This is a genomic window from Ornithinimicrobium kibberense, assembly GCF_006519705.1.
Lineage (GTDB): Bacteria > Actinomycetota > Actinomycetes > Actinomycetales > Dermatophilaceae > Ornithinicoccus > Ornithinicoccus kibberensis.
In genome coordinates this window covers 1-54,787 of record NZ_VFXM01000014.1, presented here as the reverse complement: position 1 = coordinate 54,787, position 54,787 = coordinate 1, and the positions used below count along the sequence as shown (strand labels likewise).

General features: G+C 74.1%; 54 protein-coding genes and 3 tRNA genes (1 of these 57 cut by a window edge). 21 read left to right on the top strand and 36 right to left on the bottom strand.

Translation table 11 applies throughout. The features are described 5' to 3' along the window. A protein-coding gene (locus tag FJR00_RS12605) for a pyridoxal phosphate-dependent aminotransferase (protein ID WP_075956915.1) crosses the window boundary here: on the top strand, positions 1-926 show its 3' portion. Its footprint begins 298 nt before the window's first position; 926 of the gene's 1,224 nt are visible here — the last part of the coding sequence; its start codon lies off the left edge, out of view; its stop codon occupies positions 924-926. Between the two features lie 103 nt (positions 927-1,029). On the opposite strand, the gene argG is transcribed toward FJR00_RS12605, so the two are convergent. Beyond that, on the bottom strand, positions 1,030-2,481 hold the full coding sequence (gene argG, locus FJR00_RS12600; RefSeq protein ID WP_141339045.1) for an argininosuccinate synthase: 1,452 nt from the start codon (positions 2,479-2,481) through the stop codon (positions 1,030-1,032). 85 nt (positions 2,482-2,566) lie between these two features. On the opposite strand from argG, the gene FJR00_RS12595 reads away from it, so the two are divergent. Then, on the top strand, positions 2,567-3,607 hold the full coding sequence (locus FJR00_RS12595; protein ID WP_141339044.1) for an adenosine deaminase: 1,041 nt from the start codon (positions 2,567-2,569) through the stop codon (positions 3,605-3,607). Between the two features lie 45 nt (positions 3,608-3,652). On the opposite strand, the gene FJR00_RS12590 is transcribed toward FJR00_RS12595, so the two are convergent. The 9 genes from FJR00_RS12590 to FJR00_RS12550 form a co-directional block, all read right to left on the bottom strand. Then, positions 3,653-4,729 carry a UDP-N-acetylmuramate dehydrogenase gene (locus tag FJR00_RS12590; RefSeq protein ID WP_238330482.1) on the bottom strand — a complete coding sequence of 359 codons (1,077 nt, stop codon included), beginning with the start codon at positions 4,727-4,729 and terminating at the stop codon, positions 3,653-3,655. Positions 4,730-4,818: 89 nt separating this feature from the next. Beyond that, complete coding sequence (locus FJR00_RS12585) at positions 4,819-5,229, bottom strand: MaoC/PaaZ C-terminal domain-containing protein (RefSeq protein WP_075956918.1); 411 nt, start codon at positions 5,227-5,229, stop codon at positions 4,819-4,821. After that, positions 5,229-5,675 carry an FAS1-like dehydratase domain-containing protein gene (locus FJR00_RS12580; RefSeq protein WP_141339042.1) on the bottom strand — a complete coding sequence of 149 codons (447 nt, stop codon included), beginning with the start codon at positions 5,673-5,675 and terminating at the stop codon, positions 5,229-5,231. The genes FJR00_RS12585 and FJR00_RS12580 overlap by 1 nt, the downstream gene beginning before the upstream one ends. A gap of 128 nt (positions 5,676-5,803) precedes the next feature. Next, positions 5,804-5,971, bottom strand: coding sequence for a 50S ribosomal protein L33 (gene rpmG, locus FJR00_RS12575; RefSeq protein ID WP_075956919.1), 168 nt, complete (start codon positions 5,969-5,971; stop codon positions 5,804-5,806). Between the two features lie 42 nt (positions 5,972-6,013). After that, a tRNA-Met gene (locus FJR00_RS12570) sits at positions 6,014-6,090 on the bottom strand. Positions 6,091-6,123: 33 nt separating this feature from the next. Beyond that, positions 6,124-6,196: transfer RNA gene (locus FJR00_RS12565), tRNA-Thr, on the bottom strand. Positions 6,197-6,305: 109 nt separating this feature from the next. Continuing rightward, a complete protein-coding gene (locus tag FJR00_RS12560) occupies positions 6,306-7,256 on the bottom strand; it encodes a MaoC/PaaZ C-terminal domain-containing protein (protein ID WP_202876667.1) in 951 nt (316 codons plus the stop codon). After that, positions 7,253-8,674, bottom strand: coding sequence for a 3-oxoacyl-ACP reductase (locus FJR00_RS12555; RefSeq protein ID WP_141339041.1), 1,422 nt, complete (start codon positions 8,672-8,674; stop codon positions 7,253-7,255). The genes FJR00_RS12560 and FJR00_RS12555 overlap by 4 nt, the downstream gene beginning before the upstream one ends. A gap of 2 nt (positions 8,675-8,676) precedes the next feature. Then, positions 8,677-9,969 carry an acetyl-CoA C-acetyltransferase gene (locus FJR00_RS12550; protein WP_141339040.1) on the bottom strand — a complete coding sequence of 431 codons (1,293 nt, stop codon included), beginning with the start codon at positions 9,967-9,969 and terminating at the stop codon, positions 8,677-8,679. Between the two features lie 106 nt (positions 9,970-10,075). On the opposite strand from FJR00_RS12550, the gene FJR00_RS16015 reads away from it, so the two are divergent. After that, positions 10,076-10,744, top strand: coding sequence for a TetR/AcrR family transcriptional regulator (locus tag FJR00_RS16015; RefSeq protein ID WP_202876666.1), 669 nt, complete (start codon positions 10,076-10,078; stop codon positions 10,742-10,744). 29 nt (positions 10,745-10,773) lie between these two features. After that, entirely contained in the window at positions 10,774-12,840 is a 2,067-nt protein-coding gene (locus tag FJR00_RS12540) for an acyl-CoA dehydrogenase family protein (RefSeq protein WP_238330479.1), read from the top strand. Between the two features lie 73 nt (positions 12,841-12,913). Here FJR00_RS12540 and rocD read toward each other — a convergent pair whose 3' ends face one another. The 4 genes from rocD to FJR00_RS12520 all read right to left on the bottom strand — a co-directional run bounded on the left by rocD (position 12,914) and on the right by FJR00_RS12520 (position 17,705). After that, positions 12,914-14,137 carry an ornithine--oxo-acid transaminase gene (gene rocD, locus FJR00_RS12535; protein WP_141339039.1) on the bottom strand — a complete coding sequence of 408 codons (1,224 nt, stop codon included), beginning with the start codon at positions 14,135-14,137 and terminating at the stop codon, positions 12,914-12,916. 127 nt (positions 14,138-14,264) lie between these two features. Next, positions 14,265-15,620: an MFS transporter gene (locus tag FJR00_RS12530; RefSeq protein ID WP_141339038.1), complete on the bottom strand. Its 1,356-nt coding sequence runs from the start codon at positions 15,618-15,620 to the stop codon at positions 14,265-14,267. A gap of 16 nt (positions 15,621-15,636) precedes the next feature. Next, positions 15,637-17,085 carry a DUF4389 domain-containing protein gene (locus FJR00_RS16605; protein WP_141339037.1) on the bottom strand — a complete coding sequence of 483 codons (1,449 nt, stop codon included), beginning with the start codon at positions 17,083-17,085 and terminating at the stop codon, positions 15,637-15,639. A 122-nt stretch (positions 17,086-17,207) separates the two neighbouring features. Continuing rightward, positions 17,208-17,705: a YajQ family cyclic di-GMP-binding protein gene (locus FJR00_RS12520; RefSeq protein WP_141339036.1), complete on the bottom strand. Its 498-nt coding sequence runs from the start codon at positions 17,703-17,705 to the stop codon at positions 17,208-17,210. Between the two features lie 77 nt (positions 17,706-17,782). Between FJR00_RS12520 and FJR00_RS12515 the strand changes: the two genes are divergently transcribed. From FJR00_RS12515 to FJR00_RS12505, 3 genes are all read left to right on the top strand, one after another. Further along, positions 17,783-17,865: transfer RNA gene (locus FJR00_RS12515), tRNA-Tyr, on the top strand. 184 nt (positions 17,866-18,049) lie between these two features. Further along, positions 18,050-18,592, top strand: a complete 543-nt coding sequence (locus tag FJR00_RS12510) for an RNA polymerase sigma factor (RefSeq protein ID WP_141339035.1) — start codon at positions 18,050-18,052, stop codon at positions 18,590-18,592. 22 nt (positions 18,593-18,614) lie between these two features. Continuing rightward, a complete protein-coding gene (locus tag FJR00_RS12505) occupies positions 18,615-20,045 on the top strand; it encodes a hypothetical protein (RefSeq protein WP_141339034.1) in 1,431 nt (476 codons plus the stop codon). A gap of 25 nt (positions 20,046-20,070) precedes the next feature. Here the strand turns inward: FJR00_RS12505 and htpX are convergent, their stop codons facing one another. From htpX to FJR00_RS12460, 9 genes are all read right to left on the bottom strand, one after another. Beyond that, a complete protein-coding gene (gene htpX / locus FJR00_RS12500; RefSeq protein ID WP_141339033.1) occupies positions 20,071-20,946 on the bottom strand; it encodes a zinc metalloprotease HtpX in 876 nt (291 codons plus the stop codon). A 64-nt stretch (positions 20,947-21,010) separates the two neighbouring features. Next, complete coding sequence (locus FJR00_RS12495) at positions 21,011-22,534, bottom strand: proton-conducting transporter transmembrane domain-containing protein (RefSeq protein WP_141339032.1); 1,524 nt, start codon at positions 22,532-22,534, stop codon at positions 21,011-21,013. Beyond that, a complete protein-coding gene (locus tag FJR00_RS12490) occupies positions 22,531-24,138 on the bottom strand; it encodes a complex I subunit 4 family protein (protein ID WP_238330478.1) in 1,608 nt (535 codons plus the stop codon). The genes FJR00_RS12495 and FJR00_RS12490 overlap by 4 nt, the downstream gene beginning before the upstream one ends. Beyond that, entirely contained in the window at positions 24,135-26,210 is a 2,076-nt protein-coding gene (locus tag FJR00_RS12485; protein ID WP_238330477.1) for a proton-conducting transporter transmembrane domain-containing protein, read from the bottom strand. Before FJR00_RS12485 ends, FJR00_RS12490 begins: the two co-directional genes overlap by 4 nt. Then, positions 26,207-26,536, bottom strand: coding sequence for an NADH-quinone oxidoreductase subunit NuoK (nuoK, locus tag FJR00_RS12480; RefSeq protein ID WP_141339031.1), 330 nt, complete (start codon positions 26,534-26,536; stop codon positions 26,207-26,209). Before nuoK ends, FJR00_RS12485 begins: the two co-directional genes overlap by 4 nt. After that, a complete protein-coding gene (locus FJR00_RS12475) occupies positions 26,533-27,030 on the bottom strand; it encodes an NADH-quinone oxidoreductase subunit J family protein (protein ID WP_075956928.1) in 498 nt (165 codons plus the stop codon). Before FJR00_RS12475 ends, nuoK begins: the two co-directional genes overlap by 4 nt. After that, complete coding sequence (locus FJR00_RS12470) at positions 27,027-27,521, bottom strand: 4Fe-4S binding protein (protein WP_075956929.1); 495 nt, start codon at positions 27,519-27,521, stop codon at positions 27,027-27,029. Before FJR00_RS12470 ends, FJR00_RS12475 begins: the two co-directional genes overlap by 4 nt. Continuing rightward, entirely contained in the window at positions 27,518-28,492 is a 975-nt protein-coding gene (gene nuoH, locus FJR00_RS12465) for an NADH-quinone oxidoreductase subunit NuoH (protein ID WP_141339030.1), read from the bottom strand. The genes FJR00_RS12470 and nuoH overlap by 4 nt, the downstream gene beginning before the upstream one ends. A gap of 63 nt (positions 28,493-28,555) precedes the next feature. Then, positions 28,556-28,942: a hypothetical protein gene (locus FJR00_RS12460; RefSeq protein WP_075956930.1), complete on the bottom strand. Its 387-nt coding sequence runs from the start codon at positions 28,940-28,942 to the stop codon at positions 28,556-28,558. A gap of 63 nt (positions 28,943-29,005) precedes the next feature. Between FJR00_RS12460 and FJR00_RS12455 the strand changes: the two genes are divergently transcribed. Further along, the gene (locus FJR00_RS12455; protein WP_141339029.1) at positions 29,006-29,188 is read left to right on the top strand and encodes a PspC domain-containing protein; all 183 of its coding nucleotides are present in this window, start codon (positions 29,006-29,008) and stop codon (positions 29,186-29,188) included. Here the strand turns inward: FJR00_RS12455 and FJR00_RS12450 are convergent. The 6 genes from FJR00_RS12450 to FJR00_RS12425 form a co-directional block, all read right to left on the bottom strand. After that, the gene (locus tag FJR00_RS12450; protein ID WP_181409621.1) at positions 29,169-30,020 is read right to left on the bottom strand and encodes a CoA transferase; all 852 of its coding nucleotides are present in this window, start codon (positions 30,018-30,020) and stop codon (positions 29,169-29,171) included. The genes FJR00_RS12455 and FJR00_RS12450 overlap by 20 nt on opposite strands. Then, the gene (locus FJR00_RS12445) at positions 30,017-30,547 is read right to left on the bottom strand and encodes an NADH-quinone oxidoreductase subunit C (protein ID WP_141339028.1); all 531 of its coding nucleotides are present in this window, start codon (positions 30,545-30,547) and stop codon (positions 30,017-30,019) included. The genes FJR00_RS12450 and FJR00_RS12445 overlap by 4 nt, the downstream gene beginning before the upstream one ends. Further along, positions 30,544-31,161, bottom strand: a complete 618-nt coding sequence (locus FJR00_RS12440; protein WP_141339027.1) for an NADH-quinone oxidoreductase subunit B — start codon at positions 31,159-31,161, stop codon at positions 30,544-30,546. Before FJR00_RS12440 ends, FJR00_RS12445 begins: the two co-directional genes overlap by 4 nt. Before the next feature lie 2 nt (positions 31,162-31,163). Continuing rightward, positions 31,164-31,520, bottom strand: a complete 357-nt coding sequence (locus FJR00_RS12435; RefSeq protein ID WP_141339026.1) for an NADH-quinone oxidoreductase subunit A — start codon at positions 31,518-31,520, stop codon at positions 31,164-31,166. 75 nt (positions 31,521-31,595) lie between these two features. Then, the gene (locus tag FJR00_RS12430; protein WP_141339025.1) at positions 31,596-32,903 is read right to left on the bottom strand and encodes a class I SAM-dependent methyltransferase; all 1,308 of its coding nucleotides are present in this window, start codon (positions 32,901-32,903) and stop codon (positions 31,596-31,598) included. Then, positions 32,900-34,312 carry an FAD-binding oxidoreductase gene (locus tag FJR00_RS12425; protein ID WP_141339024.1) on the bottom strand — a complete coding sequence of 471 codons (1,413 nt, stop codon included), beginning with the start codon at positions 34,310-34,312 and terminating at the stop codon, positions 32,900-32,902. The genes FJR00_RS12430 and FJR00_RS12425 overlap by 4 nt, the downstream gene beginning before the upstream one ends. A gap of 430 nt (positions 34,313-34,742) precedes the next feature. Between FJR00_RS12425 and FJR00_RS12420 the strand changes: the two genes are divergently transcribed. The 5 genes from FJR00_RS12420 (at position 34,743) to FJR00_RS12400 (ending at position 39,506) form a co-directional block, all read left to right on the top strand. Next, positions 34,743-35,777, top strand: coding sequence for a methionine ABC transporter ATP-binding protein (locus FJR00_RS12420; RefSeq protein WP_141339023.1), 1,035 nt, complete (start codon positions 34,743-34,745; stop codon positions 35,775-35,777). Then, positions 35,774-36,433 (top strand): methionine ABC transporter permease, encoded by a 660-nt coding sequence (locus FJR00_RS12415; RefSeq protein ID WP_141339022.1) that lies wholly within the window; start codon positions 35,774-35,776, stop codon positions 36,431-36,433. The genes FJR00_RS12420 and FJR00_RS12415 overlap by 4 nt, the downstream gene beginning before the upstream one ends. Positions 36,434-36,489: 56 nt before the next feature. Further along, on the top strand, positions 36,490-37,338 hold the full coding sequence (locus FJR00_RS12410) for a MetQ/NlpA family ABC transporter substrate-binding protein (RefSeq protein WP_141339021.1): 849 nt from the start codon (positions 36,490-36,492) through the stop codon (positions 37,336-37,338). Positions 37,339-37,388: 50 nt separating this feature from the next. Continuing rightward, positions 37,389-38,225 carry a MetQ/NlpA family ABC transporter substrate-binding protein gene (locus FJR00_RS12405; RefSeq protein ID WP_141339020.1) on the top strand — a complete coding sequence of 279 codons (837 nt, stop codon included), beginning with the start codon at positions 37,389-37,391 and terminating at the stop codon, positions 38,223-38,225. A gap of 78 nt (positions 38,226-38,303) precedes the next feature. Beyond that, complete coding sequence (locus FJR00_RS12400; RefSeq protein WP_141339019.1) at positions 38,304-39,506, top strand: cytochrome P450; 1,203 nt, start codon at positions 38,304-38,306, stop codon at positions 39,504-39,506. On the opposite strand, the gene FJR00_RS12395 is transcribed toward FJR00_RS12400, so the two are convergent. The 4 genes from FJR00_RS12395 to FJR00_RS12380 are packed head-to-tail and all read right to left on the bottom strand — an operon-like array spanning position 39,464 to position 42,079. Next, entirely contained in the window at positions 39,464-40,405 is a 942-nt protein-coding gene (locus FJR00_RS12395) for an amidohydrolase family protein (RefSeq protein WP_141339018.1), read from the bottom strand. The two genes, FJR00_RS12400 and FJR00_RS12395, sit on opposite strands and share 43 nt — an antisense overlap. Further along, positions 40,402-41,196, bottom strand: coding sequence for a fructosamine kinase family protein (locus tag FJR00_RS12390; RefSeq protein ID WP_141339017.1), 795 nt, complete (start codon positions 41,194-41,196; stop codon positions 40,402-40,404). The genes FJR00_RS12395 and FJR00_RS12390 overlap by 4 nt, the downstream gene beginning before the upstream one ends. Further along, positions 41,193-41,576, bottom strand: a complete 384-nt coding sequence (locus tag FJR00_RS12385) for a hypothetical protein (protein WP_141339016.1) — start codon at positions 41,574-41,576, stop codon at positions 41,193-41,195. The genes FJR00_RS12390 and FJR00_RS12385 overlap by 4 nt, the downstream gene beginning before the upstream one ends. Then, positions 41,573-42,079 carry a low molecular weight protein-tyrosine-phosphatase gene (locus FJR00_RS12380; RefSeq protein ID WP_141339015.1) on the bottom strand — a complete coding sequence of 169 codons (507 nt, stop codon included), beginning with the start codon at positions 42,077-42,079 and terminating at the stop codon, positions 41,573-41,575. The genes FJR00_RS12385 and FJR00_RS12380 overlap by 4 nt, the downstream gene beginning before the upstream one ends. 73 nt (positions 42,080-42,152) lie before the next feature. On the opposite strand from FJR00_RS12380, the gene FJR00_RS12375 reads away from it, so the two are divergent. After that, positions 42,153-42,476, top strand: coding sequence for a TraR/DksA family transcriptional regulator (locus FJR00_RS12375; protein ID WP_141339014.1), 324 nt, complete (start codon positions 42,153-42,155; stop codon positions 42,474-42,476). A gap of 13 nt (positions 42,477-42,489) precedes the next feature. Here the strand turns inward: FJR00_RS12375 and FJR00_RS12370 are convergent, their stop codons facing one another. Next, positions 42,490-43,392 (bottom strand): LysR family transcriptional regulator, encoded by a 903-nt coding sequence (locus tag FJR00_RS12370; protein WP_238330476.1) that lies wholly within the window; start codon positions 43,390-43,392, stop codon positions 42,490-42,492. Between the two features lie 78 nt (positions 43,393-43,470). On the opposite strand from FJR00_RS12370, the gene FJR00_RS12365 reads away from it, so the two are divergent. The 6 genes from FJR00_RS12365 to FJR00_RS12340 all read left to right on the top strand — a co-directional run bounded on the left by FJR00_RS12365 (position 43,471) and on the right by FJR00_RS12340 (position 51,474). Further along, positions 43,471-43,680 carry a hypothetical protein gene (locus FJR00_RS12365; RefSeq protein ID WP_141339013.1) on the top strand — a complete coding sequence of 70 codons (210 nt, stop codon included), beginning with the start codon at positions 43,471-43,473 and terminating at the stop codon, positions 43,678-43,680. A 73-nt stretch (positions 43,681-43,753) separates the two neighbouring features. Continuing rightward, positions 43,754-45,649: a 2-oxoacid:acceptor oxidoreductase subunit alpha gene (locus FJR00_RS12360; RefSeq protein ID WP_141339012.1), complete on the top strand. Its 1,896-nt coding sequence runs from the start codon at positions 43,754-43,756 to the stop codon at positions 45,647-45,649. 29 nt (positions 45,650-45,678) lie between these two features. Then, positions 45,679-46,905, top strand: coding sequence for a 2-oxoacid:ferredoxin oxidoreductase subunit beta (locus FJR00_RS12355; protein WP_141339061.1), 1,227 nt, complete (start codon positions 45,679-45,681; stop codon positions 46,903-46,905). Continuing rightward, complete coding sequence (gene rarD, locus FJR00_RS12350) at positions 46,902-47,831, top strand: EamA family transporter RarD (RefSeq protein WP_141339011.1); 930 nt, start codon at positions 46,902-46,904, stop codon at positions 47,829-47,831. The genes FJR00_RS12355 and rarD overlap by 4 nt, the downstream gene beginning before the upstream one ends. 79 nt (positions 47,832-47,910) lie before the next feature. Further along, entirely contained in the window at positions 47,911-48,570 is a 660-nt protein-coding gene (locus FJR00_RS12345; RefSeq protein WP_141339010.1) for a TetR/AcrR family transcriptional regulator, read from the top strand. Between the two features lie 18 nt (positions 48,571-48,588). Continuing rightward, complete coding sequence (locus tag FJR00_RS12340; RefSeq protein ID WP_141339009.1) at positions 48,589-51,474, top strand: MMPL family transporter; 2,886 nt, start codon at positions 48,589-48,591, stop codon at positions 51,472-51,474. Here FJR00_RS12340 and FJR00_RS15805 read toward each other — a convergent pair. Next, on the bottom strand, positions 51,444-52,370 hold the full coding sequence (locus FJR00_RS15805; protein WP_181409619.1) for a hypothetical protein: 927 nt from the start codon (positions 52,368-52,370) through the stop codon (positions 51,444-51,446). The two genes, FJR00_RS12340 and FJR00_RS15805, sit on opposite strands and share 31 nt — an antisense overlap. 72 nt (positions 52,371-52,442) lie before the next feature. On the opposite strand from FJR00_RS15805, the gene FJR00_RS16550 reads away from it, so the two are divergent. Then, the gene (locus FJR00_RS16550) at positions 52,443-54,002 is read left to right on the top strand and encodes a sensor histidine kinase (RefSeq protein WP_141339008.1); all 1,560 of its coding nucleotides are present in this window, start codon (positions 52,443-52,445) and stop codon (positions 54,000-54,002) included. Positions 54,003-54,035: 33 nt separating this feature from the next. On the opposite strand, the gene FJR00_RS15800 is transcribed toward FJR00_RS16550, so the two are convergent. Beyond that, positions 54,036-54,787 (bottom strand): hypothetical protein (locus FJR00_RS15800; RefSeq protein WP_181409618.1); only part of this gene is annotated, 752 nt, incomplete at its 5' end.

Genomic DNA, 54,787 nt, shown 5'->3' with positions numbered 1-54,787 from the left:
CGGCGAACGTGCTCGTCACCAACGGCGGGAAGCAGGCGGTCTACAACACCTTCGCCACCCTGCTCGACCCGGGCGACGAGGTCGTCCTGCCCACCCCCTACTGGACCACCTACCCGGAGGCGATCCGTCTCGCGGGCGGGGTTCCGGTGGAGGTCTTCGCCGGGGCCGACGCGGCATACCTGGTCACCGTCGAGCAGCTCGAGGCCGCCCGCACCGACCGCACCAAGGTGCTGCTCTTCTGCTCCCCGTCCAACCCCACCGGTGCGGTCTACCCGCCCGAGCAGGTCGAGGCGATCGGCCGGTGGGCCCTGGAGCACGGCATCTGGGTGGTCACCGACGAGATCTACGAGCACCTCCTCTACGACGGGGCGCAGGCGCCCTCGATGCCGGTCGTCGTGCCTGAGCTGGCGGACACCTGCGTCGTGCTCAACGGGGTGGCCAAGACCTACGCGATGACCGGCTGGCGGGTGGGCTGGATGATCGGCCCGACGGATGTCGTCAAGGCGGCGACCAACCTGCAGAGCCACGCCACCTCCAACGTCGCCAACGTCTCCCAGCGGGCGGCGATCGCCGCGCTGGAGGGGTCGCTGGACGCCGTCGACGAGATGCGCACGGCCTTCGACCGCCGGCGACGTCTCATGGTCGACATGCTCAACCAGATCGAGGGGGTGCACTGCCCCGTGCCCCAGGGCGCCTTCTACGCCTACCCCTCGGTCGAGGGCGTGCTCGGCAAGGAGATCCGTGGCCGTACGCCGCGGACCTCCGCCGAGCTGGCCGCCCTCATCCTCGACGAGGTCGAGGTCGCGGTCGTGCCCGGCGAGGCGTTCGGACCCAGCGGCTACCTGCGGCTGAGCTACGCCCTGGGCGACGACGACCTCACCGAGGGCGTCGGCCGGATCCAGGCGCTGCTGGGCGAGGCCCGCTGACCCGGTCGGGCGACCGGAGGCCGGACGGCCCGAGGCAGCGAAAGTCGCCCGGAGCAGGGGAAATTTCCCCCGTTCCGGGCGACTTTCGTCGTTTCAAGCGATGTCAGTCGGTGCCGAACTCCATCGCGGCCCAGTCGAGGGCCTCCTCCTCGTCCTCGGTCGGCCCCACGCCGCCGGCGATGCGCTCGGCGCCGCCGGGGGTCAGCTCCCCGACGAGCGAGGTGGTGGCCAGCCCCATCGCGGACGCGGCCGCCCCGCCGCTGCCGAGCAGGCCCATCCCGACGTACTGCTCCAGGCGCGCCCGCGAGTCCGCGATGTCCAGGTTGCGCAGGGTCAGCTGACCGATCCGGTCGGTCGGCCCGAAGGCGGCGTTGGTGACCCGCTCCATCGAGAGCTTGTCCGGGTGGTAGGAGAACGCCGGCCCGTCGGTGCTCACGATCGAGTAGTCCTCCCCCCGCCGCAGCCGCAGGGTGACCTCGCCGGTGACCGCCGAGGCGACCCAGCGCTGCAGGGACTCGCGGATCATCAGCGCCTGCGGGTCCAGCCAGCGGCCCTCGTACATGAGCCGGCCCAGCCTCCGGCCCTGGCCGTGGTAGGCCGCGATCGTGTCCTCGTTGTGGACCGCGTTGACCAGCCGCTCGTAGACGATGTGCAGCAGGGCCATCCCCGGCGCCTCGTAGATCCCACGGGACTTGGCCTCGATGATGCGGTTCTCGATCTGGTCGGCCATCCCCAGCCCGTGCCGGCCGCCGATCTCGTTGGCCCTCATGACGAGCGCGACCGCGTCCCCGTCGAAGTCGTCGCCGTCGATGGCGACCGGACGCCCGTCCTTGAAGGCGATCGTGACGTCCTCGGTGGGGATCTGGACCTCCGGGTCCCAGAAGCGCACGCCCATGATCGGCTCGACCAGCTCGATCCCGACGTCGAGGTGCTCCAGCTTCTTGGCCTCGTGGGTGGCGCCCCAGATGTTGGCGTCGGTCGAGTAGGCCTTCTCCTTGCTGGCCCGGTAGGGCAGGTCGCGCTCGGAGAGCCACTGGCTCATCTCGTCGCGGCCGCCCAGCTCGTGCACGAAGGCCTCGTCCAGCCACGGCTTGTAGATGCGCAGCTGGGAGTTGGCCAGGAGGCCGTAGCGGTAGAACCGCTCGATGTCGTTGCCCTTGAAGGTGGAGCCGTCGCCCCAGATGTTGACGCCGTCCTCCTTCATCGCCCGGATGAGCATCGTGCCGGTCACGGCCCGGCCCAACGGCGTGGTGTTGAAGTAGGTCCGACCGCCGGAGCGGATGTGGAAGGCGCCGCAGGCGAGGGCGACCAGGCCCTCCTCGACCAGCTCGGGGCGGCAGTCGACCATGCGGGCGATCTCGGCGCCGTACTCCTGCGCTCGCGCCGGGACGGTGTCGATCTCCGGCTCGTCGTACTGGCCGATGTGGGCCGTGTAGGTGCAGGGCACGGCGCCCTTCTCCCGCATCCACGCGACCGCCACCGAGGTGTCCAGACCGCCGGAGAAGGCGATCCCGACACGTTCACCGACAGGGATGCTCGTCAAGACCTTGGACATGCACCACAGTGTATGCGTTGTCGCGCATAGATATGCAATCCGCAGGTCAGCGGCACCCGAGGGGGTGAGCAGGTATACATGGCTCATGGTCGAGAGGTCCGTCGCGGAGCTGCCCAAGGCGCACCTGCACCTGCACTTCACCGGGTCGATGAGGGTCTCCACCGTGCGCGAGATGGCGCAGCGGCACGGGATGCGGCTGCCGCACGCCTTCACCACGGACTGGCCCCCGCGGCTCTCGGGGCAGGACGAGCGCGGCTGGTTCCGCTTCCAGCGGCTGTACGACTCCGCCCGGGCCTGCGTCCGCACCGAGGACGACCTGCGACGGATCGTCCGCGAGGCGGCCGAGGACGACGCGGCCGAGGGCTCGCGGTGGCTGGAGCTCCAGGTCGACCCGACCTCCTACGCGCCGTACGTCGGCGGCCTGACGCCGGCCCTGGAGATCGTCCTCGACGAGGCCCGGGCCGCGAGCGCCACGACCGGCACCCAGGTCGCGGTCGTGGTCGCCGCCAGCCGGATGCGCCACCCGCTCGAGGCACGGACGCTGGCCCGGCTGGCGGCCCGCTACGCCGGGGAGGGTGCGGGGACGGTGGTCGGGTTCGGGCTGTCCAACGACGAGCGTCGGGGGACGACCAGCGAGTTCGCCGCGGCCTTCCGGATCGCGGCCCGGGCCGGGCTCTCCAGCGTGCCGCACGCCGGTGAGCTGCTCGGCGCCGACCACGTGGACGTCGCCCTCGAGCACCTGGTGCCGGACCGCCTGGGGCACGGGGTCCGTGCGGTCGAGGACCCGGCGGTCCTGCGCCGGGTGGTGCAGGAGCAGGTCACCCTCGAGGTGTGCCCGACGAGCAACGTCGCGCTGGGCGTCTACCCGACCCTGGCCGACGTGCCGCTGCGGGGATTGCTGGAGGCGGGGGCCCGGGTCGCCCTCGGCGCGGACGACCCGCTCCTGTTCGGCCACCGCCTGGTCGCGCAGTACGACAGCGCCCGCCAGGACCACGGCCTGACCGACGAGCAGCTGGCCGAGCTGGCCCGTGGGTCCATCCGCGGGTCGTCGGCGCCCGTGGCGGTGAAGGCCGAGCTGCTCGGCGCGGTCGACGCGTGGCTCGGCGACAGGCCGGTCACGGGCTGACGGCACCGAGGAGCACCGTGGGTGGCCCCGCGGACGGGGCGGACCTCAGAGCTGCAGACCGACCAGCACCGGCTCGTTGACCAGGCGCACGCCGAACGCCTCGTCGACGCCGTCGCGCACCTCCCGCGCCACCTGGAGCACGTCCTCGGCCCGCGCGGAGCCGCGGTTGGTCAGGGCCAGGGTGTGCTTGGTCGACAGCCCGGCCGCCCGCCCGTCGCGGGTGGCGTACCCCTTGCCGAAGCCGGCCCTCTCGATCAGCCAGGCCGCCGAGGTCTTGACGTGCTCCTCGTCGCCGCCGGGGAACTCCGGCGGGGCGGGCGCGTCGGGGCCGAGCCGTGCGGCCGCCCGTGCCCGCAGCCGGGCCATCTCGTCGAGCCCGAGGACCGGGTTGGTGAAGAACGACCCGCAGGACCAGGTGTCGTGGTCGCCCGCCTCGAGCACCATGCCGCGGCGCCGCCGCTGCTCGAGCACGGCGGTCCGGGCGTCGGCCAGGGGGACCCGCTCCCCCAGGGCGATCCCCAGGCCGTCCGCGAGCGCGGCGTACCGAACCGGCTGGGACAGCTCGGTCGGGCGCAACGAGAAGGTGACCGAGAGGACGACGTGGCGCGGCGTGACGGCACCGCCGGGCGCGCCCTCCCCCAGCATCGACTCCTTGAGGACCGAGTGCCGGTAGGAGAACTGCAGGTCCGCGGCGAAGAGGGTCCGGACCCGTTGCTCGACGCGGTCCCACACCCGGACCGAGGCGATGGTCTGCGCGACCTCCTGGCCGTAGGCACCGACGTTCTGCACGGGGGTCGCCCCGGTGGAACCGGGGATGCCGGAGAGGGCCTCGATGCCTGACCACCCGTGCTCGACCGCGTGCGCCACCACGTCGTCCCAGACCTCGCCGGCGGCGACCGTGGCGGTCACTCCCCCGCAGGCGCTGTCGTGGGGCACCTCGATCCCCGACGTGCGGACGTGGACGACCGTCCCGGGGAAGCCCTCGTCGGCCACCAGCAGGTTGGACCCGCCGCCGACGACCAGCAGCGGCTCGCCCGCCGCGTCGACCTCCCGCACCGCCTCGACCAGCTCGGTCTCGGTGGTGACGGGGACGAGCCGGCGCGGCGGCCCGCCGACGTGCATCGTGGTCAGGTCGGCGAGGGAAGGGTATGCCGTGCCGCCCCCTCCGGCGGCGGTGCCGGGGTCCACGGGGGCGGATCCCTGGGGAGCGGTCATGCGCGGACCACGGCCTGGCACCGGCCGAGGACCTTCCGTCCTCCGCTGGTGACGGTCAGCTCGAGGGTCTGGGTGCCCGCGGCCTCGTCGGTCCTCTTCACGGCTCCCTCGACGTGGATCTCGACCGTCGCGTCCTCGGGCACCACGACCATGCCGGTGAACTTCGTGGAGCAGGACAGCACCCTGCCGGGGTCGCCGCCGACGTAGGCGGTGACGACGTCGAGCGCGGCGCCCATCGTCCACATGCCGTGCGCGATGACGTCCTCGAGCCCGGCCGCGCGGGCGGCGGCGGTGTCCTGGTGGATCGGGTTCTGGTCCCCGGAGGCGGCGGCGTAGTCGAGGAGGCGGGCGCGGTCGACGGGGACCGTGCGGGTCAGCGCGGCAGCGTCGGTGGTCAGCTCGCTCATCAGGACTCCCCCCGGACGACGATCGTGGAGGTGACGGTCGTCACCGGCCGACCGCCGTCGTCGGTCAGCTCGACGCGGGTGGAGACCATGCCGTGCCCACCGGCCTCGCGCATGCGGTCCACGTGCAGCACGCCGGTGAGGACGTCGCCGGCGACGATCGGCCGGTGGTGGGTGAAGCCCTCCTCGCCGTGGACGACCCGGGTGAAGTCGATGCCGGCCTCGGGGTCCTGGACGAGCTGCGCCTCGCACCGCTGCGCGAGCCGGACGGCGAAGGTCGGCGGGGCGACGACGTCGCGGTGCCCCAGCGCCTGCGCGACCGCCGGGTCGCGGTGGGCCGCAGCGGTGGCGCCGACGGCGGCGGCGAAGTCGGCGATCTCCTCGCGGCTGACCGGGAACGGTCCGGCCGGCGGGTACTCCCGGCCGGCGAAGTCGGTGTTGAGGGCCATGCGCGTCAGCCTATCGGGGCGGGTGCGGCGGTCCCGGTGCGACGTCGACGCCGGCGGCGCACGTCATACCCGGGGACGACGAAGGCCGTCACCCTCCTGGGGTGACGGCCTCGTGTGGCGCAGCAGCGTCAGCGGGTCTCGCGGTGGGCGGTGTGCTTGCCGCAGCGGGGGCAGAACTTCGCCATCTCGAGCCGGTCGGGGTTGTTGCGCCGGTTCTTCTTGGTGATGTAGTTCCGCTCCTTGCACTCGGTGCACGCCAAGGTGATCTTGGGGCGGATGTCGGTGCTCTTGGCCACGGTGCAACCTGCTCTCGAGACGATGGGGTGGTGCTGTCGGGGTGGTAGCGGGAGCGGGGCTCGATCCCGCGACCTCACGATTATGAGTCGTGCGCTCTAACCAGCTGAGCTATCCCGCCTCGGGCGGCGATCCTGACGGATCGTCCTGCCAGAGCCCCCAAACGGAATCGAACCGTTGACCTTCTCCTTACCATGGAGACGCTCTGCCGACTGAGCTATGGGGGCGGGCTGTCGTTCCTGCCGGCCAACCGGCCCGCAGGCAGCGATCCGCAACTTTACACGACCGTGCCGGGCAGTCCAAAACCCGACCGCCCGGCACGGTCGCCGGCCCGGATCAGCCGTGCTCGGCGTCCCGGCCGGTGGCCGCGGGAGCCGCGGTGACCTGCATGGTCAGGTGCAGCCTGCCCCCGTCACGGTCGGTGACCGCGAACCGGCCACCGTCGCCCTCGAGCTCACCGCGCAGGACGACGGTCGAGGGCAGCAGGACGGGCTTGACGAACTGCACCTCGACGGTGGCCACCTCGGGGACCCTCGACCTGGCCGCGGCGAGGACCCGGGCGTGGGTCCACATGCCGTGGGCGATCGCGCGCGGGAAGCCGAGCGCCTTGGCGGTCAGCCCCGTGAGGTGGATCGGGTTGGCGTCGCCCGAGACGGCGGCGTAGCGGCGCCCCAGGCCGGCCGGCAACCGCCAGCGGGCCATCTCGGTGGTCGGCAGCCCACGGTCCTCGGCCTCCGCGCCCGCCACCTCCGGGGCGGCGCCTCCGTCGGATCCCCCCTGGCCCACGGACGTGGCCTCCTGGGGGGAGGACGTGCGGGCCAGGTAGGTGCTGCGGCCCTCCCAGACCACCTCGTCGCCCACGCGGACCTCGCCGCACAGGTCGACGGTGCTGCCGCGGCGGTGCGGCCGGACGTTCTCGGCCCAGCTGGACAGCACCAGGGTCTCGGCGGCCCGCACCGGCCGGTGCAGCGTCATGGTGTTGGCCACGTGCACCATCCCGACCATCGGGAACGGGAACGACCGGTCGGCCATCAGCTGCACCTGGAGGGGGAAGGTGAGCACGTGCAGCCAGGTGGCCGGCACGGTGTCGCCCAGGACGTCGCCGGTGACCTCGCAGTAGTCCCGCAGGCGGGCGAGGTCCTGCTCGACACCGGGCAGGACGAGCCGGTGGCCCGGCAGGGCCCCGTCGGCACCCTTGCGGCCGCGGCTGGTGACCACGGCCCGGGCCAGGAGCGTGGGGATGCGGGGCGGTCCGTCGAGCAGACGGACGTCGACGTCGGTCATCATGCCCCCAGCTGCGACTGGCCGCAGACCCGCAGCACCCGGCCGGTCACGGCCGCGCTGGCGGGCTGGGCGAACCAGGCGATCGTCTCGGCGACGTCGACCGGCCGGCCGCCCTGCTGCAGGGAGTTGATCCGTCGGCCGATCTCCCGGGTGGCCACCGGGATCTTCGCCGTCATCTCGGTCTCGATGAACCCGGGGGCGACGGCGTTGACCGTGATGCCACGGGCGGCCAGCCGCTCGTCCGCGCCCATCGCCCGGACCAGCCCGATCACGCCGGCCTTGGAGGCGGCGTAGTTGGCCTGGCCGCGGTTGCCGGCGATGCCGGAGGTGGAGGCGACGCCGACGATCCGTCCGCCGTCGTCCAGCCCGCCGGGCAGGTCGGGGTCGAGGAGGACCTCGTTGATCCGGACCTGGGCGGCGAGGTTGACCTCCAGCACGCTGCCCCACCGCTCCTCGTCGGTGTTGACCAGCAGGCGGTCGCGGGTGATGCCCGCGTTGTGCACGATCGTGTGGATGCGTGCGGCGTCGCCGAACCGCTGGGCCACGTGGCCGGCGATGCGCTGCCCGGCGTCGGCGGCGGTGATGTCCAGCTGGAGGGCGGTGCCGCCGATGCGGTTGGCCACCTGGGACAGGCCCTCGCCGCCGGCCGGCACGTCGACCGCCACGACCATGGCCCCGTCCCGGGCGAAGGTCTCGGCGATGCTCGCGCCGATGCCACGGCCGGCGCCGGTGACCACGACCACCTGGCCCTCGAAGGGCCGCTCGGAGGTGATCTCGCGGACGCGTGCCTCGTCGGCGTGGCCGACGTGCAGCACCTGCCCGGAGACGTAGGCCGACCGTCCCTCCAGGAGGAAGGACAGGGTCGAGGCCAGGTCGGTCGCGGTGGTGGGGGCGTCGGTGAGCAGGTCGACGCGCACCAGGTTGGCGGTCGCGCCCTTGCGCAGCTCCTTGCCCACGCTGCGGACCACGCCCTCGAGGGCCTGCTGGACGGCGACCGCCACGGGACCGCCGGCCGTCTCCGGCTCGACGCCCACGACGACCACCCGGCCGGAGGCCTCGAGGGCCCTGAGCGCGGGACGCAGGACCCCCCGCAGGGCCTCCAGGTCCTCGATGGCGGTCGCGGCGGTCGCGTCGACGAGCACCGCGCCGACCGTGCCGGGGTAGGGCGCCGGCACCTGCCGGGTCCTGCCCTCGTCGGTCGTCTCGGTCACCCGCGTCTGCGGCGTGTCGACCAGCGCGTCGTCGGCGGCCACCCCCAGGACGTCCAGGGTCCGGCGCACGAGGGTCGGCGCCCCGCCGGCGGCACCGAGGACGACCGGGCCGGTCGGCAGGTCCCGCCCGCGGCGCAGCCGGGTGGGCTGGGGGACGCCCAGCTGACGGGCGAGCGGGTTGGACGTGAGCAGCTGCACGAGGTCGGCCATGGTCAGCACCCTTCCAGGATCGCGACGACGCCCTGGCCGCCGGCGGCACAGATGGAGACGAGCCCGCGCGAGCCCGGGCCCTTCTCGTGGAGCAGCTTGGCCAGGGTGGCCACGATGCGGCCGCCGGTGGCGGCGAAGGGGTGCCCCGCGGCGAGCGAGGACCCGTGGACGTTGAGCCTGGAGCGGTCGATCGAGCCCAGCGGGGCGTCCAGACCGAGCCGGTCGCGGGCGAACTCCTCGCTCTCCCACGCGGCCAGGGTGGCCAGGACCGTGGAGGCGAACGCCTCGTGGATCTCGTAGTGGTCGAAGTCCTGCAGGCTCATCCCCTGCCGGGCCAGCAGCCGGGGGACGGCGTAGGCCGGGGCCATGAGCAGACCCTCGTCGCCGGAGACGTAGTCGACCGCGGCGACCTCGGCGTCGACGAAGCGGGCCAGGACGGGCAGGTGCCGCTCCTGGGCCCACTCGCGGCTGGACAGCAGGACCGTGGCGGCCCCGTCGGACAGGGGCGTGGAGTTGCCCGCCGTCATGGTCGCGCCCTCGCCCTTGCCGAAGACCGGGCTGAGCGTGGCCAGCTTCTCCACGGAGGTGTCCGGCCGCAGGCCCTCGTCGCGGGAGAGCCGCAGGAATCCGGTGGCCAGGTCGTCGAAGAAGCCCGCGTCCCACGCGGCGGCCAGGTTGTGGTGGCTCGCGGCGGCCAGCTCGTCCTGCGCCTCCCGGGTGATGCCCCACTCCTTGGCCGTGCGGGCCTGGTGCTCGCCCATGGACAGCCCCGTGCGCACCTCGGCGTTGCGGGGGGTCTCCGGGGCGAGGTCGCCGGGCCGGATGCCGGCCAGCGCCTTGACCCGGTCCAGGGGGGTCTTGGCCGCGCCGGCCTTGAGCAGCGCCTTGCGCAGGCCCTCGCCGACGGCGATCGGGGCGTCGCTGGCCGAGTCGACCCCGCCGGCGATGCCGGCCTCGATCTGGCCCAGGGTGATCTTGTTGGCCACCTGGATGACGGTCTCCAGGCCGGTGCCGCAGGCCTGCTGCAGGTCGTAGGCCGGGGTGGTGGGGTCCAGGGCCGAGCCGAGCACGGCCTCGCGGGTGAGGTTGAAGTCGCGCGCGTGCTTCAGCACGGCACCGGAGGCGACCTCCCCCATCCGCTCGCCGGCCAGCCCGAAGCGGGCGACGAGCCCGTCGAGGGCCGCGGTGAGCATGGCCTGGTTGGACGCGGTGGCGTAAGCCCCGTTGGCCCTGCCGAACGGGATGCGGTTGCCGCCGACGACGACGGCGTCTCGCGGGGTGGGCTGGTCGGGCATCGACTCTCCTCGGGACGGGCCGGCACCGGGCCGGCACGACATGGGCGGAACAGGTATCCGGTACCGACTGTAGCCGATACGGCCGGTACACGGTACTGTGAACCCCATGACCACCGTCGGCCGCCCTCGCCGCGCCCCCGTCCGCGGGGTGCGGGACGGACGCGACGTGCGCTGGGAGGCCCACCGCACCGAACGCCGCCGCCAGCTCGTCGAGGCCGCCCTGCGGGCCGTGCGGGCGCACGGGGCCGGCGTGGGGATGGACGAGATCGCCACCGAGGCGGGCACGAGCAAGACCGTGCTCTACCGGCACCTGGGCGACCGGGCCGGGCTCTACCGGGCCGTCGTGGAGGCGGTGGACGGCCGGATCCTGGCCGACCTGGCCCAGGCCCGGGCGACCGGTGACGACGTCGTCGAACGGATCGCGGCCATGGTCCGGTCCTACCTGCGTCTGGTCGAGCAGGACCCCGAGATCTACCGCTTCGTCATGACCCGTCCGCTGGAGACCACCGAGGTCGACCCGGCCGACCCGGTCCACCAGCTCACCGACCGCATCGCCGAGCAGCTGGGCGCCATCCTGCGGGAGCACCTCGAGACGGTCGGCCACCCCGACGCCGCCACGCTGGCCCCGCTCTGGGGGCACATGGTGGTCGGGATGGTGCGCTCGGCCTCCGAGCACCGGCTGACCCGTCCGGTGGAGGACGCCCAGGACGCCGAGACCCTCGCCCGGGCGGTCGTGGCCCTGCTCCGCCCCGCCCTGACCGACACCCACCCGTGACCAGCTCCACGTCATACCGGAGGACCACGATGACCGAGACCACCCAGGCGACCAGCTCCCCCCAGGCCCCCGCGCCGCCCTCCGACCCGGCCGCACCCGAGGTGCCGATGACGGCCGCGGCCGGCGAGGGCGCGACCACCGTGCGCACCACCGAGGAGCTGACCCCGCTCGGCGAGGGGCTGCGCCGGGCCACGGCCGGCCGCTACGGCCCCGTCCGGGAGCTGATGCGCAGCACCCTGCCGGCCGACCTCATGGTCCGCGACCCCGCCCTGTCGATGGAGGAGGCCCGCGACTGGACGGTGCAGACCGTGCGCTCGCTGCTGGAGCTGGGCCTGGGCGGCACCGGCTTCCCGACCTCGGTCGGCGGGCTGGACGACGTCGGCCGCTCCTGCGTCGACTTCGAGATGACCGCCCACGGCGACCTGTCGGTCACCGTCAAGTCCGGCGTGCACTTCGGGCTCTACGGCGGGGCGGTCACCTCCCTGGGCACCGACCGCCACCACGAGGAGTTCCTGCCGCCGGTCATCTCGATGGAGCAGATCGGCTCCTACGCGATGACCGAGTTCGGGCACGGGTCGGACGTGGCCTCCCTGGAGACGACGATCACCCACGACCCGCGGACCGACGAGCTGGTCGTGCACTCCCCCACCCCCTCGGCGACCAAGACCTACATCGGCGCCGCCGCCCGGGACGCCCGGATGGCGGCCGTCTACGGCCAGCTGGTCGTGGACGGCGTCTCGCACGGCGTCCACGTCGTGCTGGTGCCGGTCCGGGACGAGCAGGGTCGCCCGATGCCGGGGGTCACCCTCGGCGACAACGGCCACAAGGGCGGGCTGCTCGGCGTCGACAACGGGACGATGACCTTCGACCATGTGCGGGTGCCCCGCCGGATGCTGCTGGACCGCTACGGCGGCATCGACGACGAGGGGCGCTACGTCTCCGACATCGAGGGGGACAGCAAGCGGTTCTTCACGATGCTCGGCACCCTGGTCCGGGGACGCATCTGCGTCGGCGTCGGCGCCGGGGTCGCCTCGCGCAAGGCCCTGTCGATCGCCACCCGCTACGCCCTGCGACGACGGCAGTTCGACGCGCCCGGCCGCGACGACGAGGTCCTCCTCATGGACTACCGGGCCCACCAGCGCAAGCTGCTGCCGGCGATCGCCACCACCTACGCGCACACCTTCGCGCTGAACGAGTGCGTCGACCGGCTCCAGGAGCTGCACGAGGCCTCCGAGAAGGACCAGGTCGCCCAGCGCGAGCTGGAGACCCGGGCCGCCGGGCTGAAGGCCGTCGTCACCCGCTTCGCCAACGACACGATCCAGGTGTGCCGGGAGGCGTGCGGCGGGGCGGGGTACATGGCCGAGAACGGGCTGACCGTCCTGCGCGGCGACGCGGACGTCTTCGCCACCTTCGAGGGCGACAACACGGTCCTGCTGCAGCTGGTGGCCAAGGGGCTGCTCACGGGCTACCAGGAGATGTGGGGCGACCTGGACACCCGCGGCATGGTGGCGGCGGGCGCCCGGATGATCGGTGGGCAGGTCGTCGAGGCCACCGCGGTCCGGCCGCTGGTCAACCGGCTCGTCGCGGCCGCCGCCCGCCGGTCCGAGGACGAGACCCTGCTGGACCGGGGATGGCACCTGGCGATGTTCGTCGACCGGGAGAAGCACGTCCTGCAGACTTTGGCCAACCGGCTGCGGTCCCGGGCCAAGGACGAGGACTCCTTCGCGGCGTTCAACGACGCCCAGGACCACGTGCTCATGGCGGCCCGCACCCACATGGACCGGATCGTCCTCGAGGCCTTCGTCGAGGGCATCGAGGCGTGCGAGGACGGCGAGGTCCGGGACGTGCTGGAGCGGCTGTGCACCCTCTACGCGTTGACCTCCATCGAGGCCGACTCCGGGTGGTTCCAGGCGCACAACCGGATGTCGGCGGCCCGCGCCAAGGCGGTCACCGCCCAGATCAACACGCTGTGCGGCGAGCTGCGGCCGCACGCCCTGGGGCTCGTCGAAGGCATGGGCGTGCCCGAGGCCTGGCTGGGCTCGGCGATGCTGTCGCAGGACCCGGCCCGCTGGACCCCGGGCACCACCCCGGCCTGACCGCCGGGACGTCCGGCCGCACGGACCTGACGGGTTCAGGTGAACCCGACGGGTCGGTGCGGCCTGGCGCGTCTCAGCCCTGGCGGGCCTCGGCGACCACCTCGGCCAGCGCGTCGGTGACGATCTTCAGCTCCTCTGCGGTGATCGTCAGCGGCGGGGCCAGCCGGATCGTCGAGCCGTGCGTGTCCTTGGCCAGCACGCCCTTGACCGCGAGCGCCTTGCAGGCCTCCTTGCCGGACAGCAGCCCGGGGTCGATGTCGACCCCGGCCCACAGGCCGCGCACCCGCACCTCCTCGACGCCCTGCCCGACGAGCGCCTCCAGGGCCTGGCGGAACTGGCCCTCCAGGGCGCGGGCGTTCTCCTGGTGCTCACCCGAGGCGAGCAGGTCGCAGACGGCCTTGCCGACCGCCGCCGCGAGCGGGTTGCCGCCGAAGGTGGAGCCGTGGGTGCCCGGCGTGATGACCCCCATGACGTCGGCGTCCGCGGCGACCGCCGACACCGGCACGATGCCGCCGCCGAGCGCCTTGCCCAGGGTGTAGACGTCGGCCTCGACGCCCTCGTACTGGCAGGCCAGGGTGGTGCCCACCCGGCCCAGGCCGGCCTGGATCTCGTCGGCGACCATCAGCACGTTGCGGTCGGTGCACAGCTCGCGCAGACCGGGCAGGAACCCCTCCTTGGGGATCTTCACGCCCTGCTCGCCCTGGATCGGCTCCACGAGCACCGCGACGGTGTTGTCGTGGATCGCGGCCTCCACCGCGGCCAGGTCGCCGTAGGGCACCGAGACGAAGCCCTGGGTGTAGGGGCCGTAGTGGTCCCGCGCCTCCGGGTCGTCGGAGAAGGAGATGATCGTGGTCGTGCGGCCGTGGAAGTTGCCGTCCATGACGATGATCTCGGCCCTGTCCGCCTCCACCCCCTTGACGAGGTAGCCCCACTTCCGGGCGATCTTCAGCGCGGTCTCCACGGCCTCGGCCCCGGTGTTCATCGGCAGGATCATGTCCTTGCCCACGAGCTCGGACAGCGCGGCGCAGAACGGGCCCAGCTGGTCGTTGTGGAAGGCGCGGCTGGTCAGGGTGGAGCGGTCGAGCTGGTCCTTGGCGGCCTGCACCAGCGCGGGGTGACGGTGGCCGAAGTTCAGCGCCGAGTAGCCGGACAGCGCGTCGAGGTAGCGGCGGCCCTCCACGTCCGTGACCCAGATCCCCTCGGCGTGCTCGACGACGACGGGCAGCGGGCTGTAGTTGTGGGCGGCGACCTTGTTCTCGAGGTCGATGAAGTCCTGGTTGGTCGACAGCTGCGTCATGGTCGTCATCCTAGGGGTGGGGCCGGTGGTGGACCGGGGTACGGGTCGGCAGGGCGCGCGGTCCGGCGGCGCCGACGGACCTGTGGGGAAAGTATGCAGTGTCAAGAATAAGTATGCAAAGACCGGGTCAGGTCGCGTCGAGGCTCTCCCCCGCCCGCTCGGGCAGGAGCAGGTATGCCGCGACGGCCCCGACGAGGAAGGTGCCCCCGAACAGGGCGAAGAGTCCGGCGTTGCCCCACAGGACGAGCAGGGCGGGGACCGACAGCGGTGCCACGATGGAGGCGATCCGGCCGAAGCCGGCCGCGGCGCCCGCGCCCGACCCGCGGACCGAGGTGGGGTAGATCTCCGGGGTGACGGCATACAACGCCCCCCAGGCCCCCAGGTTGAAGAAGGACAGCGCCATGCCGGCGGCCAGGACCTGGGTGGTGCCGTCAGCAAGGCCGAACAGACCGGCGGAGACCGCGGACCCGACGAGGAAGGAGGCCAGCGTGACGCGGCGCCCCCACACCTCGACCAGGACGGCCGCCAGGGCGTAGCCGGGCAGCTGGGCCAGCGTGATGACGAGCGTGTAGCCGAAGGAGCGCACCAGGTCGTAGCCCTGGGCGTAGAGCAGGCTGGGCAGCCAGATGAAGGCTCCGTAGTAGGAGAAGTTGACGCAGAACCAGACCAGCCAGATGCCCAGCGTCCGCCGCCGGTAGGTCGGCGACCACAGCTGCCCGGGCGTCTTCGGGGGGACCGGGGGCAGCGGGCGGCTGCGGGCGGGCGGCTCGACCCCGGCGGAGTCCTCGAACCGGCGCACGACCGCCTCGGCCTCCTGGGCACGGCCGCGCCGCTCGAGGAACAGCGGGGACTCCGGCAGGCCCCACCGGATCACGACCGCCCACAGGGCGGGGACCAGCCCGATGGCGAACGCGTAGCGCCAGCCGTCCTCGAACCGTGGCACGACGAAGAAGCCGACGAGCGCGGCCAGCAGCCAGCCGACGGCCCAGAACGACTCCAGGGCCACGACCATCCGGCCGCGGATGCGCGTGGGCGAGAGCTCGCTCACCAGCGTGGAGGCCACGGGCAGCTCCGCCCCCAGGCCGAGCCCGACGAGGAAGCGCAGCAGGAGGAGCACCGCCAGGCCGGTCGCCAGGGCGGAGGCCCCGGTGGCCACGCCGTAGACGAGCAGGGTGAGGGCGAACACGGTGCGGCGCCCGTAGCGGTCCGCGAGCATCCCGCCGAAGGTGGCCCCGATCGCCATGCCGACGAACCCGATGGACAGCAGCCAGGACTGCTCGGTGCGCGTCAGGTCCCAGGACGTGGCGATCGCCAGGCCGACGAAGGAGATGAGCCCCACGTCCATGGCGTCCAGCGCCCAGCCGGTGCCCGCACCCAGCAGGGTGCGGGTGTGCTCGCGGGTGTAGGGCAGGCGCCCCATCCGCTCCGCGCGGGTGGGGGCCTGCTCAGGCGGATCCGCGCCCAGTGGCGTCGCCGTCGACATGGTCGCCGATCCTAGGTCACTCCCGGCCGCCCGCCTCGGCCGCCCGCACCGCGAGGGCGATCGCCGCGCCACCCCCGATGAGGAGGACCACCCCCAGGGCCAGCAGCGTCCCGCCGAGGGGCCGGGCCCAGGGCATGGTCGCGGCCACGTCGATCCGGGCCTCCAGACCCCGGGCGCCGTCGGCCGGCATGACGACGGCGACCCAGCGGCCGGAGGTCGCCGGCAGCTCGACCGACTGCAGGCCGGGGCCCTCGGCGCTGGCGACCCAGACGTCGTGCCCGTAGGGGTCGGTGCGGGGGGCGACGCCGGCGACCTCGCGTACGTCGGCCGTGAGCGGGCCGGTCTGCACGGTGTGCTCGACCCCGGCGAGGTAGGACGCCGCGTCGTCGGCCCGGGCGACACCCACGAACACCTCGCCGCCGTCGGCGTCCTGGGCACGGACCCGGACCTCGCCGAGCCCCTCGTCCAGGCCGAGGCCGCGCAGCTCGAGCGGCTCGGTGGCCACGGCATACCCGTCCGTCTGCACCCGCAGCGTGGGGCTGGTCACCCAGCCGTCGTGGCGCAGCGCGGCGACGCCGGCGCCGCCGACGACCAGCCCGAGGCCCAGCAGCAGGGCCAGGGCCCCGGCGACCACGGCGACGGTGCGGCCGGCGGTCCAGGCGTGCGACCTGCCGGTGCCCGGGCGCCGGGCCGGGAGGGGCTGGTCCTGCGGGGCGACGGCGCCTGTGGTCGGCCTCAGGGTGTCCTGGAGGTCGCCGCGGCCACCCTGGTCCAGCCGGAACGGCGGGTAGGTGTCGGTCATCAGGCCGGCGTAGGCGGCCACCCGCAGCACCCAGCGGTTCAGGCCGAGGAGCAGGTCGTAGAGGCCCTGGGGGTAGCGGCCGGTGAAGAGCAGGAAGAACCCGGCCACCACGGCCAGGAGGGCGATCAGGCCGCCACTCTCCCAGGCCCACCGGGTGCCCTCCGCGGTCTCCCAGGCCAGGCCGTCCACGCGGCCGTCGTCGACGAACCGGATGCCGTTGGTCGTCAGCAGCCCGACGATCAGGTAGTGCGGGATCGCCAGCAGCCACCACTTGACGAGGACGAGGCCCCGCGAGAGCTGCCCGGGCGGGTCGACCTCGAGGTGGGCCGGGTAGTCCGGGACGTCCTGCAGGGTGAACGGCGGGTAGCGGTCGGTCGCGAGGGCGCCGTAGGAGTAGTAGGCCACCCGCCAGCTCCACCGGAGGACGCCGACGTTGAAGTCGAAGATCGCGCGCGGATACCGCCCCGTGAACAGGATCGCGAAGAACGCGACGACCGTGAGGACCACGAAGGCCGCCCACAGCACGGCGAGCACGATCGCGTGCGGGACGACCAGCACCCACTTGACCAGCCACAGTCCACGGGAGGGCCGGTCCGGACTGGGGCCGGCGATGAGGTGGAGGGGGTATGCGGGAATGGTTCCCGGTGCGAGGACCGCAGTCATCGCGATCACCTTCTTTTTGTCATTACCACCCTATCTCTCCCCGGGAGGCGGCGAAAGAGGCTCGGCCCCGCCGTGACCAAGGTCACCCCTCCACCGCCACACGGCGGGGGCCGACCCCGTGGTCAGCGGTAGTTGGTGAACTGCAGCGCCACGTCCAGGTCCTTGCCCTTGAGCAGGCGCTGGACCTCCTGGAGGTCGTCGCGGGACTTGGACGTCACCCTCAGCTCGTCCCCCTGGATCGTCGGCTTGACCCCCTTGGGTCCCTCGTCGCGGATGATCTTGGCGATCTTCTTGGCGTTCTCGCTGGAGATGCCCGACGTCAGGGCCGCCTCCAGACGGTACTCCTTGCCCGAGGCCCGCGGCTCGCCGTCGTCGCTGTACTCGAGGTGCTTGAGCGAGACGCCGCGCTTGACCAGCTTGGTCTGCAGCACGTCGAGCACGGCCTTGCAGCGCTCCTCGCTGTTCGCCGCCATCGTGATGGTCTCGCCGGACAGCTCCACCCTGGCCCCGACGTTCTTGAAGTCGTACCGCTGGCTGATCTCCTTGGCCGCCTGGTTGACGGCGTTGGCGACCTCCTGGTGGTCGACCTTGCTGACGATGTCGAAGGACGAGTCGGCCATGACGGCATACCTCCTGCTGCGCTCGGTTCGGACGCGTGGTCCCGTCCTGTTATCCTTTCATCCGCGCGCAGCGCACTGGCAGGTTGTCCGAGCGGCCAATGGAAGCGGACTGTAAATCCGTCGGCGTATGCCTACGCAGGTTCGAATCCTGCACCTGCCACCCCTGCGAGAGGGCCCCACCACGGTGGGGCCCTTCGCCGTTCCGGGCCGGTCGGACCTCGCCTCCCCCCTCGCCCGGCGACGGTCCCGCGGCGCGCTTCGTGCAACACCGGGCCCGCCGGGGACATAGTGCGGGTGTCGGCCCCCGACCGGGGGCCGGCGCCACTCGTGCGCCAGGAGGAGCGATGGCCGGCAGCCTCGCCGACGACGACGGACCGGCCGTCCTCGCCGTGGACACCCGGGACGCCGCATGGTTCGACGCCTTCTTCGCCGACCACGCGACCGCCGTGCACCGCTACTTCGTGCGACGGGCCGCCCGCGACGACGCGGAGGACCTCGCCGCCGAGGTGTTCGCCACGGCCTGGCGGCGCCGGGACCGCATCCCGGCCGGCTTCGAGCTGCCGTGGCTCTACCGCACCGCCTCCTACGTCCTGGCCAACCACCGGCGACGACCGACGCTGACGCTGATCTCGGAGTACGGCAACGAGCAGGAACGGCACACCACGCGCACGGCCAACCCCGCCGAGCTCGTCATGGCCGACCAGGAGGTGCGCGCGGCGATGGCCCGGCTCAGCAGCCGCGACCGGTCCGTACTCATGCTGCACGCCTGGGAGGGCATGGACGGAGAGGGCCTCGCCAAGGCCCTCGGCCTGACCCGCGGCGGCGCCGCGGCCGCCCTCTCCCGCGCCCGGGCCCGGCTGCGCCAGGCCTGGTCCGAGGACCACTGAACGACCCAGGAGGAGCTGCACCATGGTCGACCACGACGACGAGGCCCTGGCCCGTCTGCGGGCCAGCGACCCGGCCACCGGGTCCCATCCCGACCTGCGGACGCTGCGGGCGCGCATCGCTGGCAAGGCGCCGGACAGCCTGGGCGCGGACCGGGCCACCGCCGTCCCCGACGAGGTGTGGCGGGGGAGCCGGGGAGCGACCCTCCCCTGGGTGGCGGCGACGGTCGCGCTGGCCCTGGGCATGGGCTCGGGGGGCTACGTCCTGGGCGCCCGCGGCGGCGAGGACCCCGGGGTCGTCGCGGCGCGCGAGGCGGACGCCGGCCCCGCCGTCGACGACGCCCTGCCGGGCCTGTCCCCGGGCGCGCAGCCGGTCCAGGACATGGAGGGCTCGCTGCCGGCGTCGGAGGACGGGGTGCCGACGAGCGGGGGGACCGTGGAGGGGGCGAACTACGACCCGGGACCGGTCCGGCTGGTTGCGGGCGAGGACCTGCCGGAGGAGCGCACGACCGCGGAGGTGCGCACGCTGGTGTCGGATCTCGACGCGGAGGAGTTCCTGGCCGACTGGGCCCGGTCCCTGGGGCTGGACGGGGCCGGCGTCGTGGAGGCCGACGACCTCTGGGGGGCCGGACAGGGTCTCTACGACCCGGCGACGGGACGCATGCTCAGCGTCCACGCCGCCGACGGCGGGGCGCTGAACTACTCCTACGAGGACAGCTACCGCTCACCCTGGTGCCGGGAGATGGTCCCCAGCGACGAGGAGGGCCGGGCGCAGATGGCCCAGGAGTGGACGGACGCCATGGGACCGGACGTGCCGATGCCCGACCCGGCCAACTGCCGCGAGGTCGCCGGCGAGACACCGACGCCGGACCAGGCGGTCGCGGCCGCGCGCGACTTCCTCACCGGCACGGGGGTGGTCGGCGAGGACTGGGACCTGGTGGCCCCGGGCTGGGACGACCCCACCTCCGGCACGGTGGCGGTCGAGGGCCGGCCCGCCGCCTCCAGCTTCCAGGAGCTCAGCGTCACGGTCACGGTCGGGCCCGAGGGGGTCGTCAGCGCCTGGGGAGTGACCGGGGAGCCCACCTCCCTGGGGACCTACCCGGTGATCTCGCCGGTGGAGGCCGTGCAGCGGCACGGTCGCCGGGAGTTCTCCGTCGACTACGGCGTCTCGATCCTGGAGGACCTCTCCGGGGCCACCGACGACGGGGCCTCGACGTCGATGCCCTACCCCGAGCACGAGCTGCCCGGCCCCACCCCGCCGGAGCCCGGGATGAAGATCCCCATGCTGCTCAAGGACAAGACCGTCACCGCGGCCGAACTCGTCCGCGGCACCATGTGGACCCAGACCGGCGGTTCGCTCGAGGTCCCGGTGTGGAAGCTGCTCACCGGCGACGGGATGCACTACACCGTGATGGCGGTGGCCGACGAGGCGATCGACTGGCAGAGCTGGGAGTGAGGCTCCCGGTGTCGGCGCCGGCGGGTCAGCGGCGTTCGATGCCGGGCTGCCGCGCCTGCGCCATCCCCTCCAGCCGGGCGATCCGCTGGTCCATCGGCGGGTGGGTGGCGAACATCTTTCCGATGTCCTTGGCGCGGAACGGGTTGGCGATCATCATGTGCGCCGCGTTCTGGAGCCGGGGCTCGGGCGGCAGGGGCGCCCGCGCGGTGCCGGTTTCGAGCTTGCGCAGCGCGGAGGCCAGGGCCAAGGGGTCGCCGGTGAGGGCGGCGCCGTCCTCGTCGGCGTCGTACTCCCGGGTCCGGGAGATCGCCAGCTGGATGACCGTGGCCGCGAACGGGGCGAGCAGCGCCATCGCCAGCATGGCCAGCGGGTTGCCGCCGTTGCCCCGGCCGGCCCCGCCGAAGAACAGCATCATCTGGGCCACGGAGGTGATCACGCCGGCGATCCCGGCGGCGACCGAGCTGGTGAGGATGTCCCGGTTGTAGACGTGCATGAGCTCGTGCCCGAGGACGCCGCGCAGCTCGCGCTCGTCGAGCAGGTGCAGGATCCCCTCGGTGCAGCACACCGCGGCGTTCTCCGGGTTGCGGCCGGTCGCGAAGGCGTTGGGCGCGGCGGTCGGGCTGACGTAGAGCCGGGGCATGGGCTTGCCGGCCTGGGCGGAGAGCTCCTCGACGATCCGGTACATCTGCGGCTGCTGCTCGGGGGTGACCGGCTGCGCACGCATCGCCCTGATGGCCAGCTTGTCGGAGTTCCAGTAGCTGTAGAAGGTCGTGCCCAGGCCGATCAGGGCGAAGAGCCAGATGTAGCGTCCTCCGCCCACGACCGCGCCCAGCCCGAGGAAGAGCGCCATGATGGCGCCGAAGAGCAGCGCGGTCTTGGCGCCGTTGAAGTGGTTGTGCATGTCGGGTCCAACGTCCGTGCCGGCCCCCCGTGTTCCGCCGGGGTGGCCCGTCCTGGCGACGGGCTCAGAGCACGCCGAAGGGGGTGACGCTGCCCACGACGACGACCGCGGTCAGGACGGAGACCAGGACGCCTTCACGCACCGGGACCCTCGGGCGGGCCGCGCCCTCCTGGGCGTCGTCACCGTCCCCGTCGGCCCGGTCGCCGGGCGAGGTGGCCTGCAGGGCCGGGGCCGGGTCGGGCGTCTGCAGCAGCACCGCGACCCAGCGGACGTAGACGGCGATGCCCAGGGCCACGTTGAGGGCGGCCACCACCGCCAGCCACCAGGTGCCGTCCGCCGCGACCGGGCGCAGGGCGACGATCTTGGCGACCAGCCCGAGCACGGCCGGCGGCAGGCCGGCCAGGGTCAGCAGAGCAAGGGCCAGCGGCAGCCCCAGCAACGGCCGGGTCCGCACGAGGCCGCGGTGGGCGGTCAACGCCGTCCCCGGACCGGTGGTCACCGGACCACCGGTCGCCGGCCGGGCCACCGCCACCACGACGACGAGCGCGAGCAGCGTGCCGACGACGTAGACGACCAGGTAGGACCCCGCGGCGTGCACCGCGCGGGAGGACAGGGCCGCCAGCGGCAGGAGCACCCAGCCCGCCTGCGCCACCGTGGACCAGGCGAGCAGCCGCACGGTGTCGACCTGGCCCAGCGCCACGAGGTTGCCCACGGTCATCGACAGGGCGGCGAGCAGGGCCACCGCCAGCAGCGTCGTGCCGTCCACCGTCCCCAGCGCGCGGACGAGGACGACCAGTCCGCCGAGGGCGGCGACCTTGGAGACGGTCGCGAGGTATGCCGTCACGGGCAGGGGCGCCCGCGCGTAGGTGACGGGGGTCCAGGCGTGGAAGGGGACGGCGGACACCTTGAACGCCAGGCCGGCCAGCAGCAGCACCGCCGCGACGGCGAGCAGCCCGGTGTCGTCGGTGGTCGGGACGGCCAGCAGGGCGGTCCCCGTGGCGGCGACCCAGAAGGCCGCGCCGAGGGCCATGAGCCCGAACGAGACGAGCGAGGTGGTCAGCAGCGACACCGCCCCGTCGACCGCCCCGGCGCGGCCGCCGGAGGTCCATCGGGGGTCGGCCAGGACGACCAGGGCCACCGTCGGCAGCGTCGCCAGCTCGAGGGCGACCAGCAGGGTGCCGAGGTCTCCCGCCGCGGGGACGGCGACGGCACCGGCGGTCGCCCCCAGGACCAGTGCTGCCACGACGGGCGTCCGGCCCACGCCGGAGGGCTGGCGCCAGTCGTCCCAGGCGAGCACGAGGACGACGAGCCCGCCCAGCAGCGCGGTCAGCTGCAGCACCGAGGTCAGTCGGTCGGCGGTGTAGAGGCACTCCCCCGACGGCAGGCAGAAGGACGTGCGGGCGTCGCCGGCGACCAGCCCGAGACCGGGCCAGGTGCCCAGTGCCCCGGCGAGGAGGCCGCCGCCGGCGACCAGCAGGTGCGGCTCGCGCCGGCCGGGGACGGCTGCGTCCAGGAGCAGGACGAGGACCGCGGCGACGAGGGGGGCGAGCACCGGGAGGGTGGCGACGAGGTCGAGCTCGAGGGTCATCGGGCCATCACCGCCTCGACGGCCGGGGCGGTGACCGCCAGGAGCACGTGGGGCAGCACGCCGAGCAGGAGGACGAGGACCCCCAGGAGGCGCACGGACAGCCGTTCGGTGAGGACGGCGTCGGGGATGCGCGGCTCGACCCGTTCACCGGCCCACGTCTCCTTGAGCACGCGGGCCCCGTAGGCCACGGCCAGCACGGCACCGACGGCGGCGGCCACGGCATACCCCCGGAACCAGGTCTGCGGACGTCCCTCGGCGGGGTCCCAGGCGGCGTAGACCGCGCCGATCTCCCCCCAGAAGCCGGCCAGCCCCGGCAGCCCCATCGCCGCCGCCATCCCCAGGACGAGGGCGGCGCCCAGGCGCGGGCTGACCTCGCGCAGCGCCGCCCGGGCCACGGTGAGGTCGGCCGAGCCCCACCGGTGCTTGAGCCCGCCGACGACGACGAACAGCAGCGCGGAGATCAGGCCGTGGGCCACGTTGCCGAAGAGTGCTGCCTGCAGGCCGGTCTCCGTGCCGGTGGCCAGGGCGAGGACCACGAAGCCGAGGTGGGCGACCGAGGCCCAGGCGATCAGCCGTTTGAGGTCGCGCTCGACGAGGCAGGCCAGGCCCGCCCAGAGGATGCCGGTGACCGCCAGCCCGCCGAGGAGGGGCGCGAGGGCGGCGAAGCCCTCGGGGACGACCGGCACGACGAGCCGGACCATGCCGTACGTGCCCAGCTTGAGCAGGACCGCGGCCAGCAGCACCGACCCGGCGGTGGGCGCGGTGGCGTGCACCCACGGCAGCCAGGTGTGCAGCGGCCACAGCGGCACCTTCAGCGCCAGGCCCGTGAGCAGCAGTGCGGCCAGCAGGACCTGGGTTCGCGGGGCGATGCCCTGTCCCCGCAGGTCGGCCCAGACGGACAGGTCGGTGGTGCCGGTCGCGGCGGCCACCCCGAGCAGGCCGACGAGCACGAGCGTGGACCCGAGCACGGTGACGAGCAGGAAGCGCAGCGCCGCCCCCTCCCGGTCGCTGCCCGGGTCGCCCCAGCGGGCGACGAGCACCCACATCGGCACGAGCACCAGCTCGAACCCGACGAAGAACAGCAGCGCGTCGCCGGCGAGGAAGGCCACGAGCGCACCGAGGACCACGAGCAGCAGGGAGGCGTGGTACGTCGCCAGGCCGGGCACGTCGGTCCCCCGCAGGAGCGGGATGGGGGCCGTGGTGTCCAGCGTCTCCTCGTCGACGTCGACCTGACGGTGCGGCGGGGGGACGTGCAGGTGCTGCAGCACCGCGACCACGCCGACGACGGCGGTGAGCAGGACCAGGGGGATGCTGATCCCGTCCGCGGACAGCCGCAGCCAGACACCCAGGCTGGGGATCCAGGACACCTCGAGCTCGGGCCGGTGCAGCGCGGTACCGGCCGATCCGACGGCCGACAGCGCCGCCGCGGCGAGGGAGAGGGTGTGCACCGCCCGGTGGCCCGGCACGCTCGGCCACCGGTCCGCGGTGAGCAGGACGACCGCCCCGACCAGCAGCGGCCCGAGCGCCAGCAGCAGCCACCACGTGCCCAGGTCCGGGACGAGGCCGACGGCCTGGTCGAGCGCCGAGCGCAGCGAGCCGGTCATGAGGTCACCACCGCCACGAGCACGACGAGCAGCATGCCGCCGAGCACCCCGGCCAGGGACGGGGTGACGCGCCGCGGCGTCAGCAGGTCACCGGCCCGGCCGACGAGCCGGGCCCCCGCCCCGGCGCCACGCACCCAGGCGTCCAGCACCTCGCCGTCGAACCACGTGACCGCCCGCGCCAGCGCCAGGACGGGTGTGGCGACCACGAGCCGGTAGGCGTAGTCGGCGCCCAGCCCCCGTTCGGCCGCCAGGCTCAGCCGGGCCGGGACCCGGGCGGCCGCGTCCCGGGTGCGGACCCCGCGGGCGGCGAACCACACGGCCAGGGCGGCGGCGGCCATGAGGACGAGGGTGGCCAGGAGCAGCTGCACGTTCAGATGCACGTCGGAACGCCACACGGGCAGCAGGGCCACGACCGAGCCCAGCAGGGTCATCAGCGTCAGCACGGTCGTCCCCAGCCGGGCGGAGGAGGTGATCGCGGCCTCGGCGCGCTCGACGCCCTCGGCCTCGTGCACGACCTGGGGCTCGTCGAAGAAGTCGTCGATCCGTTCCACCGGTCCGGCGTGGTAGGTCGCGGCGTGCTGCTGGGCCAGGGTCGGCCGGTCCAGGACCAGCCAGGCCCGCATGCAGTAGGCGGCGGTGAGGGGTGCCGATGCACCCACGGCGGCGAGCACCATGACCGAGGCCGGGCCGCCGGCCCCGACGGCACCGGTCTCGGCGGTGCCCAGGACCAGCTCCTTGGAGACGAACCCGACGAAGGGAGGCACCCCGGCGAGGGCGAGGAGGCCCCAGGCGAACCGTCGCCGCAGCACGCGGTAGCGCCGGCCGCCCGAGGCGACCACGGCCATGGCCGTGCCACCGACGAGGACGCCGAGCCAGCCGGCCGAGAGGAAGAGCAGCGCCTTGAACCAGGCGTGCGCGAGCAGGTGCTGGGTCGCCGCGTCCGGGCCCGTCTGCGGCGTCGCCGCCGCGAGGGCCCCGAGCATCAGGGCCACCTGGCTGACCGTGGACCACGCCAGGAGCCGTTTCAGGTCGCCCTGGGCGAAGGCCAGCAGGGCGGCGCCGAGCATGGTCACGGCGGCGAGCACGGCGAGCAGCGTCCGGGCCGGGTCCGTCGCCGCCAGGAGGGGGAAGAGGTGGACGAGCACCACCGTGCCGGCGGCGACCATGGTCGCCGCGTGGATCAGCGCGGACGCGGGGGTGGGGCCTTCCATCGCGTCGGGGAGCCAGTCCTGGAAGGGGAACAGCGCCGACTTGCCGGCCACGCCGACGACGAGCAGGACCATCGCTGCGGTGAGGGCCGGCCCCGGGGAGCCGGGCTCGGCGGCCGCCCCGGCGACGCCCGACCAGTGCTCGACGATCCCGGTCAGGGACGTCGTCCGGGCACCGGCCGCGAGGACGACGAGCCCCAGGACGACACCCACGTCCGCGGTGCGGGTGACGAGCAGCGCCTTGAGGGCGGCCCGGCGGGCGGCGGCGCGGGTGGAGTGGTGACCGATGAGCAGGTAGGAGCACCAGCCCATGACCTCCCAGCCGATCAGGAGCAGCAGCACGTCGTCTGCGAGGACGGTCAGCAGCATGGCGGCGGTGAAGGCGGCCACCGTGGCGGCGAAGACCGTGTAGCGCGGGTCGTACCAGAGGTACCACCGTCCGTAGACCTGCACGACGAGGGCGACGAGGGCCACCGCGACGGCGACCAGGCCCAGGGGCCAGTCCACCTGGAGTCCCAGGGGGACGGTCAGCTCGCCGAGCGGCAGCGCCCCGACCGACCCGGACGCGTGCCGGCCGTCGACACGGACGAGCACCACGAGCTGCCACAGCGCCGCGAGGAAGGTGACCAGCCCGCCGCCCACCCCGAGCCAGGCGGCCAGCCGGTTGGACCGTCCGCTGAGGGTGATCACCGCCAGCGCGGTGAGCGCCGGGACGGCGACCAGCCACTGCATCGGCGTGCCCCAGAAGTCGGGCACCCCGGGCAGGAAGGGCAGGTCGGGCATCGGCGGCATCGGCGGCAGCGGGATCTGCAGGTCGTCCCAGGACACGGTCGGGGCCGGTGGTGCGGCGGGCAGGCGGGTCACGGCGTCGAGCTCCCGTCCTCGAGGGGCGCCGCGAGGTCGACGTGACCGCGTTCGCGGGAGAGGGCGAGGAAGACGGCCAGTGCCACGACCACCTCGGCCGCGGCGATGGTGATGAGGAACAGCGTCAGCACGGGCCCGGACGTGGCCGCCGCCGTGCCCTCCCCCACGGTGGTGGAGCTCACGGTGACGAGGAGGAGCCCCGCCGCGCCGAGAAGCAGCTCGACACCGACGAGGACGAGCACGGCGTGCCGGCGGGCGAGGATGCCGTAGACGCCGAGACCGGCGAGCACGGCGACGAGCACGGAGGGCAGCGCGGGATGGATCACGACCGCTTCCCCCCGCCCCGGGCGATCGCGACCCCGGCCACGAGCGCGAGCAGCAGCAGGGCCGAGAGCAGCTCGAAGGGCCAGACGTAGACCCCGAAGATCCCCTCGGCCACGCGGGCGTTGTCCGGGCCGGTCAGCTCGACCCGGTCCCGTCCGACGCTGCCGACCAGGGCCGTGCCCAGCAGCAGGGTCGTGGCCGCACCCACCACCGCGGCGCCCGCGCGCTGGCCCCCGGAGGTGACGACGGGCACCCCGCCGGCCCGGGTGAGCATGAGCGCCACGAGGATGAGCACGACGACGGCACCGACGTAGACGAGCAGCTGCACGAGCGCGACGAGCTCGGCCCCCAGCACCAGGTAGCAGCCGGCGAGCCCCAGGAGGGCCACGACCAGCCACAGCGCCGCGTGCAGCACGCGGCCGGCCGTCACCGCGAGCAGGGCCGAGCCCGCGGTGAGCAGGCCGACGGCGAGGAAGAGCACGTCCAGACCGCTCACCGCTCACCCCCCTCGTCCACGGTGCCGGGCCGGTGCCCCTCGGGGAGGGTGGCGGGCGGCACCTGCTCCATCCAGCCGCCGAGCCGTTCCTTGTCGTGGAGCAGGTTGCGGATGTCCCCCTCGGCGTAGGCGAACTCGGGGGCCCAGAAGAGGGCGTCGAAGGGGCACACCTCCACGCAGATCCCGCAGTACATGCACAGCGAGTAGTCGATCTCGAACCGGTCCAGCTTGTTGACCAGGCGGGGCCGTCCGCGCGGGGCGTCGCCCTCCTGCGGCAGCTCCTCCTTGTGGGAGTCGATGTAGATGCACCAGTCGGGGCACTCGCGGGCGCAGAGCATGCAGGAGGTGCAGTTCTCCTCGAGGAGCGCGATGACGCCGCGGGAGCGCTCGGGCAGGGCCGGCTGCTCGTGCGGGTACTGCCGGGTGTGCGCACCCCGCGCGAGGACCCGGGCCGTCGTACGCAGCCCCTTGAGCAGACCCTTGCCTCTCACTGCAGGACCACCACCCCGACGCCGGTCACGGCCAGCTGGAGGAGGGCCACGGGCAGCAGCACCAGCCAGGCGAAGCGCTGCAGCTGGTCCTCGCGCACGCGGGGCCAGGCCACCCGGAGCCAGAGAAAGACCACCCCCACGACCGCGGCCTTCAGCAGCGTCCAGAGCACGCCGACGACGGCGATGTCGTCCCAGGGGCCGCGCCAGCCGCCGAGGAAGAGCACGGTGAACAGCAGCGCCATGACCACCATGCCGGCGTACTCCGCGAGGAGGAAGAAGGCGAAGCGCAGACCGGTGTACTCGGTCAGCGGACCGAAGACGACCTCGGAGTCGGCGATCGGGGCGTCGAAGGGGGTGCGCTGCAGCTCGGCGACGCTGGCGGCGAGGAAGACGAGGGCCGCCGGCGCCTGCCACAGCAACCACCACCAGGACCACTCCTGGACGATGCCGGTCAGCGAGAGCGTGCCCGCGGCCATGGCCACGCTGGCCGCGGCGATGACCAGCGGCAGCTCGTAGGAGACCAGCTGGGCGCCGGCCCGCATGCCGCCGAGCAGGGAGTACTTGTTGCCGCTTCCCCAGCCGGCCATGAGGGTGCCGATGACGCCCACGCTGGTCACGGCCAGCACGAGCAGGAGCGAGCCGGGCACGTCGGCGGCCACCCAGGCCGCGCCGAAGGGGATGACGGCGAGCGCCACGAGATAGGGGATCAGCGCCACGGCCGGGGCCAGCCGGAACACCGGACGGTCGGCCGCCGCCGGGGTGACGTCCTCCTTCTGGACGAACTTGATGCCGTCGGCGACCAGCTGGAGGATCCCGTGCGGGCCGGCCTCCATCGGGCCCAGACGTCCCTGCATGTGACCCATCACCTTGTGCTCCAGCTGGCCCAGGGCCAGGGGCATGGTGAGGAAGACCGCGAGGACCACCGCGGCCTTCAGGGCGACCTCGACGAGGAGGGGGAGCTCGGACGGCATCGGCGCCACCCTAACCAAGTCCACCGACGCCGCGCTGGCCCCGCGCCGGGCCCGGCAGGCCGGCTAGCGACGGGAGGGCATCTCGTGGCGGTAGGTCCAGGAGGTCAGGGCCGTGCCGAGCATGACCACGAGGACGCCGAGGAAGATGTGCAGCGCCCGCTGGTCGGTCTCCCCCAGGGCGAACTGGACGGTGACCGCCAGGGCGAGCAGCACGGCCAGGGTGGTGTTCACGGGGCCGGCGGACCGTCGCAGGAGGAGGTAGACGAGCGCGGACAGGACCGCCGCGGCGAGGGTGACCCAGGCACCGACCTGGTGGTGGCGCAGGTACCGGTCCTGCCCGTCGAGGAAGGCGGCGGCCCAGCCGGCCTGGCCGATGAGACAGCTGAGCACCACGGTCACCGCGCTGCGCAGGACGATCAGATGGGGGTGGGGCATCGCCGGCAGACGCATACCGTCACTCTGGCAGAGACGTCGCGGTGGCAGACTGAAGACCCGTCGACGAAAGGCACCGTCATGTCGAACACCCTGGTCCGTCCCCGTCGGGGCAAGATCATCGCCGGCGTCTGCGCCGCGCTGGCGGAACGCTTCGGCCTGCCGACGTTCCTGGTCCGGGTGGGCTTCGTCGTCTTCGGGCTGGTCGGCGTCGGCGAGCTCGTCTACCTCGCCCTGTGGATCATCATCCCCAAGGAGCGCTGACCGCCGACAGCGGCACGTCGTGCTCGGCGGCCCACGTCGCCCACTCCTGGGCCGTCCGTCGGCTGAACACCTCCGCGAAGGCCTCGTGGGTGGTCTCCACCCCCAGGGCCTCAGCGGTCCGACGCAGGAAGTGCGGCTCGAGCGCGGCGAGGGCGACGTGCCCCTCCGCGGCCGGGTACACCGCATACCCCGGCAGGCCCCCGCCCAGCAGACCCCCGGGGGCGGTGAGACCCCGGACGGCCGGCTCGGCCATCGCCGCGGCCGCGTCCTCGAGGGCGACCTCCCGCCGTGACCCCACCCCTGTGCGCGTGCGCCGCAGCAGGGCGGCCAGTGCCTCCCCGACCGCCCGTTCGGCCCCGTGGAGGTCGGCGGCCAGCGTGGCCGGCAGGTGCGGGGGGCGCACCAGGCCGACCGCCGCCTGGTAGGTCAGGTCGTGGCCGGGCAGCTCGGCCCGCCGCCCCGGGGAGCCCACCACGTCCACCTGGCACAGGCGGGGATGACGTTCGTGCAGCGTCCCGAAGTCCAGACCGAGCCGTCGCAGCGCCGACGGCCGGGACGAGGTGATCAGCACGTCGGCGTCGGCCAGCAGGGTGTCCAGCCGCTCCCGGGCGTCCTCCCGCTTGAGGTCAAGCGTGACCAGTTCCTGGCCGCGGTGCAGGTCGGCGTACCAGTCCGGCTGGTAGTGCTCCAGCGGGTCGCCACCGGGCGGCAGCACGGTCGTGACCTGCGCCCCGAGACCGGCTAGGCGCGCCGCGGCGAGCGGCCCCGGCAGGTTGACGGCGACCGTGACGACCGTGGTGCCCTGCAGCGGCGGGTCGTCCGGCAGCGTCACCGTGGGCCCCACGACGGGTCGGGCACCCCCGGCGGCAGCAGCCGACGGCGGGACGGCGAGCGCCTCGCCCCCGACCCCTCGCCCGGTTCCTTGGCGCCCGGCCACGCCTTGGACGCGCGCGCCGCGAGCACGAAGCTCTTGCGCAGCGGGGTCCCCTCGAACCCCTCGGGCAGCAGCAGCGGACGCAGCCCCTCCCCCGTCCCGTCGTCGAACCCTTCGAGGTCCAGCCCGAACATCTCGTGCGTCTCCCGCTCGTGCCAGCCGGCGCCGGGGAAGATCCGCGTGACCGACCCGAGCCGCTGGCCGTCGGGGACCCTCGTGGTGAGCAGCACCCGCCGCAGGCCGCCCTCGCCGTGCCGCACGTCGATCAGGTGGCAGAGGACGTCCAGGCCCGGGCCGTGCTCGTCGGTGGCGTCGGTCTCGTCGACGGCCGAGAGCCAGTCGAAGAAGGCATACCCCTCGTCGCGGGCGGCGCGCACCGTCGCGACCCACTCCTCCGGCGGAACCCGCCGGTGCTCGACGCTCACGCCGGGTCCGTCCCGGGCGGGGGCACCAGCCCGCGGGTGACCTCGCCCGCGGAGACGTCCCGGTCGCCGTAGCGGGCGTGGGCCCGCGCGCGCCCCGGGACCTCGGCGGCGATCTGGTCCTGCAGCTGGACGATCCCGGCCAGCAGCGCCTCCGGCCGGGGCGGGCACCCGGGCACGTAGACGTCGACGGGGATGAGCTGGTCCACGCCCTTGGTGACGCAGTAGGAGTCCCAGTAGGGACCGCCCGAGTTGGAGCAGGCCCCGAAGGAGATGACGTACTTCGGCTCGGGCATCTGGTCGTAGAGCCGGCGGATCGCCGGCGCCATCTTGTCGGTGACCGTCCCGGAGACGACCATGAGGTCGGCCTGGCGGGGCCCCGGCGCGAACGGGATCACCCCCAGCCGGATGAAGTCGTGCCGGGCGGTCGAGGCGCTGATGAACTCGATTGCGCAGCAGGCCAGGCCGAAGTTGAAGACCCACAGGGAGTACTTGCGTCCCCAGTTGAGGACCACCTGGACCGCGCGGGGTGCGCGTTCCGCGGGTGCTCCGACCCGGGGGGTGGGCAGCGCGGTGGAGGTGCCCGGTGCGCCGGCGACGGGGGGCTGGGCCGCCATGGTCACCACCACCTCAGCAGGCCGCGGCGCCAGACGTGCAGGAGGGCGACGACGAGCACCCCGATGAAGATCGCCATCTCGACCAGGCTGGCGGCGCCCAGCTCGCTGCGGATGACCAGGGCCCACGGGAAGAGGTAGACCGCGTCGACGGCGAAGATGACGTAGAGGAGCGCGAAGACGAGGTAGCGCACGCTGCCCTGCTCCCACCCGCTGCCGATCGGGTCGACGCCGGACTCGTAGGTCGTGAGCTTGGCGGGGGTCGCGTCGTCCGGCGCGAGCAGGCGGCGCACGCCCGAGCCGGCGGCCACGAGGGCCACGCCGGCCAGGGCGACGGCCGCGACGACGAGGTACTCACGCATCGCGCCCACCCTAGTCGCATCCCGCCGGGCGCGGCGGGAGGTGCACGCGACGGGGTATGCCGTCGCGCCGCCGGTTCAGAACCGCGGCCGCAGGGGGTACCCGGTGCCGCCGTCGGCACCGGTGCGGGTCGCGAGCACCTGGTGCAGCTGGATGCCGCCGCGCTCGAAGCTCAGCCGCGACCCGGCCAGGTAGAGCCCCCAGACCCTGGCGGTCGCCAGTCCCGCCTCGGCCACGCACTCGTCCCAGTGGGCCCGGAGGTTCTCGCACCAGGCCCCGCAGGTGCGGGCGTAGTGCGCCCGGAGGTTCTCGTGGTGCTGCACCTCGAGACCGACCCGCTCCATCTCGGTGACGATGCGACCGGACGCCGCCAGCTCGCCGTCGGGGAAGACGTAGCGGAAGACGAAGTCGCCCTGGCGCATGGGGGCACGGTCGGGGTCGCGCCAGGTGATGCAGTGGTTGAGCAGCCGCCCCTCGTCACGGAGCCGGTCGCGCAGGAAGGTGAAGTAGCGCCCGTAGTTGCGCACCCCGATGTGCTCGGTGAGGCCGATGGAGGAGACCGCGTCGAAGCCCCGCTCGGTGACGTCCCGGTAGTCGGCGTGGCGGACCTCGGCCCCGGTCAGCCCCTCGGCCGCGATCCGTTGCTGGGCCCAGGTGGCCTGGGCGCGGGAGAGCGTCACGCCGAGGGCGGTCACGCCGTGGTGGCGCACGGCGTGCCGCACCATCCCGCCCCAGCCGCAGCCGACGTCGAGCAGCCGCATCCCCGGCCGCAGCCCCAGCTTGCGGCAGACCAGGTCGTACTTCTCCTCCTGCGCCTCCTCCAGCGTGGCCTCCTCGTGCGGGTAGACGGCACAGGTGTAGGTCATCGACGGTCCGAGGAGCATCTCGTAGAAGCGGTTGGAGACGTCGTAGTGGTGCTGCACCGCCTCGGCGTCCCGCCGCCGCCCGTGGCGCAGACCGTGGGCGAGCTTGCGCAGCTCGGACGGGGTCTCCAGGTCGGGCAGCTCCGGCACCCGCAGGCCGGTGGCGCGGGCCATCCGGAGCAGGTCGGGCACCTCGCGCAGCGGAGGACGCCTCAGGTCGAGGCCGCCGAGCAGCTTCAGCTCCTCGTAGGGGTAGGCCTCGTCCATCCCGTCGACGACCAGGTCGCCCTGGAGGTAGGCCCGCACGAAGCCGAGCTGGCCCGGGTGCGTGGCGATGTAGCTCAGGCCCCGGGTGGTGCGGATCCGCAGCACCCGTCCGGCGTCGGGGCCCGCGCTGGAGCCGTCGGGCGCGACGACCCGGACCTGCGGCGGCTCGCCCAGCAGCTCGTGGATCGTGGCGGCCACGGTCCGGGAGCTGCCCGGATCGGCACCCTTCCTCTCGCCGGTCGAGGGCCTCGTCATCGCGATCGCACCGCCTTGTCGTAGAGGGTGGGCAGCCGCCCCTCGGGGTCGTAGCGCTGCTTGACCGGCCGGTACGCCGCGCCGCCGTAGCGCTCCTCGAATGTCGCCTCGTCGAAGAAGGACTCCGAGTAGAGCCCCTTGTGGCCGCCGAGGGCGTGCACCTGCTCCTCGATGGCGCGGTTGGTGTCACCGTGCCGCCCCCCGGGCGGGACGTCGACCGCCGACCAGAAGCCGACGTTGACGTAGTCCTCCCCGACCCGCATCGGGTAGAGCGGCCAGGGCGGCCCCCCGTCCGGCCCGGGGGTGGTCGTCCGCAGCCGGACCGGGCAGAGCCACAGCGGCTCGATGGGGATCTCGCGCAGGAACCACCGGAGGAAGTCCGCGGTGCGATCCAGCGGGATCTCCACGTCCTGGATCACGCGCTCCTGGCGGGGCCGCCCCCGCGCCCGACGGTAGGCCGACACCCAGCCGTGCCGCTGCTCGAAGGCCATGATCCGCCAGTAGACGTCGCTGCGCAGCAGCCGGCGGGGCCAGACCCGGCGGACGAGCGGGCGCTGCGCACCGAAGGCCCGGGAGCACCAGAACCAGTCGGTGTCCCACCGCCACAGGAAGTCGGCGGCCGTCAGCACGTCGCGGCGCCGGTGCTGCACCGAGCGGTAGAAGGGCTCGGCACCGGTGTGGTCGCCGGGCCGGGTCGCGCCCTCGAGGGTGTCCGACCACCGGGCCAGCGTCAGGTAGGCCTCGGTCGGTCCGAAGACGACGCCGTCCATGAAGTCGACCCGGGCCCCGCCGTGGGCCTGCCCGTGGGCCCCCGCGGCCGTGACCTCCCCGATCGCGGCGACGACCGCCTCGACGGAGTCGAACCGGAGGTGCTCGAGCACGACGTACCTGCTGGTGCGTTCGAGCTGGATCACCAGCCCGAGCACGTAGCCCAGGGAGCCGTAGGAGTTGGGCAGCGTCCGGAAGAGGTCGGCGTGCTCCCCGTCGGGGGTGGCGGTCACCACCTCGCCGGTCGGGGTGAGCACGTCCATCTCGAGGACCGACTCGTGCGGGAGGCCGGAGCGGAACGAGGTGGCCTCGATGCCCAGCCCGATGACCGCCCCGCCGATCGTGATCGTGCGCAGCTGCGGCACGACGAGCGGCATGAGCCCGTGGGGCAGCAGCTCGTCGACGAGCTGCTCGTAGGTCGTCAGGCCCCCCACCCGCGCCAGGCCGGCCTCGACGTCCAGGGCGAAGACGCCCTGGAGGGCGGACAGGTCCAGCCCCGACGGTCCGGCGTCCGGGCGTGGGCGGAACAGGTTGGAGGTCTTCTTCGCCAGCCGGACGGGGGCGTCCGGGGGCAGGGCGGCGTACGACTCCCGGGCGGAGCGCACCGCCGCCTCGTAGCGTGGCGACCGGGCCGGACCCATGGCCGCCATCATGCCCCTCCACCGGGTGTGGCGCACGTCTCAGTGGGGCGTCGCCGCCGTCGAAGCCCGCCGTCCCACCGCCTCCTTGCCGAAGACCAGCCCCCTCATCCCCGCTCACGATCGAAGATCGTTCCGCCCGACCGGCCACACCCTCGCGTCAGGTGGAAGATCGTTCGTCGACGACGTTGGTCCCACCGCCAGGGCACGGGTAACCTGGGACCCGCGATGAGGACCTCGAGGATCGACCGACGAATGTGCCGGGCGCCGGGCGGGCAGCAGCCCCCGGCGTCGTGGCGGCGCGCCCGCTGACGCCACCGCCCGAGCGTCCCCTCACCACCCCCTCCCCTTCCTGCCCCCCGCCCGCGCCCTGCGCCCGCCCCGACGCGGCCCGGGAGGGGCCCCACCGACCTGTCCGTCGTGAGGAACCACCGTGATCACCCTGCAGCACGTCTCCAAGACCTTCCCCGCCCGGCGCCGCAGCCCCGCCGTGACCGCGCTCGACGACGTCGGTCTGCGCGTCGAGCGCGGCCAGGTCATGGGGGTGGTCGGACCGTCCGGCTCGGGCAAGTCGACCCTGGCGCGCATCGTCAACCTGCTGGAACGCCCGTCCGCCGGCACGGTGACCGTCGACGGCGTCGAGCTCACCACCCTGGGCGCCGCCGAGCTCGACCGGGCCAGGCGTGGCATCGGCATGATCTTCCAGCAGTTCAACCTGCTCGACTCCCGGACCGTCCTGGCCAACGTCGAGCTGCCGCTGGAGCTGGCCGGCGTCGGCCGCCGCGAGCGCCGCACGCGCGCCGCGGAGCTCCTGGAGCGGGTGGGTCTGGGCGACAAGCTCGACGCCCACCCGGCCCAGCTCTCCGGCGGTCAGCGGCAGCGGGTGGGCATCGCCCGTGCGCTCGCGCCCCGGCCGAAGGTGCTCCTCTGCGACGAGGCGACCTCGGCCCTCGACCCGGTCTCCACCGCCTCGGTCCTGGCGCTGCTGCGCACCCTGACCGAGGAGCTGGACCTGACGACGCTGCTCATCACCCACGAGATGGACGTCGTCAAGCGCGCCTGCGACCACGTCACCCTGCTGGAGTCCGGGCGGGTCGTCGACTCCGGGGCCCTGGGGGACGTCGTCCGGCGACCGGGCTCCCCCCTGGCCACCCGGCTGCTGCCCCCGCCCGCCGCCCCCGGCGGGGAGCAGGTGGTGGAGGTGGTCGTCGGCACCACGGAGCACGACACCGTCCTCACCGACCTCATCCGTCTGCACGACGTGCACGTCGCCGTGCTCGCGGGCTCCGTCGAGACCCTCGGCGACCAGCGCTTCGGCCGACTCCAGCTGCGGGTCGACGGCACCCCCGGGCAGGTCCGGGCCGCCCTCGACCACCTCGCCACCCACCAGCCCGCGGTCGACGACGCCGCCACCGGCGCCCTCGCGGACCGCCCCACCGACCGCACCCTCGAAGGAGCCCTCGCATGATCGACTGGGACCGCATCGCCCCGGCGCTGTGGCAGGCCACCCTGGAGACCACCTACATGGTGGGCGTCTCGATGGTGCTGGCCGTCCTGCTGGGGATTCCCCTCGGCGTCCTGCTGCTGCTCACGGCCCCCGACGGGCTGACCCCCCGCCGGGTGGTCCACCAGGTCCTGGGGGCGTTCGTCAACGTCGGCCGTTCGGTGCCGTTCATCGTCCTGCTCGTCCTCGTGGCACCGGTCACCCGGTTGGTGACCGGCACGACCATCGGGTCCACCGCCACGATCGTGCCGTTGACCATCGCCGCCGTGCCCTTCTTCGCCCGCCTCGTGGAGGCCTCGCTGCGCGAGGTGGCCCCCGGGAAGGTCGAGGCCGCGCGCTCCATGGGCGCCAGCACCGGGCAGATCGTGCGCGTGGTCCTGCTGCCCGAGGCCCGACCGGGTCTGGTCGCGGCCGCGACGGTGACGCTCGTGGCCCTCATCTCCTACTCGGCCATGGCGGGCGCGATCGGCGGCGGGGGGCTGGGCGACTTCGCCATCCGCCACGGCTACCAGCGCTTCGACACCGGCGTCACCGTCGCGGTCGTGGTGGTCCTGCTCGTCATGGTCCAGATGCTCCAGTCCGCCGGCGACCGTCTCGCCCGCCGCCTCGCGCACCGCTGAGCCGGCGCGCACCCCATACCCGTCTCCCCCGCCCCCTCCTCCTCCAAGGACCCGCCATGCCCGTCTCTCGCCTCCGCCGTCCCGCCCTGACCCTTCCGGCCACCGCCCTGACCGCCGCCCTCGCCCTGTCCGCGTGCGGCTCGGCGGGCACCGGTCCCAGCACCGAGGGCGCGGACACCTCCGCCCCGCTGCGCGTGGCCGTCACCCCCGTCCCGCACGCCGACATCCTGGCGTTCGTCGACGAGGAGCTGGCCGACGACGCCGGCATCGACCTCGAGATCGTGGAGTTCACCGACTACGTCCAGCCCAACGTCGCGCTCGACCAGGGCTCGGTGGACGCCAACTACTACCAGCACGGCGTCTTCCTGGCCGACCAGGAGGAGCAGGCCGGCTACGACTTCACCGGGCTGGCGACGATCAGCTTCCAGCCGATGGGCCTCTACTCCGAGACGGTGACCGACCTGGCGGCCCTGCCCGACGGGGCGACCGTCGCGATCCCCAACGACCCGGTCAACGGGTCCCGCGGCCTGAAGCTGCTCGCGCAGGAGGGGCTCATCACCCTGGCCGACCCCGACGCCCCGGTGCCGACCCTGCTCGACGTCACCGACAACGCCAAGGACCTGCAGTTCGAGGAGGTCGAGGCCGCCCAGCTGCCGCGCAGCCTGGGTGACGTCGACGTCGCGGCCGTGCCGGGCAACTACGCCCTCGACGCCGAGCTCTCGCCCCAGGACGACGCCCTGGTCGCCGAGGACACCGGCGACACCACCTACGCCAACCAGCTCGTCGTCCGCGCCGGCGACGAGGAGGACCCGCGGATCGTCACGCTGCTGGAGCTGCTGACCTCCGAGGAGGTCCGCCGGCACATCGACGAGACCTACGACGGGGCCGTCGTCGCGGCCTTCTGACCTGCCGACCACCCGCACCACCCGACCCGACACACCGAAGGACACCATCCATGCGCACCACCCTGTCCCTGACCGCCCTCCTCGCCACCGGCGCGCTCGTGCTGAGCGCCTGCGGAGCCGACGCCGACGACGGGACGACCGCCGCCGGCGGCACCGGGACCGGCCCGCTCACGGTCGGCGTCTCGCCCGTTCCGCACGCGGAGATCCTGCAGTTCGTCGACCAGGAGCTGGCGGCCGAAGCCGGGATCGACCTCGAGCTGGTCGAGTTCACCGACTACGTCCAGCCCAACGTGGCCCTGGCCGACGGCTCCCTGGACGCGAACTACTTCCAGCACGAGCCCTACCTGGCCGAGCAGGAGGCCGCCGCGGGCTACGACTTCGAGGCCGTCACCCCCGTGCACCTCGAGCCGCTCGGCCTCTACTCCGAGACGGTCGGCTCTGTCGAGGAGATCGCCGACGGCGCCCAGGTCGCCATCCCCAACGACCCCACCAACGGTGCGCGCGCCCTCCAGCTGCTCGCCGACCAGGGGCTGATCACCCTGGCCGACACCGGAGAGACCTCCGCCACCGTCCTGGACGTGGAGGAGAACGCCCGCGACCTGGAGTTCGTCGAGATCGAGGCCGCCCAGCTGCCGCGCAGCCTGTCCGACGTCGACGCCGCCGTCATCAACGGCAACTACGCCATCGAGGCCGACCTGTCGCCGGCCGAGGACGCCATCGCGGCGGAGTCGCCGGAGGGCAACCCCTACGCCAACCTGCTCGTGGTCCGCGCGGGCGACGAGACCGACCCCCGGGTCGCCACCCTGGCCGAGCTGCTCGCCTCCGAGGAGGTCGCGCAGTTCATCGAGGAGACCTACTCCGGCACGGTGATCTCCGCCCGCTCCTGAGGGGGTACGACGTGGCCGCGGGGCCGGTGGGACGCACCCACCGGCCCCGCGGCATCCCTGCCCTCCTAGCATCTGGACATGCAGACCGGCAGCCGCTTCCTCGACCTCGCCGACCCCGCCTTCGACGTCACCTCACCGGAGGTGCACGCGGCGCGCGAGGAGGCCTTCTGGGCCCGGACCAGCTACGGCTACGCCGTGCTGCGCCACGCCGAGGTGACCGCACTGCTCAAGGACCGCCGCTTCCGCCAGGGCAACGCTCGGTGGCCGGCGCAGAACGGCATCACCTCCGGGATGTTCAGCGACTGGTGGCAGAAGGTGCTGCTCTCGCTCGAGGGTGAGGACCACCTGCGGCTGCGGCGGCTGCTCAACCCGGCCTTCAAGCAGGGCGCTGTCACGCCGATGGTGCCGGGCTTCACCGAGCTGGCGCACGAGCTGGTCGACGGGTTCGGCGAGCGCGGGTCGGTCGAGCTGATCGGCGAGTTCGCCGAGCCCTACGCCTCCCGGGTGCTGTGCCGGCTCATCGGCCTGCCGGAGGATGAGTGGGCGCAGGTCGCGCGCTGGGCCGACGACCTCGGCAAGAGCTTCGGGGTGCGGGTCAGGGAGGACCTGCCGCGGATCGAGCGGGCGCTGGAGGGGCTGTACGGCTACTGCGACGCGGTCGTCCGGGACCGCGCCGCCGCCCCGCGGGACGACCTCGTCTCCGACCTCGTCCGCGCCCAGCAGGAGGGCCGGCTGTCGGCTGAGGAGCTGTCGGTGGCGCTCGTCTTTCTCGTCTTCGCCGGCATGGAGACCACCCGCAACCAGCTCGGCCTGGCGGTGCAGACCCTGCTGGCCCACCCGGAGCAGTGGCGGCTGCTGGCCGAGCGTCCGGAGCTGGGCCGCAACGCGGTCGAGGAGGTGATGCGCGTCAACCCCACGGTCACCTGGATCACCCGGGAGGCGCTCGAGGACGTCGACCTCGGCGACGGGCTGGTCGTGCGGGCCGGCGACATCGTGCAGGTCCTCTCGCACAGCGCCGGCACGGATCCGCGGGCGCAGCCGGACCCGTCGTTCGACATCACGGTGGAGCACCCGATGCACATGGGGTTCGGCGGTGGGGTGCACCACTGCCTGGGGCACTGGGTGGCGCGCCTGGACATGGCCGTGGCGCTGCCGGTCCTCGCCGCGCGGATGCCGGACGCCCGGCCGGACGGGCCGGGCGAGTGGCTCCCGGTCTCGGGCAACACCGGGGCGGTGCGCTACCCGCTCGTGTTCACCCCCACGCCGGCCGGGGGCAGGTAGTCCGGCACGAGCCGGGCACCGTTGTTCCACAGCACGTCCCGCATCCAGTCCTCCCCCAGGCCCCAGCGGTGCAGGGCCTCGACCTGGTGGGCGTAGGGATAGGGCAGGTTGGGGAAGTCCGAGCCCAGCACGATCCGCGGCCGCAGCTCGGCCAGCCGGCCGAGGAAGCGCGGTGGCACCGGGGCGAGCCGCTCCATGAAGTCCGTGCCGACCATCGTCGTGTCCAGGTGGACGCGCTCGTGGGCCTCGACGAGGTCGGCGAAGGCGTCGTAGTCCGGCATCCCCATGTGCGCGACGACGAGCGTCAGGTCGGGGTGGTCGGCCAGCAGGTGGGCCACCCCCTCCGGCCCGCTGAAGCGCCCGGCCCGGGGTCCGTGCCCGGCGTGGATCACCACCGGCACCGCCGCCCGGGCCAGCACCTCCCACGCCTCGTCCAGCTCCTCGTCGGCAGGATCCAGGTCGCTGACGACGACGTGCACCTTGACCAGCTGCAGACCGCCGGCCACCGCCTCGCGCATCTGCTGCGCCGCACCCGGTTCCGGGTAGAGGGTCGCGCACCGCAGGACCTGGGGGTGGGCGTCGGCGAAGTCGGCGCACCAGGCGTTCAACGAGGCGGCCATCCCCGGACGGTGCGCGTAGGTCAGCGCCGGGACCCGGTGCACCCCGAGGGCGGCCAGGGTGCGCAGCCGGTCCTCCGTGCCGGTGCGGTAGCGGACGGGCCAGGCGACCCCGTAGTGCCGCTCCCCCTCGTCGAAGTAGGCCCAGATGCGCTGCATGAGCCGGTCGGGGTGGAAGTGCACGTGCACGTCCGCCAGGCCGGGCACGTCCAGGGCGCGCAGGTAGGCGGCCACCTCGCCGTCCGTGCGGGGTGCCCGCAGGGAGGTTCCGCCGCCGGTCATCCCGCGGCCCTCCGCAGCGCGTCCCCGGCCTGGACCCCGTAGCCGCCGCCGAACAGCAGCGCGTGCACGAGCAGCGGCACGAGCTGGTGGACCGCGACCCGCTCCCGCCACCCCTCGGCGAGCGGCAGCTCCTCGACGTAGGAGGCGAAGACCCGGCCGCTGAAGCCGCCGAACAGCTGCATCATCGCCAGGTCGGTCTCCCGGTGCCCGTAGTGGGCGCAGGGGTCGATCAGCCAGCTCCGGCCGTCCGGGTCGGTCAACCGGTTGCCCGCCCACAGGTCGCCGTGCACGAGGGTCGGCGGCTCGGGCGGCCCCAGGCGCCCGGCGTCGATCCGCTCGGCGAGGGCGGCCGTGTCCGGGTCGAGGCGCCCCTCGTCGGCCGCCCGGCGCGCGAGCGGCACCACCCGGCGCCCGACCCAGCTCTCCGCCCAGGTGTCCGTGGGGGTGAGGTCCACCGGGCAGGCGCCCAGGTATGCCGTGGGCTCCCCGTCGACCGCGCCGTAGTGCTCCCCGGTGGTGCGGTGCAGCGCCGCCAGCTCCCGGCCGAACTCCTCCTCGGTGGCCGCGGTGCGCGCGTGGCCCTGGGGGACCCACGACAGGGTGATCCGGTCGGCCCGCACGCCCAGCACCTGCGGCACCCTCGCCCCGGCGGCGGCCAGCGCCCGCAGGCCGGCCGCCTCGCGCTCGAAGAACTGCGGGGGCGCCCCGGCCAGCGTCTTGGTGAACACCTCGGTGCCGTCGGGCAGGCGGTCCCGGGCGGGGGTGCCGGTCGGGGACGCGCCGGCGGTCATGCCTCTCCGTCCGCGCCGGCCAGCTCGTCGGCGAGCTGCTCGCACAGGTCGGACCCGCCGGTGGCGTAGGCGAGCCAGTCCTTGCCCTGGTCCTGGCGCCGCCCCACCTCGTCGGTCCACCGGGTCCGGGCCTCGGCGAGGGCGGCGAGCGCCGCGGCGTCCCGCCCCTCCCCGGCCAGCTCCCGCCGCAGTGCGCGGACCAGCCCGCTGGCCGCGGCGTACCTGCCCTCGTGGAGCTTGTAGGAGGGGAAGGAGCGCCCGTCCCGGGCCAGCGAACAGGCGCTCGTCGGTCCGGCGAGCGCGGCCATCGTCATGACGGCCTCGGCCCGCAGCTCGGCGGCCCTGGCCTCGAGCCGGTCGGCCGTCCCGCCGGCGGTCACGACACGGCCCGACGCCGGTCGAGGATCTGCCCGAGCGTCCCGTCGACGATCGCCGTGACGAGGGCCTCGACCGCCTCCTCGATCTGGTCGTACATCCGCCCGTAGGCGGCCTCGGGCAGTCCCCAGGGGTCCGGGACGTCGCGCACGCCCTCCGCGGCGTCCGGGGCGAAGGCCCCGAGCCGGACGACCTTGCGGGCGTCCTCGGGCCGACGGGCCAGGGCCAGCACGTCCTGCTCGTTGGCGGCGTCCATGACCACGACGAGGTCGGCGCCCTCCAGGTCGGCCGGCTCCAGCTGGGCCGCCCGCGTCGGGAAGCGGTAGCCGCGCCGTTCGCCCTCCGCCTGGCTCATCGGGTGCGGCCGTTCCCCCACGTGGTAGTCGGCGGTGCCCGCGGAGGAGACCCGCACGTGGTCCAGCCCGGCCTCCGCCAGCCGTCGCACCAGGACCGCCTCGGCAGCGGGCGAGCGGCAGATGTTGCCCAGGCAGACCGTCATGATGTGCATGGGCGCCAGTCAAGCAGATGCCTCCTGCCCGGCCGTGCCGACCCGGTCGGGGGCCGCGTGCCATGCTGGGGCGATGGACGCGCAGGTCAGGACCGTGCTCGAGGCCAAGGAGGCCGAGATCGTCGAGGAGATGGCCACCCTGAGCCGCCCGACGCAGGAGCAGGGCAGCATCTCCTTCGGCAAGCGCGTGGGCGACGGGACCGCCATGGCGGTCGACCGGCTGACCGCCGTGACCGCCCACGACAACCTGCAGGGGCTGCTCGACGCGGTCCGGCACGCGCTGGCCCGGCTCGACGAGGGCCGCTACGGGGTCTGCGAGGTGTGCGGGGAGCCGATCCCGCAGGGGCGGCTGGAGGCCCGGCCGTGGGCCACCACCTGCGTGGCGCACCCACGCTGACCCCGGCGCCGGCTCAGCGACGGTCCGGAGCGTCCTGCCCGGTGCGCCGGACGGCGTGCTCGAGGAAGAGCCGGGCCGAGGGCAGCATCGGCTGACCCGTGGACCAGGCGATCCCGACGTCGCGGTAGGCCCGGGCGTCGTCGAGGTGGAGCATCGTCAGGCCCTCGTGGGTGGGGGTCCAGGCGTCCGGCACCGGCAGGACGGCCACCCCCAGTCCGGCGGCCACGAAGGCCCGGGTCGTGGGCAGGTCCTGGCAGACCAGGGCCACCTGCGGCTCCACCCCCGCGTCCCGGCACAGCCGCAGGGTGACCTCCCACAGGTGCGAGCGGGGGTGGGTGGCCACGAACGGCTCCCCGGCGGCCTCGGCCAGGTCGAGGTGCCCGCGTCCCGCCCAGCGGTGACCGGGCCCGACGGCGAGCAGGAGCGGCTCCCGCACCAGCACCCGCCAGCGGATCGTGGGGTCCTCCGGGGGACGGGTGGTGAACTCCAGCTCCACGGCCTCGTGGCCGCCGACCGCCGGAACCAGCTCCTCCTGCCGGGACAGCAGCTCCACCCCCACCCGCGGGTGGGCGGCCCGGAAGTCGCTGACCAGGCCCGGGACCAGCCAGGTCCCCAACGACGGCTGGAAGGCCAGGCTGACCGTCCCGGCCTCGGGGTCCAGGAGCTGCTGCACGGCCGCCAGCCCGTCGTCGAGCTCGTGGACGGCCGCGTCGACGTGCCGCCGGAAGGCGAGTCCGGCCCGGGTCGGGCGCAGGGTGCGTCCGGAACGGCGCAGCAACGGGGTGCCCACCTCGCGCTCCAGCCGGTCCAGGGCCCGGGAGATCCCCGACTGAGCCACCCCCTCGACGTCGCCGAGCTCGGTGAGGGTGGTGCCGTCGGCCACCTGCTGGAACCACCGGAGGGTACGCACGTCCATCCTCGTATGCTCTCACCGCAAGGGTGATATGTCACCCGTTCATTGGACGCATAGCGCCTGCTCAGCCACAATGGAGACATGTCAACTACCACGCCTCTCCCCACCCCCGTCCAGTCCGAGCTCGACACCCTCGCCCAGGTGCCCGTCGTGCTCGGCGGTCCGTCCGCCCGTCGCGGCGCCCACCGCCCGCGCCTCAACTTCCTGAGCCGGGCCAACCGGTCCGAGTCCGCCAACGACGCCGTCGTGCCCCCGCGCCGGATCGCGGGGCGCTTCACCCTCCCCCGCTGAGCCCCGTCCCGACCGACCGTGCGGCCGGACGTTTCGGTCGCACGACCCACGGGGGCGTAGGCTGATGGGTGACATGTCTTCGACTCAACTCCACCAGCTCGACCGGGTCGTCATCCGGTTCGCCGGCGACTCCGGCGACGGGATGCAGCTGACCGGCGACCGCTTCACCTCCGACACCGCCTCGCTGGGCAACGACCTGTCCACGCTGCCCAACTTCCCGGCGGAGATCAGGGCGCCCCAGGGCACCCTGCCCGGGGTCTCCAGCTTCCAGCTGCACTTCGCCAACCACGACATCGCCACCCCCGGGGACGCCCCCGACGTGCTGGTCGCGATGAACCCCGCCGCGCTGCGCGCCAACCTCGCCGACCTGCCCCGCGGGGCCACCGTCATCGTCAACAGCGACGAGTTCGGCCGCCGCAACCTGGCCAAGGTCGGCTACGAGGCCAACCCGCTGGAGGACGGGTCGCTGACGGACGCCGGCTACCACGTGCACGCGCTGCCGCTGACGTCGATGGCCGTCGAGGCGCTCGCGGACTTCGACCTGACCCGCAAGGAGAAGGAGCGGGCCAAGAACATGCTGGCCCTGGGCCTGCTCTCCTGGCTCTACTCCCGGGACACCGGTGGCACCGAGGCGTTCCTGCGCGCCAAGTTCGCCCAGGCCCCCGACGTCCTGGAGGCCAACCTGGTGGCCCTGCGGGCGGGGCACGCCTACGGCGAGACGACCGAGGACTTCGCCGTCCGATACGAGGTCGCGCCCGCCCCGATGGCACCGGGCACCTACCGCACCATCACCGGCAACCAGGCCATGGCGCTGGGCCTGGTGGCCGCCGCGCAGCGGGCCGGGCTGCGGCTGGTGCTGGGCTCCTACCCGATCACCCCCGCCTCGGACGTGCTCCACCAGCTGTCCGCGCTCAAGCACCTGGGGGTGACCACGCTGCAGGCCGAGGACGAGATCGCTGCCGTCGGGATGGCGCTGGGCGCCTCCTTCGGCGGCGCCCTGGGGGTGACGACGACCTCCGGCCCCGGCCTGGCGCTGAAGAGCGAGACGATCGGGCTGGCGGTCTCCACCGAGCTGCCCCTCGTCGTCGTCGACATCCAGCGCGGCGGCCCCTCGACCGGGCTGCCGACCAAGACCGAGCAGGCCGACCTGCTGCAGGCGATGTACGGCCGCAACGGCGAGTCGCCCGTGGCGGTCGTCGCGGCCGGCTCCCCCAGCGACTGCTTCGACGCGGCGCTGGAGTCCGTGCGCATCGCCACCACCTACCGCACCCCGGTGATCCTGCTCTCCGACGGCTACCTGGGCAACGGCTCGGAGCCGTGGTCCGTGCCGGACGTGGCCTCGCTGCCCGACCTGACCGTCGAGAAGGCGAGCGCCCCCAACGCCGTGGACGACGCCGGCGAGCCGGTCTTCCACCCCTTCCTGCGCGACGAGCAGACCCTGGCGCGACCGTGGGCCGTCCCGGGCACGCCCGGCCTGGAGCACCGGATCGGCGGCATCGAGAAGGCCGACGTCACCGGGCACATCTCCTACGACCCCGCCAACCACGACCGGATGGTCCGTCTCCGGCAGGCCAAGATCGACCGGATCGCCGACACGATCCCGCCGCTGGCGGTCGACGACCCCGACGGCCGCGCCCGGCTGCTCGTCCTGGGGTGGGGCTCCACCTACGGCCCGGTCGCCGCGGCCACCCGCCTGGCCCGCAGCGCCGGCGCGTCGGTGGCGCGCGCCCACCTGCGCCACCTGAACCCCTTCCCCGCCGACCTGGGCGAGGTGCTGCGCCGCTACGACCGGGTGCTCCTGCCGGAGATGAACCTGGGCCAGCTGGCCCTGCTGCTGCGCGGACGCTACCTGGTGGACGTGCGCTCGCACACCGCCGTGCGGGGGCTGCCGTTCACCGCCGCCGAGCTCGCCGAGGTGATCCACGCGCACCTGCTGGAGCTCGCCGAGGCACCCGAGGAGGCACGTTGACGATGAGCAGGCACATCACCGAGATCGGGATGCCCTCGCCGGGCGGCTCCGCCGCACCCGCGGTCGCACCCCATACCCCCCGGTCCGGCACCGCCGGCGTCCCCGTCCTCCAGGACGGGACGGCGCAGACCAAGAAGGACTTCACCTCCGACCAGGAGGTGCGCTGGTGCCCGGGCTGCGGCGACTACGCGGTGCTCGCGGCGGTGCAGGGGTTCCTGCCCGACCTGGGGCTGCGCCGGGAGAACATCGTCTTCGTGTCCGGGATCGGCTGCTCCAGCCGCTTCCCCTACTACCTGGACACCTACGGCATGCACTCCATCCACGGCCGCGCACCGGCCATCGCCACCGGCCTGGCGACGGCCCGCGAGGACCTGTCCGTGTGGGTCGTCACCGGTGACGGCGACGCCCTGTCCATCGGCGGCAACCACCTCATCCACGCGATGCGGCGCAACGTCAACCTGACGATCCTGCTGTTCAACAACAAGATCTACGGCCTGACCAAGGGGCAGTACTCCCCCACCTCCGAGGTCGGGGCGGTGACGAAGTCGACCCCGTCCGGGTCGGTGGACCACCCGTTCAACCCGGTGTCCCTGGCCCTGGGGGCCGAGGCGACGTTCGTCGCGCGCACCATGGACTCCGACCGCAAGCACCTCACCGAGGTGCTGCGCCAGGCCGCCGAGCACCGCGGCACCGCGCTGGTGGAGATCTACCAGAACTGCCCGATCTTCAACGACGGCGCCTTCCAGCTGCTCAAGGACCGCGACGAGGCCACCGCCCGCCTGGCCCACCTGCGCGCCGGCGAGCCGGTGCGGATCGGCTCCGGCGAGGACGTGCGTGTCGTCGTCCGGGACGACGCCGGACGACTGGCCGTCGTGGCCGAGGCCGACGCCGACCCGGCCCGGGTCGTGGTCCACGACCCCGCCGACCCGGACCCCTCGACGGCCTTCGCCCTCTCCCGCCTCGACGACGCGAGCATGCAGCACGTGCCGATGGGGGTCTTCCGCTCGGTGCGGCGCCCGACCTACGACGACTCCGTGCGCGCCCAGGTGGCCACGGCCGTGGCCGAGGCCCCGCCGGCCGGGTCGCCCGACGAGACGCTGGCCGCGCTCCTGCGCGGGCGGGACACCTGGACCGTCGACGGCACCCGCGCCGGCCAGGTCGAGCAGACCCTGGCGGGCGAGACGTCCGAGGGACCCACTCCTGCGGCCGGGGACGCCCTGGTCGAGGAGGGCGAGGAAGCGTTGGACGAGGAGTGACCGAGGCGCGCCGTCGGCAGGAGGGCACGCTCGCCGGGTTCCTGACCTACCTGCTCTGGGGCGCCTTCCCCCTCTACTTCGCCACCCTGCGCCCGGCAGGGCCGTGGGAGATCCTGGCCCACCGGATCGTCTGGACCCTGCTGCTGTGCGCGATCGTCCTCGTGCTCACGCGGGACCTGCGCTGGCTGCTCGAGCTGGCCCGCCGCCCGCGTCGGGCCGGCGGGGTCGCCCTGGCCGGCCTGTTCATCGCCCTCAACTGGGGCGTGTACACGTACGCCGTGCTCAGCGGGCACGTCACCGAGGCCGCCCTGGGCTACTTCCTCAACCCCCTGGTCACCGTGGCCCTGGGCGTGGTGGTCCTGCGCGAGACGCTGCGTCGCGCCCAGTGGGTCGCCGTGGCGGTCGGAGGGGTCGCCGCGGTCTACCTGACGATCGACTACGGTCGGCCGCCGTGGATCTCCCTGGTGCTGGCGGTCAGCTTCGCCTCCTACAGCCTGCTGAAGAACCGCCTCGGCATCTCGCTGTCCCCGATCCGCTCGCTCGCCGGGGAGACGCTGGCGATCCTGCCGGTGGCCGTGGTCGTGCTCGTCTGGCTCTCGGCCCGTGGGGAGACCACCTTCCTGGCGCACGGCGGGGTGCACACCGCGCTCCTGGTCTCCACGGGCCTGGCGACCGCGGTGCCGCTGCTCCTCTTCGCCGCGGCGGCCAGCCGGGTGCCGCTGTCCACCATCGGCCTGCTGCAGTTCCTCACCCCCGTTCTGCAGCTGATGACCGGCGTGCTGCTGCTCGGCGAGACCGTGCCCGCCTCCCGCTGGGTGGGCTTCGCGATGGTCTGGGTGGCCCTGGCCGTGCTCACCTGGGACATGGTGACGCACGTGCGACGCTCCCGTCGCGCCCGTCGCGACCTCGTCGAGCCCGCCCCCTGAGGACCGGGTATGGCGCGCCTCATACCGGGTGCACGGCGAGCAATTTTGCACACCGTGCACGAACTTCTATCCTGAACGGGTGACCGACCCGACCGCTCCGCCCCGGGGCACGGTCGACCCGCCCACGGGACGGCGCGAGCTGAACAAGGTCCGCACCCGCGAGGCCGTGGCCGGCTCCCTCCAGGCGCTCCTGCGCCGCCACCCGGTGGCGGAGATCACCGTCGACCAGGTGGCCGAGGGTGCGGGGATCTCCCGCCGCACCTTCTTCAACTACTACGCCGGGCTCCCTGCCGTCCTGGTCGAGGTCTTCTCCGGGCACGCCGAGCAGATGGTGGCCCGGGTCGACGCCGCGCTGCTGGCGCGGGACCCGCTGCAGGCCCTGCGCCGCCTGGTCGCCGCAGGAGGTGTCGACCCCGACTTCCTGGGCTGGATGGTCGCGCTCAACGCGCACGGACCCGCCGGGGGCGACCCCACCCTCGAACGGGCCGTCTGGACCGAGCTCGGCGCCTGGTTCGAGACCCGCCTCCGGGACCTGTTCCCGGAGGGCACCGACCCCCTCTACCTCACCACGCTGGCCGCCAGCGTCATGCACGCCTTCGCCGCGGCGGAGCAGGAGTGGCTCGCGGGGCCGACCCGTCCCGCGAGCCTGACCCCCCAGGACCTGTCCGCCTTCGGCGAGCATCTCGACCGCGCCCTGGGCCACCTGGCCCGCGGGTGGCGGCCAACCTCTCGCAGCTGACCCGAAAGGACCACGACCGTGGCCGTCCTCCTCAACCGTCTTGGCCGCTGGTGCGCACGTCACCGGTGGGGCGTCGTCGCCGCCTGGGTCGCCATCCTGGCGATCGTCGCCACCGGAGCCCTGGCGCTGATGAAGCCCCTGACCAACGACATCTCCATCCCGGGCAGCCGGTTCGAGACCGTGCTCGACACGCTGCGCGAGGAGATCCCCGAGGCCTCCGGCACGACCGGCACCGTCGTCTTCACCACCGACGAGCCGTTCACCGACGAGCAGCGCGCGTCCGTCGCCGACGTGGTCGAGCAGTGGAACGCCATGCCCGACGTCGAGGCGGTCGACCCCTTCGAGAGCCAGGCCCAGCTGGACGCCACGGCCGAGGACCTGGCCGAGGGTCGCACCCAGCTCGAGGAGGGTCGCGCCGAGCTCGAGCAGGGCGAGGCCGACCTCGCGGACGCCCGCGAGCAGGTCGAGACCGGTCGCGAGGAGCTGGAGACCGGCACGGCCCAGCTCGAGGACAGCCGCACCGAGCTAGAGGCCGGCCGGGCGGAGCTGGAGTCCGGGCAGGCCGAGCTCGACGCCCAGGCCCAGCAGCTGGACGCTGCCCAGGCCGAGCTCGACGCCCGCAGCGCCGAGCTGGAGGCCGGCGTGGCCGCCGGGGTCGTCCCCCCGGCGCAGGCGGAGGCCGCGCGCGCCGAGATCGCCGCCGGCCAGGCACAGATCGACGACGGCCGCCAGCAGCTGGTCGCGGGTCAGCAGCAGCTCGACGCCGGGCTGGCCGAGCTGGAGGCAGGGGAGGCCCAGCTGGCCGCCGGCGAGGCCGAGCTGGAGGCCGCTCGGGAGCAGCTGGCCGAGGCCGAGCAGCAGATCGTCGACGGCGAGGCGGAGCTCGAGGAGGGCCGGGCCGAGCTGGCCGACGCCCAGGCCCAGCTCGAGGCCGGCGAGCGCATGGCCGCCCTCACGGACGGGCTGCGCGTCGTCAACGAGGAGGGCACCGTGGCGATGACCCAGGTGTCCGTGACCGGCAGCAACGCCCAGGCCATCACCCCCGAGGTCGCCGACGAGATCCAGCGCATCGGCGACGCGATCGAGGACGGCAGCGGGGTGGAGGTGGACTTCTCCGCCGAGTTCGCGCTGGACCTCAACAGCATCTTCGGGCCAGGCGAGGTCGTCGGCCTGGCCGTCGCCGGCCTGGTGCTCATCGTCATGCTCGGCAGCCTGGTCGCGGCCGGCCTGCCCATCCTCATGGCGCTCGTGGGCGTGGGTGTCGGTGTCGCCGGGTCGCTGGCCCTCTCCCCCGTCATCGAGATGCAGTCGATCACCCCGGTCCTGGCGCTCATGCTGGGTCTGGCCGTCGGCATCGACTACTCCCTCTTCCTCATCAACCGGCACCGCCAGCAGCTGCGGCACGGCATGCCGGTCCAGGAGTCCATCGCCCTGGCGGTGGGCACCTCCGGCAACGCAGTGACCTTCGCCGGCCTGACGGTCATCATCGCGCTGTCGGCCCTGGTGCTGACCGGTATGCCGTTCCTGGGCACCATGGGGCTGGTCGCCGCCGCGACGGTGGCCCTGGCCGTCCTGGTCGCCATCACCCTGACCCCGGCGCTGCTGTCCGTCATGGGCCTGCGGGTGCTGCCGAGGAAGGAGCGCGCCGCGATCGCCGCCGGCGACCACCACCTCGCCGACGCCGACGACGCCCGGGAGGCCGACACCACCCGCGGCTGGGCCGCGGTCGTCCAGCGCCGACCCTGGCTGGCCATCCTGGGCGTCGTCGCGATCGTGGCGGCCCTGGGCTACCCCACCGGCCAGCTGCGGCTCGGCCTGCCGGACAGCAGCTCCGAGCCGCTGGGCTCCACCGCCTACACCACCTACGACACCGTCCGCAGCGAGTTCGGCGCCGGCGCGACCGGCCCCATCCTGGCCGTCGCCGAGCTGGACGACCCCGTCGCGGACGGCGAGGTCGCGCTGATGAACGCCCAGGCCGACATCGCCGAGGACCTGGCCGCCGTCGAGGGTGTCGAGCGGGTGCTGCCCGCGGGCGTCAACGAGGACCGCGACGTCCTGGCCTTCCAGCTGCAGCCGGCCGGCGGACCCACCGAGGAGTCCACGGTGGCCCTGGTCGACCGGCTCGACGCCGACCTGGCCGCCCTCGGCCAGGAGCACGGCGCCAGCATGGACATCACCGGCCAGACGGTGGCGAACATCGACATCTCGGAGCAGCTCGCCGATGCCCTGCCGGTGTACCTGCTCGTCGTCGTGGGGCTGTCCCTGCTGCTCATGATGCTGGTGTTCCGGTCCATCTGGGTGCCCCTGCTGGCCACCGCCGGCTTCCTGCTGTCGATCGTGGCCGCCTTCGGCGCGGTCGTGGCGGTCTACCAGCTGGGCCACCTGGGCGCAGTCTTCGGGGTCCACGAGCCGGGGCCGGTGCTGTCCTTCCTGCCGATCCTGCTCATCGGCATCCTCTTCGGGCTCGCGATGGACTACCAGGTCTTCCTGGTCTCGGCCATGCGCGAGGAACACGTGCACGGGCGGGACGCGCGGACGGCCGTCGTGACCGGGTTCAACCACAGCGCCCGGGTCGTCACGGCGGCGGCGATCATCATGATCTCGGTCTTCGCCGGCTTCGTGTGGGCGCACCTGACGATGGTCCGGCCGATCGGGCTGGGCCTGGCGCTCGGCGTGCTCGTCGACGCCTTCCTGGTGCGGATGACGCTCACCCCGGCGGTGCTCTCGCTGCTCGGTGAGCGTGCCTGGTGGTTCCCGCGGTGGCTGGACCGGATCCTGCCGGACGTCGACGTGGAGGGCGCCCAGCTGGAGCGGTCGCTGGGGACGTCGGCCGGGGGGTCGGTGGCGCCGACCCAGGAGCCGGGGGCCCCGGGTCAGGAGCCGGTGAGCTCGCCCAGCCGCTGACCCGCGGCCCGGGACAGCGCCCGGGCGCCGGCCCGCGCCGCCCCGTCGCCCTCGGTGACCTGGACGGCCAGCCGGCGCCCGTCCGCGCGCCAGACGACCAGGCCGGGGCCGCCGTCGACGACGTAGGAGGTGCGGTCGGGCAGCGGCCGCAGCCCGATCCCGCCCCAGGCCATGGGGTCCAGGTCCTGCACCTCGACGCCCAGGACGTCCTCGGCGGGCACCCGGAGGAGCCGCACCGGGAGCACGCGCGAGCCGATCAGCAGACCGTCGGCGTCGACGACCACGCGCACGCGCGACCAGGCCAGCGCCAGGCCCCCTGCCACGAGACCGAACACCAGCACCCCCAGCGCCAGCACCACGCCCTCCCCCATGAGCAGGACCACGGCCGCGGTCACGACGAAGACCCCCAGCAGCCCCAGGCCCTGCGCACGCAGCGTCCCGGACGAGACGTCGGTGGCCCACTCCTCCACCGGCGCCACCGCCCGCCCCCGCACGGCCTGCACCCGGGCCCGCTCCGGCACGCGTTCCAGCAGCTGGGCCCGGGGCCGGGACCGCCGGCCGTGCAGCCGGTGGCCCGCCCAGCCGGCCAGGAGGGCGACCACCCCCACGGCGGTCCACCGCAGCCCCGGCGCGGCGGCGCCGACCAGCGCGACGGCATACCCGCCCCAGCCCACGGCGGCGGACGCGGCCAGCCCCCACCGGCCCCACGCCGCGGGGACCACCCGGCTCAGCAGCGCCACCCCGGCGGCCGCCAGGGCCGCCAGCACCGTCGCGGTCAGCGCGGTCTGCAGGAGGGGACCGTCGACCCCGGACCCGGGACGCGCGGCGCGGGGCAGGGTCAGCAGGAGCAGGGCCAGCGGCAGCATGGCCCACAGGCCGGCCAGGACGCGGCGCACGCGGGTTCCTCTCGGGAGCGGTCAGGACCGCTCCAGGGTATGCCGGGCCTCCTGCACTAGGTTGGGGGCGTCATGACGACCCCCGCCAGCTCCCAGCCCGAGGACACCCTCGGCCACGTCGTCCACACCGCCCAGCAGATCGCGGCCACCGACGTCGAGGACGTGCGGCACGCGATGCGCACCGCCCTGGCGGGTGCCCGGCACCTGACCGGGGCGCGGGCGGCCGTGCTGACCGTCGAGGACGAGGAGCACCCCGGCTGGGTCGCCCACGTCCTGACCGACGGGGTGGCCCCGGACGACCCGGTCGTGGAGGCCCTCACCTCCTCCACGGTGCACGACGGCCCGGAGGCGGTGCTGGGCACGCCCGTCGTCGTCGGGGGCCAACGGTTCGGGACCCTGCACGTCGTGGGGGCGACCCGCCCCGACGACGCGGCCGTGCCCAGCTGCCTGCGGCTGGTGGCCACCGTCCTGGGGCTGCGGCTGGGCAAGGAGCGCCAGCGCCGGGTCGCCGGGCTGTACGAGGGCGTGGCCGCCTCCCTGTGGGCCATCGACCGCACCATCGTGGAGTCGGTGGACCTCGAGGTCGCCCTGCCGCTGCTGACCGACCGTGCCCGCGAGCTCACCGGGGCCCGCGCCGTGGCCCTGGTCGGCACCCGGCCCGACGGCGAGCTGCGGGTGCTGGCGGCCTCCGGTCCGGAGGCGGGGGCCGCGCTGGCCGAGCTGGGGCCCGACCTGCGCGAGGTCATGGCCGACGGGTCGCCGCACCACTGGACGACCACGCGCGACCCGGTGTCGATGGCGGCCACCGCCACGCCGCGGACGGGGGACGCGGCCGCCGACCCCGAGGCGCGCAGCAGCACCAGCCTGGTGCCGCTGGACACCCGGGCGGGACTGCCGACGGTCCTCGTGGTCCACCGGTGGTCGCCGTCGCCCGGCGTCTCCGCCCGGCAGGTGCGGGACGTCATCAGCGCCCTGGCCCTGCACGCCACGCTGGTCCTGGACCGGGAGCACGGGGAGCGCGACCACGACCTGGTCACCCTCCTGCAGGACCGCGACCGGATCGCCCGCGACCTGCACGACCTGGTCATCCAGCGTCTCTTCGCGGTGGGCCTGACCCTGCAGGGCGCGGCGCGGCACAGCGAGGACGGCGAGCTCGTCGAACGGCTCGGCGGGGCCGTCGCCGAGCTGGACCAGACGATCCGCGACATCCGGGCCACGATCTTCGAGCTGCGCCACCACCCGGGGGCGGGCAGCTTCCGGGCGGACCTGCGTCAGCTGGTGGAGTCCTACGCCTCCACGCTGGGCTTCGCACCGGTGGTCCACCTGCGGGGACCGCTGGACTCGGTGGCCGACGAGGAGGTGCACACCCAGGTGCTGATGGTCGTGCGGGAGGCGCTGTCCAACGTGGCCCGGCACGCCCGGGCCACCTCGGTGGTGGTCACCGCGGAGGTGGTCGACGACCCGTCGGCCCTGCGCCTGGTCGTGCGGGACGACGGCGTCGGCATCGGGCCGGAGGTGGCCGAGTCCGGGCTGGGCAACGTGCGCGCCCGGGCCACGGACCGCGGGGGCACCGTGGAGCTGCGTCGGGTCCGCCCCCACGGCACCGAGCTCATCTGGTCGGTGCCGCTGTAGGACCGCCGCCGGGGAGGACCGGAGGATGCTGCCTCAGAGGACCATGACGGGGCAGGTCGCGTCCTCGACCACGGCGCACGCACGCGGACCGCGGGGAAGGACCAGGATCTCGGCCCGCCCGGCCAGGTCCAGAAGGGTGGAGACGGGGTGGCGGTCGGTCACGAGCGGGCGCAGCTCCACGGTCGGGTAGGCCGTGCGCCAGCGCCCCAGCAGGCCGTCCAGCTGCTCGGCGGCGCGGTCGGCGTAGTCGTCCCACACCTGCGCGATGGACCGGCCCTCGGCCGCGACCGTGGACGGCACGCGCCAGTGCAGGACGGCCAGGAGGGGACGCCCGGTGCGGTGCGCCCGGGACAGCGCCACCCCGAGCACCTCCTCGGGCTGCGTGGCACGGTGCGCGGTCAGCGGCTCCGCCGGGCGTCCGGCGGCCCAGCCCGCGTCGGACGAGACGTCGACCACCACCGGGGAGTCGGCGGACGGGGGCGCCCAGGCGTCCGGCCCCTGACCCGCCGGGACGACGACCGTCACGGGGCCGTCGTCGTGGACGAGCCGGCGGGCGGTGGACCCCAGGCTCAGCCCGGCGAACCCGCCGGCGCCGCGCCGACCGACGACCAGCAGGCCCGGACCGACGTCGGCGGGTGCTCCACCCTGCTCCTGCCGTTCCCCCCCGGCCCGGCGGCTGCGCTCGAGCGCGGCCCGCAGCGCCGGGGCGGCGGCCCCCTCCCCCCCGTGGGTGGCCGGGACCGGTCGCCCCCCGGACGCGGACGCCTCCGCGGTCGCCCAGGCGA

What these genes read in the sequence shown, in the direction of transcription:
- argG (WP_141339045.1), bottom strand. Translation starts at nt 2,481, where the DNA reads ATGTCCAAGGTCTTGACGAGCATCCCTGTCGGTGAACGTGTCGGGATC.
- FJR00_RS12595 (WP_141339044.1), top strand. Translation starts at nt 2,567, where the DNA reads ATGGTCGAGAGGTCCGTCGCGGAGCTGCCCAAGGCGCACCTGCACCTG.
- FJR00_RS12590 (WP_238330482.1), bottom strand. Translation starts at nt 4,729, where the DNA reads ATGCACGTCGGCGGGCCGCCGCGCCGGCTCGTCCCCGTCACCACCGAG.
- FJR00_RS12585 (WP_075956918.1), bottom strand. Translation starts at nt 5,229, where the DNA reads ATGAGCGAGCTGACCACCGACGCTGCCGCGCTGACCCGCACGGTCCCC.
- FJR00_RS12580 (WP_141339042.1), bottom strand. Translation starts at nt 5,675, where the DNA reads ATGGCCCTCAACACCGACTTCGCCGGCCGGGAGTACCCGCCGGCCGGA.
- FJR00_RS12560 (WP_202876667.1), bottom strand. Translation starts at nt 7,256, where the DNA reads ATGATGACCGACGTCGACGTCCGTCTGCTCGACGGACCGCCCCGCATC.
- FJR00_RS12555 (WP_141339041.1), bottom strand. Translation starts at nt 8,674, where the DNA reads ATGGCCGACCTCGTGCAGCTGCTCACGTCCAACCCGCTCGCCCGTCAG.
- FJR00_RS12550 (WP_141339040.1), bottom strand. Translation starts at nt 9,969, where the DNA reads ATGCCCGACCAGCCCACCCCGCGAGACGCCGTCGTCGTCGGCGGCAAC.
- FJR00_RS16015 (WP_202876666.1), top strand. Translation starts at nt 10,076, where the DNA reads ATGACCACCGTCGGCCGCCCTCGCCGCGCCCCCGTCCGCGGGGTGCGG.
- FJR00_RS12540 (WP_238330479.1), top strand. Translation starts at nt 10,774, where the DNA reads ATGACCGAGACCACCCAGGCGACCAGCTCCCCCCAGGCCCCCGCGCCG.
- rocD (WP_141339039.1), bottom strand. Translation starts at nt 14,137, where the DNA reads ATGACGCAGCTGTCGACCAACCAGGACTTCATCGACCTCGAGAACAAG.
- FJR00_RS12530 (WP_141339038.1), bottom strand. Translation starts at nt 15,620, where the DNA reads ATGTCGACGGCGACGCCACTGGGCGCGGATCCGCCTGAGCAGGCCCCC.
- FJR00_RS16605 (WP_141339037.1), bottom strand. Translation starts at nt 17,085, where the DNA reads ATGACTGCGGTCCTCGCACCGGGAACCATTCCCGCATACCCCCTCCAC.
- FJR00_RS12520 (WP_141339036.1), bottom strand. Translation starts at nt 17,705, where the DNA reads ATGGCCGACTCGTCCTTCGACATCGTCAGCAAGGTCGACCACCAGGAG.
- FJR00_RS12510 (WP_141339035.1), top strand. Translation starts at nt 18,050, where the DNA reads ATGGCCGGCAGCCTCGCCGACGACGACGGACCGGCCGTCCTCGCCGTG.
- FJR00_RS12505 (WP_141339034.1), top strand. Translation starts at nt 18,615, where the DNA reads ATGGTCGACCACGACGACGAGGCCCTGGCCCGTCTGCGGGCCAGCGAC.
- htpX (WP_141339033.1), bottom strand. Translation starts at nt 20,946, where the DNA reads ATGCACAACCACTTCAACGGCGCCAAGACCGCGCTGCTCTTCGGCGCC.
- FJR00_RS12495 (WP_141339032.1), bottom strand. Translation starts at nt 22,534, where the DNA reads ATGACCCTCGAGCTCGACCTCGTCGCCACCCTCCCGGTGCTCGCCCCC.
- FJR00_RS12490 (WP_238330478.1), bottom strand. Translation starts at nt 24,138, where the DNA reads ATGACCGGCTCGCTGCGCTCGGCGCTCGACCAGGCCGTCGGCCTCGTC.
- nuoH (WP_141339030.1), bottom strand. Translation starts at nt 28,492, where the DNA reads ATGCCGTCCGAGCTCCCCCTCCTCGTCGAGGTCGCCCTGAAGGCCGCG.
- FJR00_RS12460 (WP_075956930.1), bottom strand. Translation starts at nt 28,942, where the DNA reads ATGCGTCTGCCGGCGATGCCCCACCCCCATCTGATCGTCCTGCGCAGC.
- FJR00_RS12455 (WP_141339029.1), top strand. Translation starts at nt 29,006, where the DNA reads ATGTCGAACACCCTGGTCCGTCCCCGTCGGGGCAAGATCATCGCCGGC.
- FJR00_RS12440 (WP_141339027.1), bottom strand. Translation starts at nt 31,161, where the DNA reads ATGGCGGCCCAGCCCCCCGTCGCCGGCGCACCGGGCACCTCCACCGCG.
- FJR00_RS12435 (WP_141339026.1), bottom strand. Translation starts at nt 31,520, where the DNA reads ATGCGTGAGTACCTCGTCGTCGCGGCCGTCGCCCTGGCCGGCGTGGCC.
- FJR00_RS12430 (WP_141339025.1), bottom strand. Translation starts at nt 32,903, where the DNA reads ATGACGAGGCCCTCGACCGGCGAGAGGAAGGGTGCCGATCCGGGCAGC.
- FJR00_RS12425 (WP_141339024.1), bottom strand. Translation starts at nt 34,312, where the DNA reads ATGGGTCCGGCCCGGTCGCCACGCTACGAGGCGGCGGTGCGCTCCGCC.
- FJR00_RS12415 (WP_141339022.1), top strand. Translation starts at nt 35,774, where the DNA reads ATGATCGACTGGGACCGCATCGCCCCGGCGCTGTGGCAGGCCACCCTG.
- FJR00_RS12410 (WP_141339021.1), top strand. Translation starts at nt 36,490, where the DNA reads ATGCCCGTCTCTCGCCTCCGCCGTCCCGCCCTGACCCTTCCGGCCACC.
- FJR00_RS12405 (WP_141339020.1), top strand. Translation starts at nt 37,389, where the DNA reads ATGCGCACCACCCTGTCCCTGACCGCCCTCCTCGCCACCGGCGCGCTC.
- FJR00_RS12400 (WP_141339019.1), top strand. Translation starts at nt 38,304, where the DNA reads ATGCAGACCGGCAGCCGCTTCCTCGACCTCGCCGACCCCGCCTTCGAC.
- FJR00_RS12395 (WP_141339018.1), bottom strand. Translation starts at nt 40,405, where the DNA reads ATGACCGGCGGCGGAACCTCCCTGCGGGCACCCCGCACGGACGGCGAG.
- FJR00_RS12390 (WP_141339017.1), bottom strand. Translation starts at nt 41,196, where the DNA reads ATGACCGCCGGCGCGTCCCCGACCGGCACCCCCGCCCGGGACCGCCTG.
- FJR00_RS12380 (WP_141339015.1), bottom strand. Translation starts at nt 42,079, where the DNA reads ATGCACATCATGACGGTCTGCCTGGGCAACATCTGCCGCTCGCCCGCT.
- FJR00_RS12375 (WP_141339014.1), top strand. Translation starts at nt 42,153, where the DNA reads ATGGACGCGCAGGTCAGGACCGTGCTCGAGGCCAAGGAGGCCGAGATC.
- FJR00_RS12370 (WP_238330476.1), bottom strand. Translation starts at nt 43,392, where the DNA reads ATGGACGTGCGTACCCTCCGGTGGTTCCAGCAGGTGGCCGACGGCACC.
- FJR00_RS12365 (WP_141339013.1), top strand. Translation starts at nt 43,471, where the DNA reads ATGTCAACTACCACGCCTCTCCCCACCCCCGTCCAGTCCGAGCTCGAC.
- FJR00_RS12360 (WP_141339012.1), top strand. Translation starts at nt 43,754, where the DNA reads ATGTCTTCGACTCAACTCCACCAGCTCGACCGGGTCGTCATCCGGTTC.
- FJR00_RS12355 (WP_141339061.1), top strand. Translation starts at nt 45,679, where the DNA reads ATGCCCTCGCCGGGCGGCTCCGCCGCACCCGCGGTCGCACCCCATACC.
- FJR00_RS16550 (WP_141339008.1), top strand. Translation starts at nt 52,443, where the DNA reads ATGACGACCCCCGCCAGCTCCCAGCCCGAGGACACCCTCGGCCACGTC.